The following is a 55,414-nucleotide window of genomic DNA, read 5'->3' as shown; positions in this document are numbered from 1 at the left end:
ACCGTGCCCTGGTAGGTGACGGTGCCCTCGGTGGGGACGTAGAGGCCGGTGAGGCAGTTGAAGAAGGTGGTCTTGCCGGCGCCGTTGGGGCCGATGAGACCGATGATCTCGCCGCGGCCGACGGTGAGCGAGACGTTGTTGACGGCGGTGAGGCCGCCGAACCGCATGGTCACGCCGGAGACGTCGAGCAGGGTCTCGGCGGGGGCCGGTGCCGGTGCCGGGGTGGGGGCGGGGGCGTCGGTGGTGGTCATCTGAGGGTCACGCCCCTGCCTTGGAGAGGGCGACGGTGTCGCCGGTGGCCTGCGCCGGGATGTCGGCGTCGGCCTCGTGGAATTCGAGCTGGCGGCGTCGGTTCGGGATGAGGCCCTCGGGGCGCACCCGCATGAGGACGATGAGGGCGATGCCGAAGGCGAGCAGCTGGTAGTCGGCGAGGAACTCGAGCTTCTTCGGGATGAGGAAGAGCAGGGTGGCGCCGGCCAGCGGGCCGCTGATGGTGCCCATGCCGCCGAGGATGACGGCGGCGAGCAGGAAGGCGGAGTTGGGCGGGAGGGCCTCGGCGAAGGTGTACTGGTCGGGGGTGACGGTGTAGCTGACGTGGGCCTGGACGGTGCCGGCCAGGCCGGCCAGGCAGGCGCCGAGGGCGAAGGCGAGGAGCTTGAGGCGGAAGCCGTTGATGCCCATGGCCTCGGCGGCGGTCTCGTCCTCGCGGATGGCGACCCAGGCGCGGCCGATGCGGGAGTTGCCGACCCGGGCGAAGACCAGGACGACGACGGCGGTGACGAGGAGCATCAGCAGGTAGTAGTTGGAGAACCGGCCGAGCTCGAAGCCGAAGATCGTGGTGGGCTTGCCGAGGTTCCAGCCGAGGATCTCCAGGTCGGGGATCCGGGGGATGCCGTTGGAGCCGTTGGTGATCTTCGGGCCGGTGGTGCCGTTGAGGTTGAGCATGGTGATGCGGAAGATCTCGCCGAAGCCGAGGGTGACGATGGCGAGGTAGTCGCCGCGCAGTCGCAGGGTCGGGGCGCCGATGACGACGCCGAAGACCATGGAGACCACGGCGCCGGTGAGTACGGCGCCCCAGAACGGGAACTGGACGTGGATCGGCGAGGCTGGGGAGCCGGAGACCAGGGCGGCGCTGTAGGCGCCGACGCCGAGGAAGGCGACGTAGCCGAGGTCGAGCAGGCCGGCCAGGCCGACGACGATGTTCAGGCCGAGGGCGACGGTGGCGAAGATCAGGATGTTGGTGGCGACCGAGGTGTACTGGTCGCTGGTCTGGGTGAAGGGGAAGCTGGCGGCGGCGGCGAACGCGGCGCCGGTGGTGACGGTCTGGTACTTGACGGTCAGGGCGCGCAGTCGGGGCAGCAGGCCGGAGCGGCCGAGCGAGGCGACCACGGAGGCGGCCAGCAGCAGGTAGCCGGTGAAGAGTTCGCCGTACTCGGTGTCGATGCCGAAGGTGATGGCGAACAGGCCGATGGCGAAGGCGACCACGATCAGCGCGACCTCGACCCAGGAGGGCAGGGCGCGCGGTGCGGGGAGCGGCCGGTTGACGGTGCCGAGGCGCAGCCAGCTGTTGGCGGCGTGGCCGAGCTGGACCAGCAGGACGCCGCCGGTGGCGATGGCGAGGCCGCCGGCGAGGGCGGTGAGCACCGGGGCGACCGGCTTGTCCTCGGGGACGGCGTGGGTGGCGAACCAGACCACGGGGGCGATCGGGACGAGCAGGAACAGGCGGCGGTCGAGGATGCGCAGCGGGACGGCGGTGCGCCGGTCGAGCGGGAGGCCGAGCGAGCCGGCCAGGGCGAGCAGGGAGCCGGCGGCGAGGACCCAGCCGCCGGGCTCCAGGTGGGCGAGGCCGCCGAGGTCGGTGGCGATGGAGATCACCGAGAACCAGCCGACGGCGACGGCGCCGGCGGCGGCGAGCAGGACGGCGTTGCTGCTGCGGCGGGGGGCGGCCCAGCGCAGGCCGGGGACGCCCTGGGTGGCGAGGAGGAGGACGAGGGTGACCAGTCCGGCGGTGAGGGCGAGCCACTGGAGGCCGGCCGGGGAGCCGTAGAAGGTCAGGTCGCCGGGGTACTCGGAGGTCCAGGTCCAGGGCATCAGGGCGGAGCCGGCGGTGGCGGCGGCGCCGAGGCCGGTGAGGAGGGCGGCGGTGCGGCCGGGGAGGGCGATGACCGGGGTGGTCTCGGTGGTGCTGGTGGTCATGGTGCTCACGCCCTGTCCGCGACGCGCTCGCCCAGCAGCCCCTGGGGCCGGACGAGCAGGACGACGATGAGGAGTACGAAGGCCCAGACGTCCTTCCAGGCGCCGCCTCCGAAGAGGTGCATGCCGGGCAGGTGCTGGATGTAGCCGGTGGCGAGGGCCTCGGCGAGGCCGAGGGTGATGCCGCCGAGCATGGCCCCGTAGATGTTGCCGATGCCGCCGAGGACGGCGGCGGTGAAGGCCTTGAGGCCGAGCAGGAAGCCCATCCGGAAGTCGACCTGGCCGCTGCGCAGGCCGTAGGCGACGGCGGCGACGGCGGCGAAGGCGGCACCGATGGCGAAGGCCATCACGATGATCCGGTCGGTGTCGATGCCCATCAGCTTGGCGGTGTCCGGGTCCTGGCTGGTCGCCTGCATGGCGCGGCCGGAGCGGGTGCGGGTGACGAACCAGCCGAGGGCGAGCATGCAGAGCGGGGCGGCGATGATCAGGAAGATGTCGCTGCGCTGGATGGCGACCGAGCCGATCTCGAAGGGGTCGCCGGGGATCTTCGGGAAGACCCTGGCCTTCTTGGCGTCCGGGTAGAAGGCGAAGACCAGCTGCTGCAGGGCGATGGACAGGCCGATCGCGGTGATCAGCGGGGCGAGCCGGGGGGCGGAGCGCAGCGGCCGGTAGGCGAAGCGCTCGGCGGCGACGGCGGTGAGGGTGGAGACCAGGATGCCGGCGATCAGCATCAGCGGTAGGGCCAGCCACAGGGTGGTGCCGCCGGGGAGGGCGAGGTAGGCGGTCAGGGCGCCGAAGCCGCCGACCATGACGATCTCGCCGTGGGCGAAGTTGATGAGCTGGACGATGCCGTAGACCATCGTGTAGCCGATCGCGACGAGGCCGTAGAGGGCGCCGAGGATCAGGCCGTTGGCCAGCTGCTGCGGTAGGTCGTGCACCGCTGGGCCTCCGTTGTGCGTGTGGGGTGTCCGCGTGGGTGGTGGATGTGGGTGCGCGCGGGGGCACTCGTGGCGCCCCCGCGCGGTGGTTCCGACGTTCTGTGGCGCTCCTGACTCCGGGTCAGGTGCGGGTCAGCCGCTGAAGGTGCCGGACTTCTCCACGGCCCACTTGCCGTCCTTGACGGTGTAGACGGTGAGCTGCTTGTTGGTGGTGTCGCCGAACTCGTCGAAGGAGACCTTGCCGGTCACGCCCTCGAAGGAGACCTTCTGGACGGCCTCGACGACCTTGGCGCGGGGGCTGTCGGGCAGCTTGCCGTTGTTGGCGGCGACGACGGCCTTGACGCCCTGGATGATGGCCCAGGCGCTGTCGTAGGAGTAGCCGCCGTAGGTCTCGTAGGCGTCCTTGTAGCCGGCCGCCTTGTAGTCGGCGATGAACTTGGCGGCGGTCGGCAGCTGCTCGACGGGCAGGCCGACGGCGGTGGCGAGGTCGCCCTGGCCCTTGGGGTTGAGCTTGATGAAGTCGCCGCTCTGGATGCCGTCGCCGCCCATGAGCGGGATGTTGACGCCGGCGTCCTTGAGCTGGAGCGAGAGCGGGCCGGCGGCGGGGTACTCGCCGCCGTAGTAGACCGCCTCAGCGCCGGAGGACTTGACCTTGGTGACGACGGCGGCGAAGTCGCGGTCGTCGGGGTTGACGTGCTCCTCGCCCATGATCTGGCCGCCGTTCTTGACGAACTGGCCCTTGAAGGTGGCGGCGAGGCCGGCCCCGTAGGTCTTCTGGTCGTCGATGAGGAAGACCTTGGTCTTCTTGGCGTCCTTGATCAGGTAGTCCGCGGCGAACGGGCCCTGGACGGCGTCGGTGGTGGCGGTGCGGAAGTAGCTCTTGAAGGGGCGGGCCTTGACGCCGCTGGCCCACTTCTCGCCCTGGCTGAGGGCGACGCCGGTGTTGGCGGGGGAGATCTGGACGAGGTTGGCGTCGTTGAAGATCTGCTGCATCGACTGGGCGACGCTGGAGTTCAGCGGGCCGACGACGCCGATGACGTCCTTGTCGCCGACCAGCTGGGTGGCGTTCTGCTGGCCGGGGGCGGGCTTGCCGGTGTCGTCGAGGCCCTTGATCTGGAACTTGACGCCGGGGACCTCGTTCTTCTCGTTGGCCTGCTTGACCGCGAGCTCGACGGAGTTGCGGATGCCGAGGCCGAGGGCGGAGAGGTCGCCGGTGAGGGGAGCGTCGACGCCGATGGTGACGGTGGTGGAACCGCCGGCCTGGCCGCTGTCCCCGGACTTCTTGTCGTCGCGGGAGCCGCACGCGGTGAGGCTCAGGGCGCCGATGACGGCAATGCTCACGACAACTGCTGAACGATGACGCACGGGGGGTCCCCTTCGGTTCAGGAGGGCGCCGCGCCTGAACGGCGGGAGCCTGGATGCGCGGTGGGCCTGGCCCATTCCGGTGGCGCGGTGACTGGCCGTGACTCTAGATGGCGCTCGGCGGCTCTGGCAGTGCTCCGGCGAGGCTGTGATTCTCTTGTTATGAGCACACGGAGAAGTCGTCTCAACATGTGGTCGTTCCGGCCCGACCGGTCCGCCCGGGCCCCAGTATTTCCATGCCAACTCGCGCCATGTAAGGCGTAGAACGGCAGGTGACTCCTGAACTCACCGATTACCGGACAAGAGTGTCCGCGTCGTTGGAGTCGGGCGTATGCGTCCGAATATCGGACGTCAGGCGCTGGCAGGCGCTGTTTTCGGGTGGATCCGACCCCCCGGGGTCCTCGGCTGCTCGGATTTCCTAGTTGTTACGCACGGTTACATCGCCGCGGACGGCCGGACATGCCACCGCCCCCTTGTCCAGACCAACGACTTCCCAACGTGGTCGAAGGTCAAACAAGGGGGCGGGCAAGGGATTTGACGGAGAATCGGCTCAGAGGTCGCGCAGCATGCAGGTGAGGCGGCAGCTGGTGACCCGCTTGCCGGTGTCGTCGGTGATCGCGATCTCGTAGGTGGCCGCGGTGCGGCCCTTGAACACCGCGGTCGCCACGCCGGTGACCAGGCCGGAGGTCGCCGAGCGGTGGTGGGTCGCGTTCAGGTCCACGCCCACCGCGTACCGGCCCGGACCGGCGTGCAGCATCGCCCCGACCGAGCCGAGCGTCTCCGCCAGTGCCGCCGAGGCGCCGCCGTGCAGCAGCCCGTACGGCTGCTGGTTGCCGTCCACCGGCATGGTGCCGACCACCCGGTCGCCCGAGGCCTCGACGATCCTGATGCCCAGCTTGTCGCCCAGCCGGCCGCCGGAGAAGGTGGCCGGGTCGACGCCGAGCTTGGCGAAGTGGTCCAGCATCTCCTGCGGGATGTCGATCAGGGGGGAGATCCCGGTGGTGCCGGGGGCCGCGTCGGTGCCGGTACCCGTACTGGTGCCGGTGCCGGTGCCGGTGGCGGTGCTGGTGCCGGGGGCGGGGTCGGTGGCGGTGTCGGGGGCCGGGTCGGTCATGGGGGAGCTCCTGCCGCTCGGGGGTCGCGTCGTCGTGCTGCCTGTGATCGTACGACCGTCCTACTCGGCGGTAGAGGCCGTGGCGGAAGAAAACCGGAGTGGCGCCCGGGGCGCGAGCGCACCCGAGGGGCGCCCGCCCCCGGCATGCCCCTTTTGTCAGTGGCGGGCCCTAGGATCGGTGGCCGGTAGTGGAATCGGCAGGAACGGACGTTGACGTGGCTACGCAGAGTACGGACAAGGGCGCGGCGGGTGGTGGCGGGGCCGGATCGCGGCCCCGCCTGATGCTGCTCGACGGGCACTCGATGGCCTACCGGGCGTTCTACGCGCTGCCCGTGGAGAACTTCAACACCTCCACCGGCCAGCCGACCAACGCGGTGTACGGCTTCGCCTCGATGCTCGCCAACACCGTCCGGGACGAGGCGCCCACCCACCTCGCGGTCGCCTTCGACCTCTCCCGCCAGACCTTCCGCTCGGTCGAGTTCCCCGACTACAAGGCCAACCGGGCCAAGACGCCGGACGAGTTCCGCAGCCAGATCGGGCTGATCGGCGAGCTGCTCGACGCGATGCACGTACCGCGGCTGACCGCCGAGGGCTTCGAGGCGGACGACATCATCGCCACCCTGGCCACCGCCGCCGAGGCGGCCGGCTACGACGTCGACATCGTCACCGGCGACCGCGACTCGCTCCAGCTGGTCACCGAGCACATCACCGTGCTCTACCCGACCAAGGGCGTCTCCGAGCTGACCCGCTACACCCCGGAGAAGGTCGCCGAGAAGTACGGCGTCACCCCCCGCCAGTACCCCGACCTCGCCGCCCTGCGCGGCGACCCGTCCGACAACCTGCCCGGTATCCCCGGCGTCGGCGAGAAGACTGCCGCCAAGTGGGTCAACCAGTTCGGCTCCTTCGACGAACTCGTCGCCCGCGCCGACGAGGTCAAGGGCAAGATCGGCGAGAAGCTGCGCGAGCACCTCGACTCGGTCAAGCGCAACCGCGTCCTGACCGAGCTGGTCCGGGACGTCGAACTCCCGCTCGGCGTGGCCGACCTGGCCCGCGCGCCGTTCGACGGCCCGGCCGTCACCGCACTCATGGAGACGCTGGAGTTCCGCAACGCCAACTTCCGCGACCGCGTCCACGGCATCGACCCGGCCGCCGCCGAGCCCGAGGCCGCCGAACTCGCCCCCGGCGTCGAGGTCGACGGCGAACTCCTCACCGACCCGGGCACCCTCGCCGCCTGGCTGCGCGAGCACGCCGCGGACAAGACCCCGGTCGCGCTGGCCGCCGTCTACCGCTGGGCGCTCGGCGCCGGCGAGGTCTCCGAGGTCGCGCTCGCCGCCGGAGAGACGGCCGCCTGGTTCGACCCGGCGCTGCTCGCCGAGGAGGACGAGCGCGCCTTCGCCGCCTGGCTGGCCGACCCGGCCGCCCCCAAGGCCCTGCACATCGCCAAGCAGGTCATGCGGGCCTTCGCCGAGCGCGGCTGGAGCATCGAGGGTGTCGTCGCCGACACCGCCCTCGCCGCCTACCTGGAGAAGCCCGGCCGCCGCACCTTCACCCTGGAGGTGCTCGCCGAGGAGTACCTGGCCCGCTCGCTCACCCCGGCCCCGGCCGCCGAGTCCGGCCAACTCGCCTTCGACGCCCCGGAGGAGGACCCGACCGCCGGCGCCCAGGCGCTGATGCTCCAGGCCCGCGCCGTGCTCGACCTCGCCGCGCTGTTCGACACCCGGCTCGCCGAGGTCGGCGCCACCGGGCTGCTGCGCGACATGGAGCTGCCGATCGCCGCGCTGCTCGCCCGGATGGAGCGCACCGGCATCGCCGCCGACCGCGACTGGCTCACCGGCCTGGAGGCGCAGTTCGCCGCCGAGATCCAGCGCGTGGTCGAGGAGGCGCACGCCGCCGCCGGCCACGAGTTCAACCTCGGCTCGCCCAAGCAGCTCCAGGAGATCCTCTTCGGCGAGCTGGCGCTGCCCAAGACCAAGAAGATCAAGACCGGGTACACCACCGACGCCGACGCGCTGACCTGGCTCGCCACCCAGACCGACAACGAGCTGCCGGTGATCCTGCTGCGCCACCGCGACCAGGCCAAGCTGCGCACCACCGTCGAGGGCCTGCTCAAGACGGTCTCCCCGGCCGGGCGGATCCACACCACCTTCAACCAGATGGTCGCCGCCACCGGCCGGCTCTCCTCGCAGGACCCGAACCTGCAGAACATCCCGGTCCGCACCGAGGAGGGCCGGATGATCCGCCGGGCCTTCGTGGTCGGCGAGGGCTACGAGTCGCTGCTCACCGCCGACTACTCGCAGATCGAGCTGCGGATCATGGCCCACCTCTCCGAGGACGAGGCGCTGATCGAGGCCTTCGCCACCGGTGAGGACCTCCACACCACCGTCGCCTCCCAGGTCTTCGAGGTCCCCGGCGGCTCCGTCGACGCCGAGATGCGCCGCAAGATCAAGGCGATGTCCTACGGCCTCGCCTACGGCCTGTCCGCCTACGGGCTCTCCCAGCAGCTCGGCATCAAGCCGGCCGAGGCGCAGGGCCTGATGGACACCTACTTCGAGCGCTTCGGCGGCGTGCGCGACTACCTGCACCGGGTGGTCGAGGAGGCCCGAGCCACCGGCTACACCGAGACCCTGCTCGGCCGCCGCCGCTACCTGCCGGACCTCAACAGCGACAACCGCCAGCGTCGCGAGATGGCCGAGCGGATGGCGCTCAACGCCCCGATCCAGGGCTCGGCCGCCGACATCGTCAAGATCGCCATGCTGCGGGTGGACGAGGCGCTGCGCACGGCGGGCCTGACCTCCCGGATGCTGCTCCAGGTGCACGACGAAATCGTGCTGGAGCTGGCCCCGGGCGAGCGCGAGCCGGTCGAGGCGGTCGTCCGCGAGCAGATGGCCGGCGCCTACCCGCTGCGGGCCCCGCTGGACGTCTCGGTCGGCGTCGGCGTCAACTGGGAGGTCGCTGCACACTGACGCTGCGTCAATAGGCCCCGGGCGAAGCTTTTTCGAGGCGGTGCCCGGGGCCTTTCCGGCACGGGGGAGCGGTTCTACCCTGGCGGGTATGCCTGCCGATGAGGTGCTCCGCCCCGGCCGTGACGGGGCCACCGTCGACCTCGTGTTCGAGCCGGGCGGGGGCTCCTGGCCCGCCGCCGCGCTCCTGGTGGTGCGCGCCCTCGCCATGCTGCTCGCCCTGGGCGTCGTCTTCCTCCCCGCCGGGATCCTGGTGGTGGCGGTCGCGGTGATCGTCGGCGCCACCTTGGTGGGCGCGGTGACCGTCTGCGGCGCGCTGTGGGCGGCCGCCGTGCTGCTCCTGTGGCCGTTCGCCGCGGTCGCCGAGTTGAGCTCGGTCCGCCGGGTGCAGTTCGCCCCGGCCGGGGCCCCGACCGAACTGCGGTTCGTCCGGGGTGCCCGCGCCGGGGCCTGGGCCCCGATCTCCGGCCTGCGACGGATCCAGTTGGACGAGTCCGTGGAGGAGCCCTACGAGGGCGACCCCGCGCCGGCCGTCCGCACCCTCGCCGTCACGGTGGTGACCTCGACCGGCGGCGAGGGCCCGCACAGTGCGCCGAAGGGGACCGACGTCGACGCGCTCCACCGTTCCCTGGAGGACCTGCTCGGCCCGGCCGGCGTCGCTGTCGTGCGTCGCACCGAGCGTCGCGTCCGCCCCGAGCCCCGCGTCCCCGCCGGTGGTTGGGTCTACGGCGGGTCGGGCTCGGCCAACTCCGGCGGGGGCTTCTCCGGCGGCGGGTGAGTCCGGGGCCGCCCGGCGAACGGCGCGGAAACTCCCTGCTGCGGGTGGCACGCCCACCCGCCGCTGCGCGAGCCGGCCGGGCCGCCCCCGCAGACGCCGCGCCCGTGGACGTCCGGCCCCTGTCGCCCTGCCGTCGCCCGCCGGAGCAGCGGTCCTGGGCCCGGCGGCGGGGTGCGGGCCGCCGGGCCGCCGTCCGCGTGCCCGGGAGTCCCAGGGGGATCCGCCGGGTTCCTCCGCTCTGTCGCGGTGGCCCTGGGGGGTTGATACCGGGTCAGCGAACCTCTTCACTTGTCATGGCGCCGCCGTCCTTGATCGTGTCCCTCGGTCGTGGGCGCGGCACCGTCCGCTCCACCGCTCCACCGCTCCGACGCCTCATCGCTCCGATGCTCCGACGCCTCACCCGACGAGTCTGGAGATCCCCTCATGTCCCAGTCCCGCCTGCGGCGCGCCGTTGTCGCGCTGACGGCCCTGCCCCTGCTCGCGCTCGGCGCGGGCCAGGCCGTGGCCGCCCCGGCCCCTGCTCCTGCCCCGGCCCCCGCCGCCGCCTCCAAGGTGACCGCGATCGAGGACGAGGTCGCCCGCACCCTGGCCGCCTCCCTCGCCGACCCCGCCCTGCGCGAGCGGCTGCGCACGGCGACCGCCGCCGCGCCCGCCGGCGCCGAACTCCCCCCGCTGGCCGCCGGACTGTCCGGCGCCACCGCCCGCGGGCTCGCCGCCACGACCGCCCGCGCGGACCGGGCGGTGGCCACCGCGAAGGGCCTCGGCGACCTCGGCCCGCTGCTGCGGGTCCAGCTGGCCGACCCGTCGATGCGGGCCGCCCTGGACGCCGGCGCCGCACCGCTGGTGGCGACCGCCGGCACCGACGAGCACGCCCGCACCGTCCGCGCCTACGACACCGCCGGCCGGGCCCGCGGCCTGGACGCCGCCACCCTGCCCACCCGCCCGGTCTACCTGGTCGACATCGACACGGCCAAGGCCCTGACCGCCGGGATGGACCTGCTCCAGCGGGAGCTGACCGCCCGCGGGATCGCCCCGGCCGCCCCGCAGGCCCCGTCCGCCGCCGGCTGGTGGGGCACCAAGATCACCTCGGTCGAGGTGAACGACGACGAGGAGCCCTGGTTCAAGGGCGCCGCCGAGATGTTCAGCCTGGTCTCCGGCTTCGGCCTGGACGGCAAGGTCCGGGTCGACTCCGTCGCCATGCCGTACCTCCAGTACGACGGCACGGTGTACTACCCGAACCAGATCCTGGTGAACTGGTCGAACTACAAGTACAACCTGGCCGACGTCGTCCTGATGGAGGACGACGGCGACACCAACTACCTGGCCCTCGCCCAGGCCGTCGCCGCAGTCCTGCTCACCATCGCCGACCAGGGCGCCTACATCCCGCTGGTCAACGCCGTGCTCGCGGCGCTGCCCTCCTCCTGGTGGACCGACGACCCGGACTACGTGGAGTCCTGGTACACCCTCGCCCGCACCAGCACCGGCCGCCTCAACGGCGCCCGCGGCAACGGCTGGATGACCGTCGAGCCGTACTGGGTCGGCCAGCTCTGACCGTCCCACGGGGCCGGGCCGGCGCAGCGCTTCGCCGCACTGCGCCGGTCCGGCCCGCAGTTGACCGACCCGTGTCACGGAGTCAGTTTCGTACTACCGTGGGCACGATGACCATGGAATCCACTTCGACCGACCGGCCCGTCTCCCTGCCCGAGGCGCCGACGCTCCAGGCCCGCAACTCCGCCGCCTTCTGGACCGCCACCGGCGTGAGCCGGGGACACGAGGTGATCCGGCGCCGCGGCTTCGTCGCCGTCGACGGCGACGAGCGCGCGGGCCAGCGGATCCTGATCCAGGAGCCCGACCTCGACCCGGGCGAGGTGGCCGAGGTGAGCGAACTGACCCGCCGGGCGGCGGGCGCGGTGACCGTCGAGGACCCGTTCAGCGCGACGGACCTGAGCCACCTGGGCATCCGCACCTGGCAGATGCCGATCATGCTGCGCCTGCCCGGACCCGTCGCCGCCCCGGCCCTGGACGTGACCCGGGTGGAGCGGTCCGAGGACCTCCGGGCGGCCGAGCAGGTCGTGATCGAGGCTTTCGACCTCGACGGCTTCCAGCCCTACCGCCCCGGCGAGCTCTTCCCGACGTCGCTGGTCGAACACCCGGGCGTGGACGTGTTCCTCGCCTCCGTCGACGGCGCGGTCGCGGGAGCCGGCCTGAGCGTCGCGGCCGACGGCGTCGCCAGCCACTACTGGATCGCCACCTCCTCCGCCTTCCGCTCCCGCGGCGTCGGCCGGGCCGTCATGCTCGGCGCCCTCGCCGACGTCGCGCACCTCCCGGCCACCCTCACCGCCTCGAAGCTGGGCCGGCCGCTGTACGAGTCCCTGGGGTACACGGTCGCGGCACCGTCGACCTGGTGGGCCACTCCCGCGGCGGACGCGTAGCGGTCGGGCCGTGGGGCCCGCCGGTGCCCGGGCGGCGCGGGAAGTCGGCCCGGCCGACTTCCCGCGCTCGGTGGGCGGCGCCCGGCCCCCGTACCGGCCCGGTCAGCCGATGGACTTGATGGCGCCCCAGCCGCCGTTGCCGACCTGGACGCTCGGGCCGTCGATCGGGCCGTGGATCGAGGTGCCGCCCTGATAGAACCTCAGGGTGCCGTCACCGGCGGTGGCCCACATGTCGGCGGTGCCGTTCCGGTCGGCGTCGGCGGCGCCGGCGATCAGGGGTCGGTAGGCGGTGGTGTACCCGTGGCCGTACTCGGTGCGGGAGCTGAAGGACTTCCCGTCGGGCTGGCCCATGTAGTGGTACAGGATGCCGTCCCGGGTGTCGCGGGCGAGGAGGTCGACCCGGCCGTCGTGATCGGCGTCGCCGGGGGCGCTCAGGTCCATGACGTCCCAGCCTGTGGTCCCGATGACGACGGGGGCGCCGACGGCCGGGGCGGTGCCGACGACGGCACCGGGGTAGCGGAAGAGCTTGTCGGTGTGCTGGACCACCAGGTCCGGCTTCCCGTCGTGGTCGGTGTCGCCGACCGCCACGACCTGGGCGGTGGTGGGCAATCCGCTCGCGATCTGGATCGGCGCGCCGAGGGTGCCGTCGCCGAGGTTCGGGTAGACACGGAGCTGGCTGCCGACCCGGGCGACGATGTCCTCCTTGCCGTCACCGGTCCAGTCGCCGCGGTGTGTCACGGAGGCCCCGGACCAGCCGCCCGCGCCGATGACGATGTGCGGGCCGAGGCCGCCGGTGCCGGTGCCGGGGTAGAGGCGCAGCTTGCCGGTGTCGTCGACCGCGACCAGGTCCGGCTTGCGGTCGCCGGTCATGTCGCCGGGTGCCGCGGGCACCGCGCTCCGGTCGAGCTGGATCCGCGGTGTGGTGCCACCGGTGTAGGCGATGGGTTTGCCGTCGTTCTTGAGCAGCGCTTCGAGCTGGTCGATGCTCAGGCCGGGGTAGGTCTGCCTCAGCACGGCGAGGGCCCCGGTGACGTGGGGGGCGGCCATGGAGGTGCCGTTCATCGATGCGTAGCCGCCGGGCACGGAGGAGACGATGCTCGTGCCGGGGGCGAGGAGGTCCAACAGCGCTCCGCGGTTGGAGAAGGCGGCGAGCTGGTCGTCGTCGGTGGTCGCACCCACCGTGATCGCGGAGGGGACGCAGCCGGGAGAGCTGACGGCATCGGGGTCGCCGCTGTTGCCGGCGGCGACGACCGTGGCGACGCCCGCGGCGCGCAGGGCGTCGATGACCGCCGCCAGGGGGTCGCGGGTGCAGGCCGCGGTCCAGTGACCGGCGCCCAGGCTCAGGTTGGCCGCGACCACGTCCGTCCCGGCTCGCTTCAGCGCGAGGACCTTCTCCAGACCCTTGAGCTGGGAGCTGGTGTAGCTGAGCACGCACGGGTTCGTCCCGGTCACCCAGCAGACCTCGTCGGAGCTGAACCTGGAGAACACCTGGACGGCGATGATGTCCGCCCCGGGCGCGACACCACGTACGGGTGCCCCGCTGGTGCCGGCGCCGTTGCCGGCGGCGATTCCGGCGACGTGGGTCCCGTGGGAGCACTCGGCGCCCAGGGAGGCGCACGGGCCGCTGCCGGCGTCGGCGCTGCCGTCGCCCTCCTGCTGGGCGGAGCCGTCGGGGCACAGGCTGGTGACGCCGGCGGCCTCGTCGTTGACGGAGAAGCACGCCTGGGTCTTCACACGGCCCGAGAGGAACGGGTGGTCGACGGCGACGCCGGTGTCCAGGATCGCGACGGCGGTGCCGGCGCCCGTCTTCCCGGCGGCGAAGGCCCGGTCACTGCCGATCTTGACGGTGGATTCGTTCAGCGTGGGCGGGACCGGGACGTCCTCGGTGACGCTGACGACCCCCGGCCGGGTGTTCAGCTTCCGGAGGCCTTCCTGGCCCACGCGGAGGGTGACCATCGGCAGGGTGTCGTACGAGACGAGGGTCGGGCCCGCGTCGGTGGCGGAGGCCAGGTCGGTCCGCCGGTCGGTGACGACGTTGACGCGGACGGTGCGGCCGTTGCGGGTGCTGTCGAACAGCGGGGGATCGACCGGTCCGGCCTCTTCGGCGGAGGCGGAGGCGGAGGCGGGGACGTGGGAGGGGGCTGCTTCGGACAGGGGGCTGATGCCCACCGGTATCGCGGTGAGCACTGCGGCCGCCGCTGCGGCGACGACCAGGCTGCGTGTACGTGGGTTCACTCACTGCTCCATAGACCAAGGACGGGGCGGGGACGGGGGCGGAGGGGTTCCGCCGCCCGGCCCCGTTGCGACCGGGCACATCCGATCCGGCCCGTGCGCGGGAGCGCCGCCGGAAGGGGACGGCGCGCTACCTCGTCGCGTTGGCGCCGTTCTTCGGATTGCCGTGGTTGCTCACGGCCTTGTAGTAGGTCCACGCGTAGGCGTAGCACTTCGGCCGCCGCAGGACGAAGTAGTGGTTGCAGCTCTGGTTCTTCATCGTGCTGTAGAAGGCGTTCTCGACGTTCGACTTCTTGTTCCGGTCGAGGTAGTACGGGTAGTTCTTGTACGTGTTGCCGATGAGGCCGTAGCCGTAGTCGTGCATGTCGCACGCCGGCCGGAAGTCGAAGCCGCCCGGCCTGCTGATGTTGGGTCCGGGGGTGGTGCAGCCGTCGTGGTTGATGCCCATGACCCGGAAGCCGGTCGGCGTGTACTTGTAGGTCGGGGCGTGCCAGCCGTAGTGCGCGACCCAGGACGCGCAGCCCCGCTTGAGGTACCACATCCAGTCCGTCGCGCCCGAGCAGTAGCGGGGGTTGGCCTGGGTGTCGGTGAACTCCCCGGTGGTGAAGTCCGCCGCCGGCGGGCCGCTCGCGGCGGGGTCGGTGATCCCGGCCGCGCCCTCCAGCGGCGCATCCGCGGCCGGACGCGCGGCACCGACCGGGGCGGCGCTCGGCGAGGCCGATCCGGCGGGGAACGCCAGGTCCCAGGCGCCGTTGGCCGGTGACGTGACGGAGGAGATTCGTCCTGCGGCGTCGTAGGTGTACGAGGAGACGGTCTCGATGCCCGAGGCCGGGTCGGCCACCGAACGGAGCTTCCCGGAGGCGTCGTAGGAATACCGGGCGAGCGCCTGCACCGTGGCGCCGTCGGTGAGGGTGATCTCCCGGGCCCGGCCCGCGAATTCGCCCGGCGTGGAGGCCGTGGCGGTGGTGGTGGTCGAGTACGCGACCGTCAGCAGCCGGGAGGTGGTTTCCCCGGCTTCGGTGTCCTTGACGGTGGCGATCCGGCCCGCGTTGTCGTAGGTGACGGTGGAGAGGGCGCTGTCGGCGACGGTGCCCAGGCCGGTGACGCGCCAGCCGTCGGGTCCCGCGGCCACCTGCTTCCAGGTGTAGGTCGGTGTCAGCCGGTCGAGTTCGACCGGGGCGCCGGCATCGGTGTCGGCGCCGGCGGGCAGGTCCGTGTCCGGCACCGACCCGGTCATGGCCGACACCTCGGTGGCGGTGGACACCAGGGTGCCCGTCGACTCGTTGAACCGGGTCGTCTCGGTGAGGGTGTCACCCTCGGGAGTCGCGTACTTCCTGACCGAGCCCCCGCCCGGGTAGCTGAGGCTGCTCTTCAGTGCGTAGGTGACCGCGGCGTGCGCGCCGAGGTCGGTGACGACGACCGAGTCGCCCCGTTGCTCCAGCTTGCGGTTGAGCCGGCCACCCACGAACTCGGCCTCCCAGCCAGGGCCGAAGACCCCCATGTCCGCCCGGGCCGCAGGTGCGGACGACGGCATGGAGAGACCGTCCGGCTGGACGGTGACGGTGTGGCTGCGGCTCATCAGGCCCACCGCCACATCGGTCTCGTGGATCTCGAACGACTTGTCCGCGGTCGAATAGACACCGGGGCCGACCTGCTGGAGCTCGCCGTCCGCCGCCGGCGGTTCGACGGCCTCGGCCGTCAGGGCGGGTAAGGCGCCCGCGGGTGCGGCTCCGGCCGGGCCCTGCGGAAGCAGCAGGGACAAGGACACCGCGGCCAGCACGGGAAGCGCGCTTCTGCTGCGCACGAGTTCCCCTCTCGTGAAAAGGCGATCAGTGGTCCGAACGGACCGACGGGTCTCGGCCGGTCCGTTCGGCTGGTGCGCACATAGGAGGAGGGGAGGCCCGGAAAGGATTCTCGAAGCTGGGCCGGTCGCTGTACGAGTCGCTGGGGTACACGGTCGCGGCCCCCTCGACCTGGTGGGCCGCCTCCTGAGCCACAGCATGGTGCGCAGGAAGCCGGACCCGCCGACTTCCTGCGCGCGACCTGGCCGTCCGAGTACTGGGGTCAGATCGGAAGGTTCCAGCCCGGCCCGTGCTCGGTGCCGAGCCAGACCCGTTGCCCCGCCGCCGAGACGGTGATACCGAAGGCGACCTGGTGCGGCTCGCCCGCTTCCTGCCAGGTCTCGACGGCGGCTTCCACCTGGTCCCACAGGCGAAGCGGTCCGCGCTGGAACACAGTCCAGCCGCCCGCGGGGTCGGGCACGGTCCGGGCCTGCGAGCCGGTGGCCACGTCCGAGAGGATCTGCTGCGCTCCGCTTCCCATCCGTTCGGCGGAGGGCGCGGCGAGCTGTGCGATCCAGCTGCCGGTCCAGGTGTCGAGCTTCGCGGGGTCGATCCGGCTCGGGCGTCCCTCCCCGGGGAGCAGCGCCGGGGTCGGACGGGGAGGCCGGTCGTGAGGGCGGGCGATCATGAAGCTGGTAAAGCCGGGCAGGAACCGGCCGGTGGCCTCGCCGGGGCCGGTCACGTCGAGCAGCGCCAAGGCGTTGGCGTAGCTCCACCCGGACAGGGTGACGAGGATGCGGCCGCCCGGCGTGACCTGGTGGAGCCAGGCCATCGGCAGGTACCGGACCGAGCACGTCGCGATCAGCCGGTCGAAGGCGCCGCCGTCCGGGTCCCCGCCGAGGCCGTCGCCGGTGAGCAGGCGCGGTGCGTAGCCGGCCGCTCGGAGTGCGGTGGCGGCGCGCGCCGCCACGCGGGGGTCGCACTCGATGCTGGTGATGTTCCCGTCGCCGAGGCGGTGCGCGCCGAGGGCGGTCGAGTAGCCGGTTCCGGTGCCGACTTCGAGGACCCGGTGACCGGCCTCCGCGCCGAGCCGCTGCCACATGCCCAGCACGAGCGAGGGCAGGGTGGAGGACGACGAGGGCGCTCCGGTCACCGGCCGCTCCCCGGCGTCCTCGGGGTGGGTGCGGCCGTCGAGTTGGGTGACGAGGGTCCGGTCGGCGTAGACCCCCTCCAGCCACCCGGGATCACCGTGCCGCAGGGTCCGGTAGGTGGTCGGGTAGCTGCCGTCGATCGCGTCGAAGTAGGAGCCGGTGAACAGTTCGCGCGGCACGGCCGCGGCGGCCGCGGTCCACGCGGGATCGGCGAGCGTGCCGTTCTCGGTGAGCTGCTCGACGAGGGCGGCGCGCAGGATGGCGGAGGTGGTCACCGCTCGTGGCCTCTTTCCAGTCGGTCGGCGATCGCGTGCGCGATCCGATGGGTGGTCCCGGTCGGCTGCCATGCCCACTGCCCGTTCGGGTTGCACTCCAGGAAGTGCCACATGCCATCTGCGGTGACGGCGAAGTCGAAGGCACCGAAGGTCAGTCGAAAGGCGGCGAGGTAGCGGGTGATGGCCACGGCGACCGGGGCGGGGACGTCGATCGGTCTGCAGCGCATCCGGTCCTGGCGGCGTCGCCAGTCGAGGTCCGGGCTGTCGATGCGGATGCCGAAGAGCAGGTCTCCGACTGCGGCCACCCGGGTGTCGAACACTTTGGGAAGCCTGGCTTGGAACATGTGCGGGCACATCGTCACGGCCCCGGTGATCTCCCCGCCGCGGACTTCGCGGACCCAGACGGCCTGGGCCTGCCCGCCGACCGAGTACGAGGTGTGCCACACGGGCTTGTAGACCGTGCCGGCCGCGTGCTCGGCGGTGAACTCCCGCGCCTCGTTCTCGTCGTCGGTGATCATTGTGTGGGGCACCTGGAATCCGCAGCGTTGGGCTGCGGCGAGCTGGGACGGCTTGTACTCCGCCGCCCGGTTGTCCCAGGGGTGGTTCACGTAATGAGCTCCGGGGAGCGAGGCCAGGATGCCACCCGTCCCCCAGAAGCCCTGCGCGGCGGCGAACCGGCGGTCCTGGGTGTCGAGGCCGGGCGGACCCTCGTAGGGCGAGGGCCTGCGTACCCAGACGGACCGAACGGCCGTGAGGTCCAGTTCACGGCTGGACGTACGGAGGGTGCCTCGCTGACCGCCACTGTTGTAGGTGGCGGTCAGCGAGGCGCCCGCGTGCAGGTCGGTGCCGGGGTCGAGACGGACCACCGGTACCCGGCGGTCGGCGAGCACCCGCAGTACCGCATCCGCCGTCACATCGGAGGAGTTGGTCAGTACCAGCACCGACCCGCTTCGGTTGTCCATCAGCCGGAGCTCTGGTCCTGGTCGTAGGACTCGGTGACATCGCTGTCCGTGGCGCCGCCCGGCGTGGACCCGTCGCCGGGGCTCGTTTGGGTGGGCGTGACACCGCTGGTGCTGGTGCCGTGGCTCCCCAGTTCGACCGTCCGGCCGTTCTCGTCCACGATGACGGCGATCTGGGTATCGGGGTCGATCACGGGCGTGAACGCCGGGAGCGTGGCAGTGGCCGGGTAGGGCCTCATCCTGCCGGTGCCCCAGGGGGCGGGGGTCTGCGTCATGCGTCCTCCTTGATCGGGAGTGGGCGATTCCGATGCGGCGGCTACGGGGCGGGCGGGATCGGCAACTACGGTACGGAGAGGCATCGGACGACTCCCACGGAGTTGCGGATGGTTGCGGAGATTCACCCGAGGGCGTCGATCGCCGAGGCGATGAGGGCGCCGGCCTCCCGGCCGTAGACCGCGAACTCCTGCAGTTCGCGGAAGGTTTCGAGGTATTCGCCGACTTCGGGTGGGGTGGTGATCCGGACGCGTGCGGTGACCAGTTCGACCTCGACCACGCGGTCATCGGCGACATGGAAGGTCTCCACCGGCCAGATGGTCCGCTGCGTTGTGAAAGGGATGATGCCGAGGCTGACCCGGGGAAGCGCCTTGATCGAGAGCAGTCTGGCCAACTGGTCAGCCATGACAGAGGGCTCGGCGATCCGGTAGCGGAGGACGGACTCCTCGACCAGGCAGACGATGCGGTGGTTGCCCTCGTACATGGTCTCGGTGCTCCGCATCCGCTGGGCGACCGCCTGTTCCAGGTCGTCGGGCGAACTCGCCCGATCGGCGAAGCGGGAGAGGATCGCCGCGGCGTAGCCGGAGGTCTGGAGCATGCCGGGAACGACGTCCGAGGAGTAGAAGCGTAGAAGGCGCGAGTCTCGGTAGGAACGGGTGTAGGTCTCCTGGAGCTGTTGGAGGCCGGCGCGTTGGAGGCGCTTCCACTCCACGTACATCGACGCGACCGAACGCGAGGCCGCGATCAGTGCGGGGATGCGGTCCTCCGCTCCGCAGGCCGCACACCAGGCCCGGATGTCGCTGTCGGAGGGAGTCGATTCACCTTTCTGGATGCGGGTGGTCTTCGCCGGGTGCCAGCCGCACCGCGCGGACAGCTCACGGCCGGTGAGCCCCGCGTCCCTGCGCAGGTCCTGGAGCCTGTCGGCCAGAGCCTGACGGGCGGTTTGGGCAGCTGAGGACGGAGAAGAGGCCATGAACTGTCCGCGATGGTCCGAGTGGTCAGACGATGTACCGGTCGTGCGGGACGCCGCGCTCCCAGACGGTCTCGAATGCGGCGGAGGCCATCTTCACCACGGCCGGATCCTCGGTGTACTCGTGCCCGGCCCAATTGCCGTCGCCGGTGAACCAGTGGAAGAGAAGCAGGCGGTCGTCGATCAGCCACAGGTCATTGCCGGGCAGCGGGATGTCCGAGGCGAGGCGTCGGGGGAGCCACCGCACGTGCTCGCCCGCAGCGAGGTTCACCGGGGTCAGTGCGTGCTCCCACCGGATGTAGTCGGTCACCGGCTCCGACACGATCCGCGCCCGGCGCATCACCACGCCACGGCCGACGGTCTCTCGAACGAGTGGCACCCAGCCGGACCAGCCTTCGGAATCCGGGTCCAGATCGACCGAGCCGACCCGCTTGAACTCCTCGAACTCGGCTGCCTCGTCGGCGACGCCGTAGACGTCACGCATCTCCAGATGGACGGCCGTCCGCCGTGCTCCCTTCAACAGGGCGGAAAAGTCCGGCACGTTCTGCGTCATCGCACGCCTTTCGCAGGATCGGGATCATCCGCAGGGGGACGCGGACGACGGTTTCGTGCTCAGGGATGCCCCTCCCGTGGCCGGGCACCCACTCGGTCCCGTGGATGCGGGCCTCAAGAGCGGCGCCCGCCTTCCAACCCTGGATCACGAGCTCGTTCGCCTCGTCCTCGATCCATACGGTCGGCGAGCCTCCGGACTTGCTCTCGGGGTCGATCCCTGCAAAATCCAGCGCCATGGTGGTCTCCTGGGTCCGGCCGTGTCGAGGGTAGTCGTCGCGGTACACACGGTGAAGTCGGGGATGGGGCACGTCAACGGCGCACGGTCGCGCGAGAGGCGCGAATCGAGCGATCAAGGACTGCCTTCGATCCTGGGGCGGTGAGGTGTCGTGAGCAGGAAGTCGGATGGGTCGACTTCCCGCGCGGGGCTCGGACGGGGCCCTCTGGAGCGGGAATTCGAGGTCCTGGCCGGGTGGGCCGGACAGTACGATCGCCTTCGGGTCGACGCCCTCGTGCGGCTGGACAGCGTGGCCGTGGTCCGGGAGGCACGGAGGGGCTGTGAACGGCATGCACAGTGACCAACCGGCCCGCGCCGCGTGGCGGAAGAGCTCCTGCAGCAACGGGCGGGGCGGGTGTGTCGAGGTCGACGAGTTGCGCCCCGGTGCGGTGCGCGACTCCAAGGACCCTCATGGCCCCGAACTCGTTCTCCCGGCGGAGGCGTGGCAGTCGTTCGTGCGGGCCGTTCGCTCCGGCGAGTTCGATGACATCTGACCGATCCGAGTGACGGAGGTGGTGCGTCATGCCCAGGCGTGACTACGAGGACGACCCGAACGCCCCCGAGGCCAACTCCCTCGTTCCGGCCGCTTCCGTCGTCGTGGTCGACGACGCGGGCCGGGTTCTGCTCCAGCGGCGTACCGACAACGGGAAGTGGGCGCTGCCCGGTGGCCGGATGGACATCTGTGAGTCGATCGCCGGGTGCGGTGTCCGCGAGACGCGCGAGGAGACCGGCATCGACATCGAGATCACCGGGATCGTCGACACCTACACCGATCCCCGCCACGTCTTCGCCTACGACGGCGAGGTCCGGCAGGAGTTCTCGATCTGTCTCCTCGGGCGCCCGCTGGGCGGGGAGTTGCGGGTGTCCGACGAGTCCCACGAGGTGGCGTGGTTCAGCCCGGCCGAGACGGATGGGCTGCCGATGGTGTCGAACATCCGCCGGCGGCTGGCCGACTGGCGCTCCGGGAAGATCCCCATGGTGCGGTAGCTGCCGTTCTCCGATCGGCTCCCTGTCACTTCCTGGCGTTGGTGCGCTTCGTCGGCTCGGCGGTGGTCGGGTCCTCGGGCCAGGGGTGGCGGGGGTAGCGACCCCTGAGATCCGCCCTGACGGCGTGGTAGCCGTTCTTCCAGAAGCCTTCCAGATCGCCGGTGATGGCGGCGGGGCGGCCGGCGGGGGAGAGCAACTGCACGGTGAGCGGGACCCTTCCGCCGGCCAGGGACGGGGCGGCCTTCCAGCCGAAGAGTTCCTGCAACTTGACGGCCAACACGGGCCGTTCGGTGCTGTAGTCGACCCGTATCTTCGATCCGCTGGGCACGGTGATGCGTTCGGGGGCCAGCTCGTCCAGGCGGCCGGCCTGGCCGCTTGCCCAGGGGAGGAGGCGTTGCAGGGCGTCCGTCGTGTTGATCCTTGCCAGGTCGGCGCGGCGGCGGGCGCGGGACAGTTCGGGTTCCAGCCACTCCTCGGCGCGTTCGAGCAGTGCGGAATCGGACACGTCCGGCCAGGGGTCGCCGATCGCCGCGTGGAGGAACGCCAGGCGTTCGCGCAGGTTGGACGGGAAGGTCAGCAGGGCGCTCACGCCCTCGCGGGTGAGGCCCTCGACGACGGCCGCCCGGACGAGCGCCCGGTCGGGCCGGGTCAGCGGCTTCTCGGCGAGTTCGATGGCGCCGAGGGACTCCACCCGGCGGGCGGTGACCTCGTCGCGCCGGGTGTCCCAGTGGACCTCCTCGCGCGCGCTCAGCAGGGACGCGCCCGCGAGCAGCGCGGTGTCCTCGTCGAGCGCCGCCGCGTGCAGCACCCGGGCCGAGTGCGACCCCGCCGGGCGGTCGGCCGCCGCGACGGCGAGCCAGGGAAGGGTGCCGAGCCGGGTGTCGCGGGAGAGTTCGGCGGCCGTCCCCGAGGCCATCAGGTACGGGCTGCGCTCGCCCGGTGCGGGCCGCTCGACCCTCGCCCGGGCGATGCGCTCCGGGAAGGCCAGGGCGACGACGAGGCCGACGGCGGTGGCGTCGGGCAGTCGGGTGGCGGGTTCGTCGGAGGTGGCGCGCTGCAGGCGGCGGACTTCGTCGCGCCAGCGTCCGGCGTAGGGGTCGCCGGAGGACTGAACGAGCCGCCACACCGCGGCGAGGTCGTCCCCCAGCGCCCGCGGCGGCTCCTCCGACAGCAGCGCGACCACCTCGGCCGCCCGGCGGGCGCCCACGGCGGGTGCGCCGTCGACCAGTGCCCGTCCCAGTCGCGGGTGCAGCCCGGTGCGGGCGAGCCGCACTCCGCGCTCGGTCGCCCGGCCGTCCGAGGAGACCGCCCCGAGGGCGACCAGGGTCTCCCGGGCGGCGGCCATCGCGCCGGCGGGCGGGGCGTCGGGCAGGGCGAGTCCGGTGGCGTCCGGGTCGCCCCAGCAGGCCACCTGGAGGGCGAACGGGGTGAGGTCGGCGACCGCGATCTCGGGGGTGGGGAAGCGGGCGGCGCGGGCGTCCTCGGCCTCGTGCCAGCAGCGGTAGACGGTGCCGGGCGCCTCGCGGCCCGCGCGGCCGGCGCGCTGGCGGGCGGCGGCGAGCGAGGCGCGCACGGTGACCAGGGCGGCGAGGCCCCGGGCGTGGTCGGTGCGCGGCTCCCGGGCGAGTCCGGCGTCGACCACGATCCGCACGCCGGGCACGGTGAGGGAGGATTCGGCGACGGCGGTGGCGAGGACGACGCGACGCCCCGGCGAAGGGGTGAGCGCCGCGTCCTGGACGGCCTGCGGCGCGCGCCCGTGCAGTTGCAGCACCTCGGCCGGGACCCCGCCCAACTGCCCGGCGACCCGGGCGATCTCGCCGACGCCGGGCAGGAAGCAGAGCACGTCCCCGTCCCGTTCGTCCAGGGCCCGCCGGACCACCGCCGCGACGTGGTCGAGCAGTGCGAAGTCCACCCGGGTGCCGTGCGCGGGCCGGACGGCGCGCGGCGGCGGCGCCCACACCACCTCGACCGGGTGCGAGACGCCGTGCGCCTCGACCACCGGCGCGCCGTCCAGGAGTTCGGCCCAGGCGGCGGTGTCGGAGGTGGCGGAGGCGCAGACGATCCGCAGTTCGGGCCGCAGGGCGGCGCGGACGTCGAGCAGGAAGGCGAGCGCGGTGTCCGCGTCCAGGTGCCGTTCGTGGCACTCGTCGAGCACGACGACGTCGACGCCGGGCAACTCCTGGTCGCGCTGGAGGCGTTGCAGCAGCACGCCGGTGGTGACCACCTCGACCGCGGTCTCCGGGCCGACGCGGCGCTCGCCGCGCACGGTGTACCCGACCTCGCGGCCCACGGAGGAGCCGAGCAGCCAGGCCATCCGCCGGGCGGCGGCCCGGACGGCGAGCCGGCGCGGTTCGGCGACCAGGACCCGGCGCACGGGCCGGCCGTCGGCGAGCAGCCCGGCCAGGGCGAGCGGCACCAGGGTGGTCTTGCCGGTGCCGGGCGGCGCGGCGAGGACGGCGGTGCCCGGTCCGTCCAGCGCCGCGTGCAGCGCGGGCAGGGCGGTGCGGACGGGCAGGTCGTGCCAGGAGGGGTTCGACAAGCGGGCTCAGCCCCGCTCGGCGACGAAGATCGCGGTGCCGGGGATGAGCCGCCCGCGCAGCGGCGACCAGCCGCCCCAGTCCTGCTCGTGTCCTTCCGGCCACTCCGGTTCGACGAGGTCGACCAGCCGGAAGCCGGCGGCGACGAGTTCGCGGACCCGGTCGCCGAGCGTGCGGTGGTGTTCGACGTAGGTGGCGCGGCCCTGCTCGTCCTCCTCGACGTAGGGGGTGCGGTCGAAGTAGGAGGAGACGGCGGTGAGGCCCTCGACGCCGGGTTCGTCGGGGAAGGCCCAGCGGATCGGGTGGGTGACCGAGAAGACCCAGCGCCCGCCCGGTCGCAGCACCCGGTGCACCTCGCGCATCAGGGCCTCGGTGTCGGCGCTGAACGGCACGGCGCCGTAGGCGGAGCAGGCGAGGTCGAAGGCGCTGTCGGCGAACGGGAGGACGGCGGCGTCGGCCTGGACCACGGGCACGGGTGCGGCGCCGCGGGCGAGGTCGATCCGGCGGGAGTGCTGGAGCTGGCGGTAGGAGATGTCGAGGGCGACCGGGCGGGCGCCGCGGGCGGCCAGCCAGCGCGAGCACTGGGCGGCGCCGGCGCCGATCTCCAGCACGCTGCGGCCGGCGACGTCGCCGAGCAGGCGGGCGTCGGCCTCGTCGAGGCCCTCGGGGCACCAGGTGAAGCGGTCGTCGCCGAGGAACTCGCCGTGCTCGTCCTGGTACTCGTCGGCGTTGCGGTCCCACCAGTGGCGGCTGGCGCGGCTGCTCTCGCCGGCGCCGGCGGACCTCCTTACCGCGTCGTCGCCGTCCTCGTCAAGATCGTCGGGCTCGGGGAGGGGGGTGCCGGTCACGGTGAGAAGGCCCATCGCGTAGGGTGTCGTCTGCGGAAGCGCCGCTGTCGCGATCCGGTCCGAGAGGGCCGGGGTCCCGGCGGTGGCATCCGGGGAAGGGGTCCCTTCGGCCGCCACCTAACGGTGCGCAATCGGAGGATATGGCCTGTTCCATGCCGGGCTCCACCGTCTTGCCGTTGTTGGCGTTGACCGTGCCTGGCCGTCCCCGTATGCTACAAGTTGCGCTGCGGGCCTGCGCGCCTCGGACGGAGCAGGTCGCGCTCGCATCTGTCGAAGACCCCACGGTCGCAAGACGGACGCCGATTCTCCCGTGCTGCGGGATTCCCGGTGCTCCGTGTTCTTGGCTGTCCGGCTTTCGGTGGGAGCGATACGGGCCCTCCGCGTGGCATTACCTACGACTTTCATGTCCGTACCGGAGCCCTTTTCCTAATGACGAGCCCCACCGACTCCTCCCTCAGCACCACCCCGCAGGTCGCGCTGAACGACATCGGCGACGCCGAGGCGTTCCTGGCCGCGATCGACGAGACCATCAAGTACTTCAACGATGGCGACATCGTCGAGGGCGTCATCGTGAAGGTCGACCGTGACGAGGTTCTCCTCGACATCGGTTACAAGACCGAGGGCGTCATCCCGTCCCGCGAGCTGTCGATCAAGCACGACGTCGACCCGCACGAGGTCGTCGCCGTCGGCGACAACATCGAGGCCCTGGTTCTCCAGAAGGAGGACAAGGAGGGTCGTCTCATCCTGTCCAAGAAGCGCGCTCAGTACGAGCGTGCCTGGGGCACGATCGAGAAGATCAAGGAAGAGGACGGGATCGTCACCGGTACCGTCATCGAGGTCGTCAAGGGTGGTCTCATCCTCGACATCGGCCTCCGTGGCTTCCTGCCGGCCTCGCTCGTCGAGATGCGTCGCGTCCGCGACCTCCAGCCCTACGTGGGCAAGGAGCTCGAGGCCAAGATCATCGAGCTGGACAAGAACCGCAACAACGTGGTCCTGTCCCGCCGTGCCTGGCTGGAGCAGACCCAGAGCGAGGTCCGCCAGACCTTCCTCACCACCCTGCAGAAGGGTCAGGTGCGCTCCGGCGTCGTCTCCTCCATCGTCAACTTCGGTGCCTTCGTGGACCTGGGTGGCGTCGACGGCCTGGTGCACGTCTCCGAGCTGTCCTGGAAGCACATCGACCACCCGTCCGAGGTTGTCGAGGTCGGCCAGGAGGTCACCGTCGAGGTTCTCGACGTTGACATGGACCGCGAGCGCGTCTCCCTGTCGCTGAAGGCGACCCAGGAGGACCCGTGGCAGCAGTTCGCCCGTACCCACCAGATCGGCCAGGTCGTTCCGGGTAAGGTCACCAAGCTGGTTCCGTTCGGTGCGTTCGTCCGCGTGGACGAGGGCATCGAGGGTCTGGTCCACATCTCCGAGCTGGCCGAGCGCCACGTCGAGATCCCGGAGCAGGTCGTCCAGGTCGGCGACGAGATCTTCGTCAAGGTCATCGACATCGACCTCGAGCGTCGCCGCATCAGCCTCTCGCTGAAGCAGGCCAACGAGGCGCTGGGTGCCAACCCGGCCGAGGTCGAGTTCGACCCGACCCTCTACGGCATGGCCGCGTCGTACGACGACCAGGGCAACTACATCTACCCGGAGGGCTTCGACCCCGAGGCGAACGACTGGCTGCCCGGCTTCGAGAAGCAGCGCGAGGAGTGGGAGCGGCAGTACGCCGAGGCCCAGACCCGCTTCGAGCAGCACCAGGCCCAGGTCATCAAGAGCCGCGAGGCCGACGCGGAGGCTGCTGCCGAGGGTGGCGACGCCGTTGCCGCCGCGGCCGGTGGCTCCTACTCGTCCAGCAGCGACGAGGGCTCGGGCGCCCTGGCCTCGGACGAGGCCCTGGCCGCCCTGCGCGAGAAGCTGGCCGGCGGCCAGAGCTGAAGCTCTGCCCCTGCCGCTGAGGCCGGTTAGCGCCGGCTGATCAGCGCTCGGTGTCATCGATGAACCCCGCTCGGTTTCCGAGCGGGGTTCATTGTTTTTCGGTCTTCATTATTTATTCCTTATGTGCTGGATTTTTGTGATTAGGGGCTCATCGGATGCCTATGGGTGATTCGGGACCTAGGGCCTACCTTGGGATGAGTTGCCCGATGGGTCGCTCACCCGGCCCCACACGCTAGGCACCCCACGCATATGCGCCGTCGCTCTGCCGTGACCTCCGCTTCCCCCCTCATGTCCGACGCCGGGACGTCCGCCGACTCTCGGGTCGCCGGACGTCTCGCCGCCCTCGGCCGGTTCTGCTACCGGCAGCGGCGCTGGGTGCTCGGTTTCTGGGCGGTCGTGCTGGTCATAGGCGTGCTGATCGGCGGACGGGTCTTCGAGGGCACGGTGGCCGGCGCCTCCTCCGCCTCCGCCGAGTCGGACCGGGGCAGCGCCGTCGTCGCCGCCGCCGACCCGGCCCGGGGCACCGTCACCGCCGTGGTGGACGGCCGGCCCGTGGACGACACGGCCGTCCGCGACGCCGTCACTCGGGCCACCGCCGAGATCGCGGCCCTGCCCGGCGTCTCCTCGGCCGTCGACGCCTACGGGCCCGGCCCGGGCGCCGAGGCGCTCCGCTCGGCCGACGGCACCGCGAGCCTGGTCTCGGTGCGGATGGCCGACACCAGTACCTCCGCGCAGGCCACCGCCGTGAACCAGCGGCTGGCCGCGATCCAGTCCGAGGTCCAGCCCGGTGGCGGCAAGGTCACCGTCGGCGGGGACCTCGTGCTCCAGGACGAGGTCAAGAAGCAGACCGAGAAGGACACCCGCTTCGGCGAGATCGTGACCCTGCCGCTCACCCTGATCGTGATGGTCCTGGTGTTCGGGGGCCTGGCCGCCGCGAGCCTGCCGGTGATCGGCGCCGTCGCCTCGGTGGGCGGGGCACTGCTGGCCATGTTCGGCTTCAGCAAGATCATGGACATCGACACCAGCGTGCTGCCGATCGCCACCGTGCTGGGGCTCGGACTGTCGATCGACTACGCGCTGCTCATGGTGAATCGTTTCCGCGAGGAACGCGGGCACGGAGCGCCGATCGCCGCCGCCGTGGAGCGGACCGCCGCCACCGCCGGGCGCACCGTCGCCTTCTCCGGACTGACCGTCGCCGTCGCCCTGTCCGGGCTGTTCGTCTTCACCAGCCCGGTGCTCGGGGCGGTCGCCGCGGCCGGGGTGAGCGTCGTGGTGATCGCGGTGGCCGCCGCGCTGACGCTGGTGCCCGCGCTGCTCGGCTTCGCCGGGCGCCGGATCAGGACGCCTTCCGCGCCCGTCCCCGACGAGGGCTTCTTCAGCCGGACCGTGCGCCGGGTCCGCAAGCGGGCCGTGCTGGTCGCGCTGGTGTGCACCGGGGTGCTGCTGGCCGCCGGGGCGCCGTTCCTGCACGCCGAGATGCGCAACTCCGGGGCCGCCGTACTGCCCGCCTCCTCGGCCGGCCGGCAGGTCGCCGAGACCGTCGACCAGCGTTTCCCGCAGGCCTCGGCCGCCCCGATCACGGTGGTGGTGCAGAGCGGTGCGACGGTCGCCCAGGCCTACGCGGACGACGTGGTGTCCCAGCTGCCCGGCGTCAGCGGGGTGCGGGCCGTCACCCCGGTGAGCGACACCGTCTCCACCATTGACGTCCTGGTGCACGGCGACCCGCAGGGCGGCGAGGCCAAGAAGGTCGTCGAGGAACTGCGCGCGGACCGGGGCGGGCTGACCACCCAGGTGACCGGCGGGGCGGCCTCGGTGGTCGACTTCCAGGACGAACTGCTCACCCGGGGGCCGATCGCGCTCGGCCTGGTCGCCCTCGGCACGCTGATCCTGCTCTTCCTGATGACCGGCTCGGTGGTGATGCCGGTCAAGGCCCTGCTGATGAACCTGCTCTCACTGGGCGCCTCGCTCGGCGCGCTGACCCTGGTCTTCCAGGACGGCTGGTTCAGCGGCCTGCTCGGCTTCAGTCCGACCGGCGGACTGGAGACCTTCATCCCGGTCCTGGTGTTCGCCTTCGCCTTCGGGCTGTCGATGGACTACGAGGTCTTCCTGCTGGCCCGGATCAAGGAGCTGCGGGACAAGGGCCACAGCTGCACCCGGGCGGTGGAGCTGGGTGTCCAGCGCAGCGGTCGGATCATCACCTCGGCGGCACTGCTGATGGTGATCGTCTTCGCCGGCTTCGCCCTCGGCGACATGCTGATGGTCAAGCAGATGGGCATCGCGCTGGCGGTCGCCGTGGCGGTCGACGCGACCCTGGTCCGCTGTCTGCTGGTGCCGGCCGCGATGAGCTTCTTCGGCGAGTTCAACTGGTGGGCGCCGCGACCGCTGCGGCGGCTGCACGACCGGTTCGGGCTGAGCGAGCACGTCGAGCTGCCGGAGCTGGCCCCGGCCGTGCTGCCGGCGCAGCGTCCGGCGGAGGAACTGGTCAGCACCGGCTCGTAGTCGCCCGGAGCCGGCTCGGCGGGGCCCCGTGGTCTCCCGGGGCGGGGGCGACGGTCGGGCCCGGTCGCGGTCGGGGCGGTCGCGGTCAGGGCAGGCGGCGGAGCAGGCCGACAGCGCTGCGCAGGGTCTCGCGCTCCTCGGAGGTGAGGCGGGCCTCGATCGCCTCGGCGATCCGCGCCTCGCGGCGGGCGCGCTGTTCGGACAGGGCGGCGCGGCCGGCCTCGGTGGCGGTGACCAGCAGCTTGCGGCGGTCGGTGGTGTGCGGCTGCTGGGTGACCAGGCCGGACTCGGTGAGCAGCGCGACCGTGCGGGCCATCGACTGGTGCCGGACGCGCTGCAGGACGGCCAGTTCGGCGACGGTGTACGCGCGGTCGTCGCGGACCAGCAGTCCGAGTACGCCGGCCTGGTTCTGCGGCAGCGTGTCGTCGGGGCGCAGTGCGCGGACCAGTTCGCCGATGGCGCCGCGCAGGTCGGCGGCGAGTTCGAGGGTCTCGGGGTGCGGGCTGTTCACGGGAGAAGCCTACCCCGAAGATCTACAGCAAAACTGTGCAGCTTTGCTGTATGTTCTGCCTATGCGGATCACCAAGTTCGGACATGCCTGTGTACGCCTCGAGCACGGGGGGACGACCGTGGTCGTCGACCCCGGATCGTTCACCGATCCCGCCGCCCTGGCCGGCGCGGACGCCGTCCTGATCACCCACGAGCACGTCGACCACTTCGAGGAGGCCCGGCTGCGGGCCGCCCTGGAGGCGGATCCGGAGCTGCGGGTGTGGACCAACACGGATGTCGCCGGGAAGCTGGACGGGGTCGGCCGGCGGGTGACGGCGGTCGGCGAGGGCGACGCCTTCGACGTCGGCGGGATCCCGGTCTCGGTGCACGGCGAGTGGCACGCGGTCATCCACCCGGACATCCCACTGGTGCGGAACATCGGCTTCCTGTTCGGCGGACGGCTGTTCCACCCCGGCGACGCGCTGCTCGTCCCGCCGGCTCCGGTGGACACCCTGCTGCTGCCGATCGCCGCGCCGTGGACCAAGGTCGGCGAGCTGGTCGACTACGTCCGGGAGGCCGGTGCGCGGCAGGCGGTGCCGGTGCACGACGCGGTGCTCAGCCCGGTCGGCCTCGCCGTGCACACCCGGCTGCTCGGCCCGGGCGGACCGGGTGGCGCGGAGCTGCGCACCCTGGGCGAGGGCGAGAGCCTCGACGTGGGGTGAGTCCCCGGATCCCGGGGCGGCGGAGTGGTCCGGGGTGACGTCGCGGGCTGACGTCCCCGGGCTGACGTCCCCGGGCTGCCGTCCCGGGGTGACGGGAGGGCGGTGCGCGCCGGTAGCCTGACGCCATGCTGAAGATCGGACTGACGGGTGGCATCGGCGCGGGCAAGAGCGAGGTCTCGCGGCTGCTCGCCGCCCATGGCGCGGTGATCGTGGACTCCGATGTGATCGCCCGCGAGGTGGTCGCCCCCGGGACGCCCGGCCTCGCGGCCGTGGCCGCCGAGTTCGGCCCGGGCGTGCTCGCGGCGGACGGCTCGCTGGACCGGCCCGCCCTCGGCGCGGTCGTCTTCGCCGATCCGGCCCGGCTGAAGGCGCTGAACGCGATCGTCCACCCGCTGGTCCGGGCGCGGTCCGCCGAACTGGAGTCGGCGGCCGCGCCGGACGCGGTGGTGGTGCACGACGTTCCGCTGCTGGCCGAGAACGGGCTCGGCCCGCTGTACGACCTGGTGGTCGTGGTCGACGCGGCGGACGAGGTGCGGATCGACCGGCTGGTCGAGCTGCGCGGCATGACCGAGGACGAGGCCCGGGCCCGGATGGCGGCCCAGGCGAGCCGGGCGGACCGGCTGGCGATCGCCGATCTGGTGATCGACAACAGCGGCCCGCTGTCGGAGCTGGCCCCCCGGGTCGACGAGGTCTGGGAGCGGCTGACCGCCCGGCGCTGACCACGCGCCGACCCTGCACCGGCGCCGCTCGGGTGGCTCGCCCCGCTCAGGCCGCGGTGGCGTGGCCCACGGCCGCGGCCGCGAAGGCCCGGATCATCGGGTGCGCCTTGGTGCCGTCCCCGGCGAGCTCCGGCTGGAACAGCGAGGCGAGGAAGAACGGGTGCTCCTGCTCCGGCAGCTCCAGGATCCGCAGCTCGCCCCCGTCGTCCGCGCCGGTGAACCGCAGACCTCCCGCGCGAAGACGTTCCAGATAGCCGTCGTTCAGCCCGTACGCGCAGTGGTACCGCTCCACGGTGCGCGGTGCGCCGAGCACCCGTTCGGCCAGCGAGCCGGGGGTCAGCCGGACGGCACCCTCGTGCCCCACCAGGGAGCAGCTGAGCGGCACGATCACCCGGTCCGCCTCCTCCGGGTTGCTCTCGCCGTGCGCGGCGCCGTCGATGCCGCAGACGTGCCGGGCGTACTCCAGCACCGCGTGCTGGAAGCCGGCGCAGGTGCCGAGGAAGGGGATGCGCCGCTCGCGGGCGGTGCGGACGGCGGCGACCGCGCCGTCCTCGCTGCGGTACGGGCTGCCGGGCAGCAGCCAGACCGCGTCGAAGCCGTCGAGCGCGCCGGGGGCCGCGGCGTCCTCGGTGGGGATCCAGTAGGCGTCCAGGACGAGCTGCTCGCGGGTGGCGAGCGCGTCGAGCAGCCCCGGGATGCGGGCGTGCGAGCGGACGGCGGCCGAGCGGTCGCCGACCAGGGCCAGGCGGGAGGTGGGATGCGTCATGCGGTTATCCTGACCGCCGACGCGGCATCAGCGCCAACGATGATTCCTTACCTCTCGATCAGTGGATGTGATGGCAGATGGAGCCGCAGCAGCTGCGCACCTTCGTCACGGTGGCCCGGCTGGGCTCGTTCTCCGACGCGGCCCGCGAACTCGGCTACACCCAGTCCGCGGTCTCCCAGCAGATCGCGGCGCTGGAGGCGGACCTCGGCACGGCCGTGCTCCACCGCCGCCCGGTCGGGCCGACCGGTGCCGGTGAACGCCTGCTGGAGCACGCCGGGGCGCTGCTGCTGAGGATCGATGCGGCGCGCGCCGACATCGCGCGCCTGGCGGGTGCCGCGAGCGCCCGTCTCGCGGTCGGGGCCACCCCGCTGGCGGTCGGGGTGGAACTGGGGCGCGCGCTCGCCGAGGTGCGCCGGGCGTATCCGGCGGTGGACCTGACGGTGCGGGTGGTCGCCCAGGACGTGCTGCCCGCCGAGGTCGCCACCGGCGCGGTCGACCTCGCGCTCGTCGACGGCCCGGCCGCGCCCAGCGACCCGCTCCCGCTGCCGGACGTGGGCCCGCTCGCCACCGTCGCCGTCGCCGAACAGCCGCTCGTCGTCGCGCTGCCGTCCGGCCACCCGCTCGCCGGGCGCTCCGGCCTGGCGCTCGCGGACCTGTCCGCCGCCCACTGGCTGGACGCCCCGGGCCTCGCCCCGACCGCCGCCCGGTTGAGCGCCGCCACCGGCGTCGAGGGCTACCGGCCCGCCGCCCGCTACCTGGGCACCGATGTGCGGGGGCTGCTCGCCCTGGTCGCGGCCGGGCACGGGCTGGCGCTGCTGCCCGCCACCGCCCTGGCCGGGGTCCCGGACGTGGCGGCGGTGCCGGTCCGGGCTCCCCGCCTGGTGCACCGGACGGAACTGGTGCACGGCGCGCTGCCGGAGGGGCCCGCCGCGCTGCTGGCCCGGCTCCTGGCGGGGGACCGGGGCGGGGCATCCCGCCCGGAGGTGTGACGGCTCAGCCGACGATGCGGGCGCCGGGACAGCAGGGCCCCTCGACCTGGTAGCACACGTAGCGCAGGCAGCCGAGGCAGACCGAGATGTTCTCCAGTCGCCAACTCTGGCCGTGGCAGGCGCAGTCGGCCCGTTCGCGCAGCAGCGCGTCCCACCCGTCGGCGCCGCCGTTGGCGGCGAAGGCCGCGGCGACGTACTCCGCGGTCGCCGGGTCGTCCTCGGTGGTGCCGCGCCGGGCGGCGTCCAGGTGCCAGCAGTAGAGGGCGAGCAACGGCCGCCCGTCGACCAGGCGGTAGCGGGCCCGCCCGTCGTCCTCCCAGTCCCGGACCAGCCGGGCGACCCGTTCGGGGAACGGTCGCGCGGGGTCGAGGAGGCGGCGGTTTCCCTGCGGCGGTAGCGGCTCGGCGGTCATGTGGTCCCCTTTCCGGGGCCCACGGTAGGGTGTCACGTGGTGAAGTCACCGGCCGGGGTGGGGTGTTGGGCGGATCGCCGGGCTAGGAGCAGGTGGTGCCCTCGGCCGGCACCTTGTCGGCCAGCAGGTACTGGTCGACGACCTGCTTGAGGCAGGCGTTGCCGGAGTCGTAGCCGCCGTGGCCCTGGCCCTGGAGGGTGACCTGGACCCCGACGCCCGCGCCGAGCTGCCGCGCCATCGCCCCGGCGCCCTCGTACGGGGTGGCCGGATCGCCGGTGTTGCCGATGACGACGATCGGTGCCGAGCCCGCGGCGGACACCTCGGGGAGGTCGGCGCTCCCCTGGACCGGCCAGCCGGTGCAGGAGGTCAGGCCCCAGGCGGTGAAGTCTCCGAACACCGGCGAGGCCTGGCGGAACGTGGGCAGCAGCCCCTGGACGTCGGCGGCGGTGTAGCGCGACCTGTCGTCGGCGCAGCTGATCGCCCGGTTGGCGGCGGACTGGTTGCTGTAGTGGCCCTGCTGGTCGCGGCCGGAGTAGGCGTCGGCGAGCGCGAGCAGGGTGGTGCCGGTGCCGCCCCGCATCGCCTCCTGGAGGCCGATGGAGAGGGCGTTCCAGGTGTTCGGGTTGTAGAGCGCGGCGGCGATGCCGGTGACCGCGAGGTCCTGGGTCAGCCTGCGGTTGCTGTCGGTGGGCAGCGGGGCGGTGTCGAGGCCGTTCAGCAGGTCGGTGATGCGCCGGGTGCCCTCGTCGCCGCCCTGGCCGGTCGGGCAGGACGGCCCGGCCTGGGCGGCGCACGCCTTCATGAAGTTCTCCAGGGCGAGTTGGAAGCCCTTCGCCTGGCCGAGCGCGCTCTGCACCGGGTCCTTGGTCGGGTCGACGACGGCGTCCATCACCAGGTGGCCGACGTTGCCCGGGTACTGGTGGGCGTAGACGCCGCCGAGTTCGGTGCCGTAGGAGATGCCGAAGTAGTGCAGTTTCGCGTCGCCGAGCACCTGGCGCATCAGGTCGAGGTCGCGGGCGGCCGAGACGGTGTCGACGTGGGGCAGGACGGCGCCGGAGTTCTGCTCGCAGGCGGCGGTGTAGGCGGAGCCGGCCGCGTCGAGCGCGGTGGTCTCGGCCTGGTCGTCGGGCGAACCGTCGACGGCGGCGGAGGCGTCCGTGGCGGCGTCGTCCAGGCACCGCACGCCCGCGCTGTTGCCGACCCCGCGCGGGTCGAAGCTCACCAGGTCGTAGCGGGCGTTGAGGTCGGCGTAGTCCTTGGCGAGGGCGGGCAGGGTGGCGACGCCGGAGCCGCCGGGACCGCCGAAGTTGTAGATCAGCGAGCCGATCCGGGGCTGCCCGCCGGTGCCGGTGGCCACGGCCCGGATCAGGGCCAGGTCGATGGTCTGACCGTCGGGCTTCGCGTAGTCCAGCGGGGCCTTGAGCGTGGCGCACTCCCAGGGCGCGCCCGGGGCCGAGCCGTCGCCGCCCTGGGCGGTGGAGGGTGCCGGGCAGGGCTGCCAGCCGAGCTGCTGGCCGGTGAGCGAGGCCGGCAGCGGCGGGACGCCCGCGCTGGTGGAGGCTGCGGGAGCAGTGGCTGCGGCGGAGGCGGAGGCGGTGGACGGCCCGGACGTCGCGGAGCCGGTGCCGGAGCCGGTGCCGGAGCCGGTGCCGCTCTCGCAGGCGGCCGTGGCGGTGGCCAGGACCGCGGCGAGGCCGAGGGCCCCGGCGCCGCGTACGACAGGGTGCATGGAGGGTCCGTTCCTGGGATCGCGGCGGGGTTGCGGGCGGGCGGCGGTGGCGGCCGCGGGGCTGCTGCGGCGTCAGCCTAGGGACGGGGCGCGCCCGGCGCGGGGCGACGCGCCGTCGGCCGGGGGCCGTGCGGGTGGTCCGGCGCGGCGGGGGAGGGGCGGGCGCAGGGGTTGCCGAAGTCCGGGTGGCTCGTTGTTCCTGCCGTGAGCCCTGACTTTTCCGCCCGTGGCGGTTGTGAAGAAACGATTCTGCATGCCCGCGTCGCTGTTCCGGCGGTGCGCACCATCCGGAGGCGGTCATGACGTACGACAGCCCGCGCGTCCCCGCGCAGTACGCCCCCGGTGACGGCTGCGCCGTCGCGCTCGACCTCCGGGTCGCCGTCTGCCCCGGCCTGACCGTCTCCGTCGCGGCCCGGCTGCGGTACCACACCGCCGACCCCTACGCCGTCTTCCTCGACAACCACACCGACCTCGCCACGCCCATCACCTGGGTGTTCGCCCGCGACCTGCTCGCCACCGGACTGCACGGCTGGTCCGGGATCGGCAGCGTCTCGGTCCACCCCGGTGTGGACGAGCGGCTCGACTCCGTCTTCATCACCCTCACCGGCGAGGGGAGCAGCGTGGTCCTGCGGGCCCCCGCCGAGCGGGTCCGGGCGTTCCTCGCCCGCACCGAGAGCCTGGTCCCGATCGGGTGGGAGCGCACCCACCTCGACCTGGACGGCCTGCTGCGGCGGTTGTACGAGGGCGGCGCCGCCTCACCGGGTCCGTGAGGCACCGGGCGCGCTACTGCCTGCGGGGTGCGCTACCGCCGCCCCGCGCCCCCGCCGGGTGTGCGAGTGCCCGGGCGGCGGCCCGGTGCCGGGGCGCCCGGGGCGGCGAGCACCTCCCGGTAGGGCGCGAGCAGGGCCGCCACCGGGTCGCTCCCACCGGCCCCGGCCCGGGTCCGGTCACGCCTGCCCGGTGGTCTCCGGGCGCAGCGCGCGGACGGCGAACAGCGTGGTGAGGTGCGGCGAGCCGAAGTACAGCGGCAGTCGCCCGGTGCGGAAGTAGCCGCCGGCCGGCCAGGAGCCGTCCGGGAGCTGGGTGTCGGCCAACCGGCGGCGCAGTTCGGGCAGTTCGGCGGTCCCGCCCGCGTACTCGCCGGCGATCACGAGCAGCGCCACCGCAAGCGGTGTGTCGGCGGTCTGGGTGGTCACGTGCCCCACAGCCCGCCGCACCGGCTCGGCGAGTTCGGGCACGACGGTGGAGGCCCGGGCGGCGGCGTGCAGGAAGGCCTCCGGGGCGGCGTAGTTGAGGGTGCCGGTGCGGGGGCCGTTGAGGTGTTCGACCACGTAGCGGAGCGTCGCCTCGGCCGCCGGGTGCGGCAGCCGGCCGACGGCGCCCGGGAGGTGCAGGGTGAACAGGACATTGGCGGCGGCGACGGCGTCGTAGCGGCGTCCGCGGGCGGGGCTGCTGTCGCTGTCCTCCCAGTAGGCCGGTATCGGACCGTCGTCCGGGCCTATCTGGGTGTCGAGCAGCTCGCGTGCCAGGTCGTCCAGTTCGGACGCTCCGAGCAGTCCGTGCCGGGCCAGTCCGGCGGCCGCGACGGCGGTGCTGTCGGTGTCGGCGGGGATCGGCCGACCGGGCGGGAAGATGCGGTAGCGCCGCGCCTCCGGCTCTCGGTACCGGGCGACCTGCGGCGCGAGCGCGGCGACCAGTTCGCGCTCCTCGGCCCGCCCGGAGTCCGGCCGCAGCAGCGCGAGCCCCCACATCGCGGAGAGGCCCTCGTCGTCCGGGTCGAACCCGAGATCCTCCCCGTGGGTGACGAGCAGGTGGCGGCGCCCGTCGGCGCCGCTGAGCGGTCTGCGCAGCTCCGGGTCGGCGCCGGGCCGGGCGGACGGCAGCCCAGCGGGCCCCAACGCCCGGTGGAGGAAGCCCAGTCCGCGCCCGACGGCGTCGTCCCACGGCGTTTCGTCGGCGGACATCGCGTCCCGTCCCCTCATCGCTGCCGGCCGGCGGATCGGCCGACCGGCCCCCGCCCTGTCCACCCTCCTTCCTGCCCGGTCGTGGCGCCCGCATGCCTCAGTCGGCGAGCGGCCTGCGGAACAGGCCGGTGAGCAGCACGGGCAGGCCGAAGAGCGGGGACGCGGGCTCCTGCGGGACCATCGGCCGGATCTCCAGCTCCGTGAACCCGGCGAAGATCCAACGGAGTTCGTCCGGTGTGAAGGCCAGCCCGCCGTCCAGCCGCCCGTTGCGGTACAGCTCGGCGTCCGGCAGCTCCGAACCCATCTCGCCGGCCGCGAAGCAGGTCAGCCCGAAGTACCCGCCCGGTGCGAGGACGCGCTCCAGCAGGGCCAGGTAGCTGATCCGGCGGTGCGGCGGGAGGTGGTGCAGGCAGCCCGAGTCGTACACCAGGTCGTACTGGGGGAGGGGCAGTTCGGCGCTGAAGATGTTGCCGTGGTGGAAGCGCGGGGCGACGCCCGCCGCGTCCGCGCGCTCGCGCGCCCAGGCGAGGGCGGTCGCCGAGAGGTCGACTGCGTCCACCTCGAAGCCGCGCGAGGCGAGGTGCACGGCGTTGCGGCCGGCCCCGCAGCCGAGGTCCAGCACCCGAGCGCCGGGCGGCAGCAGGCCGCCGTCGAGCCGAGCGACGAGGTTCTCGTCCGGCTTGTCGACGAAGAACGGCCGCCCCGAGGCCCGGTCGGCGTAGAAGCCGTCCCACCAGTCGGCGGCCCGGTCGGTCCAGCGGTCCGCCTCGGGGCGGAAGAGCCCGTCGAGCAGGTCGAGGACGTCGTCGACGGAGCGGATGGCGCGGTTCAAGGGCGGGCCTTTCGGTGGGGTGGGATGCTCCCAGCCTAGGAGTCCGCGGCCGTACTCTCACCCCCGATTCCCTGCGCCGAAAGGGCCGTTGAGCCCCGCTGCGGCCCCGGTCGGACGTCCCCCGTCCTGGCCCCCGGACCCCGGGACGGGCGACCGGCCGCACCGTGCCGCAGGCCCGGGAAAGGGCGTTCGGGCGGGCCGCCGGAGCCCGCCGGACGGGGGTGCCGGATCACATGTCGATCACGTTCCGGAGGCCGCTCCGCCCGCGTCCCGAGTCACGCTCAGGTGCCGTCGGCCGCACCGGCGGAGAGGAGTTCGCAGTCGGCGAAGTTCATGCAGCCGCAGGCGAGGCAGGCCGCGACGGCGTCCCGGAGCTGCTGGGTCTGCCGGACGACGCGGTCGAGCTCGGGGAGCTTGCGTTCGGCCAGGGCGCGCCACTGGCGGGTGGTGCCGCGGGTGGTGGAGGTGTCCAGCAGCCCCCGGATCTCGGCCAGCGTGAAGCCCGCCCGCTGCGACATCCGGATCAGCGCGACCCGGCGCAGCGTGGCCGCCGGCCAGACCCGGCGGCCGCCCTCGCGCCGGGCGGCGGGCAGCAGGCCGAGGCTCTCGTAGTACCGCAGCGCCGAGGGCCGCAGCCCGGTCTGCCGGGCCAGCTCCCCGATACCGACATCCTGCACGTCCGCCCCGTTCCCCGGTTCCGCTTGACTTCAAGCGCGCGTGAACCGCTTGCCTGGCCCGCATGATCTCATCCGCACCACTGGTCCGGCGGCTTCCCCCGGCCTACCGTCCGCTGTTCGCCCCCGGCCCGTTCCGCCGTCTGCTCCCCGCGCTCGCGGTGTCCGACCTCGGGGACGGCATGAGCGCCGTGGCCGTGCCGTGGCTCGCGCTGCAACTGGCCCCGCCCGGGCAGACCGGGCTGTACGTCGGGGCCGCCGTCGCCGCCTACGTCCTGCCCGGCGCGCTCGGTGCGCTGCTGCTCGGCCGTTGGCTGCGCGGACTGCCCGCGCGGCGCCTGATCCGGGCGGACGCGTGGACGCGCGCGGCGCTGCTGGGCGCGATCCCCGTCGGGTGGGCGTTCGGTGTGCTGGGGCCCTGGCTGCTGCTGGTCCTGCTGGCCGGTTCCTCGCTGCTGCACGGGTGGGGCGCGAGCGCCAGGTACGCCCTGGTGGCCGAGGTGCTCCCGGCGGATCGGCGGCTGGCGGCCAACGCGCTGCTCAGCACGAGCGGCTGGGTGGCGATGATCGCCGGACCGGCGCTGGCGGGGACGCTGACGGCGGTGGTCGCACCGGCCTGGGTGCTCGGGCTGGACGCCCTGTCGTTCGCGGTGCTGGCGGTCGGTGCCGGGAGGCTGTCCGCCGTCCCCGCTGCCGTCCCCGCCTCCGTTCTGGACCGGCCGGAGCGGGAGGCCGTGCCGCGCGGCGAGGGGCTGCGGGTACTGCGGACCAGGCCGGAGCTGCTGGCCCTGCTCGTTCTGACCTGGCTGTTCAACCTGGCCTGGGGCCCCGTGGAGGTCGCGCTGCCGCTGTTCGTCGGGCAGGAGCTGGCGGCCGGGCCCGGTCTGCTCGGCACCTACTGGGCGGCCTTCGGGGTCGGGGCGGTGCTGGGCGCGCTGGCCGTCGGCATGCTGCGCCGCGGCGCGGTCCGGCGGGTGCTGCTGGGGATCGTCGCCGCGCACGGCGTCGCCCTGCTGTCGTTCGCGCCGCCCGGCCCGGCCGCGGTCTCGGTGGCCGGGTTCGCCGTGGTCGGGCTGGTGTACGGCCCGTACGGCGCGCTGTCGCTCGGCCTGTTCCAGGACCTCACGCCGCCGCCCGCCCTCACCTCCGTCCTCGCCCTGAGGTCGTCTGTGCTGATGACGGCCTCCCCGGCGGGCGCGACCCTGGGCGGTCCGCTGACTGCCGTGCTGGGGCCGCGCGCCGTGCTGGTCGGGGCGGGACTGGCGATGATCGCCGTGGCCGGGTGCGCGGCCGGGGCGCCGGCCCTCTCCGGACGCCTCGCGCGCCGGAAGTCGGCAGGTCCGACTTCCGGTCCCGGGGCGCGGGCCGGGGCCGGTGGATAGGGTCGGCCGTATGACGGACGACGGTGTGCGGGTGGTGCTGATCGGCGGGACGTCGAACACCGGGAAGTCGACGCTCGGCCGGCTGCTGGCGGACCGGCTCGGCTTCGCGTACCGGACGACGGACACACTGGCGCGCCACCCCGGCCGACCGTGGCCGGTGCCGGGGTGGGAGGTGCCGCCGCACGTGGCCGAGCACTACCGGACCCTCGCCGTCGAGGAGTTGATCGCCTCGGTGCGGGAGCAATACGCGCGGCTGTGGCCCCGGATCGAGCAGCTGATCGTGGACGGTGCAGGAGCGGGCCTCGTCCTGGAGGGTTCGGCGCTGTGGCCGCCCGAGGTGGCGCGGCTCACCGGCGGCAGGGTGTCCGCCCACTGGCTGCGTGCGGACGAGGCCGTCCTGCGTACCCGGATCCGGACGGCCGGGCGGTACCCGGAGGCGACCCCGGACGGCCGGTACCTGATGGACAAGTTCCTGGCCAGGTCGGTGCGTTACCAGGAACTGCTGCTCGCCGAGCTGTCGGTGCTCGGGTCGGAGCCGCTGGAGGCGGGGGACGGCCGGTCCGTCGCGGAGCTGGCGGACGCGGTGCTCGCGGCCGTCACCGATCGGCCGCCCGTCACAGGTGCAGGGTGAACGAACCCTCGCCGTGGCGGCGGCCGTTGACCTGGAGTTCCAGCAGGTGCACGCCGGGGTGGTAGCGCCGGGTGCTGATCGGCTTCACGGCGTGCCGCCGGGTCGCCCGCAGGGTCTCGCCGGGCGCCAGTGAACGGGTGGTCAGCTTGAAGACCTTGGGAGTCCGGCCCCCGTTGGCCTTCACGTGGTGCACGACGTAGTCGATCACCACGCTGGTGCTCTCGTCGTGGGTGTTGGTCACCGCGTACTCGAACACCAGGTCCTCGCCGAGCCGGAGGTCCGGGGTCAGTACCTGCGGGCCCTCGACGGTCACTTGGACGTCCGGGCGGTGACCGAACAGGGTGAGCGCCTCCGGGTGGCCCGCCTTGATCAGGGTGCGCAGACCGTGCCGGACCAGTTGCGGCGTGGTCGGCGCCGGATCGGCGAGCCAGCGGCCGGCGGCCTCGACGGCGAGGTCGGGGTGGTCGCGGCTGATGTCGTTGAGGTGGTTGGCGACCGAGCGGCGCACGTAGTCGGACTCGTCCCGGTACAGCGCGTCGAGCAGTGGCAGCGCGGGCCTCGGATCGGCGATCAGCGCGGGCAGCTGGGGAGCCCAGGGCAGGCGCGGCCGGGTGCCCTCGCTCACCAGCCGCCGGACGTGCGGATCCGGATGGTCGGTCCACCGGGCGACAACGGCGAGCGCGCGGGCCTGGTCGGCCCGGAGGAACGGGCGGACGGCGCTCTCGGAGGTGTGCCGGGGCGTGAGCGCGGCGAGCAGCGCGAGCGCGGGCTCGAACGCGTCCAGGCCGCGCACGGCGACGGCCTCACCGACCGGGAAGGTCATCCACCCGGTGAACTCCTCGTCCCGCAGCGCGTCCTGCAGCACCCGCTCGAACTCCGGGTAGGCGGCCGGGAGATCGGCGAGCACGGCATCGCGGATCGCCACGACGCGTTCGCGGAAGCCGAGCGGGTCCAGGGCCGCACCGCAGCGGTCGAGGGCCTCCGTGGTGGTGCCATGCCCGGTGCGGGCGAGGCAGCGGGCGAGCGCGGCGACGGTGTCCTGGTCGATCATCTCGGCGGCCGTGGGCACGGTTGCCTCCTGGTGACGTGCGGGTTTGCCGTGGTCGTCGAACGGTACGCGGCGGGTCGGACAACGCCCGGTTCTGCCGGATCCGGCCAAGTTCGTGGTCGAAGACTTCGGGTGCCGAATGATCGGATATGAGTCATTTCTCCGCTTTGCGTTGTCCTTGCCATGACATCCCCGCATCGGCGCGGTCTGTCCAGCACTGATCGGGAGAATGTCCGGCCATATCCGCCGATGTACCGGCGGGCATTGTTCCGTTCTGGCCCGAGAAATCCGGATCACCCAATTCCAGGTGGCTGAAGCTGGACATGTCCGGAGATCCGGAGGTCCAACCAAGGGATTCTGCGGATAAGTTCGACGTCGACCGGTCAGACGGACCGGTCGACATCGGGAGGAAATGCGATGAAGCTCGTCAAGCGCACCGCTGCCCTTGCTGCCTCGACGGCCGTCCTGGCCGGCGGCCTGACGTTCCTGTCCACCGGATCGGCGAGCGCCGCCTCCGGCTACGTCACCCTGACCAACCTCGCCACCAGCCGCGTCCTGGACAGCAACGGCAACGGCAACGTCTACACCCTCGGCGCCAACGGCGGCTCCTACCAGGTCTGGTGGGCCAACGACGAGGGCAACGAGACCTACACCTTCAAGAACCTGGCCACCGGCCGCTGCCTCGACAGCAATGGTGACGGCAAGGTCTACACGCTGGGCTGCAACGGCGGCAACTACCAGAAGTGGGTCAAGAGCTGGGGCGGCAACGGCGCCTTCTACCGGAACGTCGCCACCGGCCGCTACCTGGACAGCAACGTGAACGGCGACGTCTACGCCATCGGCGGCAACGGTGGCAACTACCAGAAGTGGAACTGATTCCCGATCGGGGTGATTTCCGCCTCCTGATCGGAGAGTTCTTCCGGTAAGGAAATGAAAAAATGCCCTCCCCGGCGCCTCAATCTCCGGGGAGGGCGTTTTGCGCGCATTGCAGAAGGTCCCGCTGCGAGAACGCGCCGTAGGACGTGCGCAGGGCTGCGGGAATGGGCGGCCGGGCCGGGCCGGCCGGTGCCGGCCCCGTTCGGGTTGTCGGTGGGACGTGATGGGATCGGAGCCACGGATGCAGAGTCGATCTGTCGCTCGGTCGAATCGGTACGTGATCGGGCGTACCGGTTCCCGGAGATCGAGTTCTGCTCCCGCCGAACCACGCCCCCGTGGCGACTCCACCGCCCCGCACATCGCACCCCGGAGACGATGATGGCCCGCACGACCCCGCAACGCCGCGTAGATGTGGAGCAGCTCTTCCCCGAGTTGGCGCCGCTGCGCCGCGACGCGGTACGCCTCCACCCCCGAGCCGGAAGCCCGTCCCCGGCCGAGAGCTCGGTCGGTGGGCCGCTGCTGTGGCCCGCCGACGAGCCGTGGCCGCTCTGTCCGAGCACGAGTCATCCCGGGCACTGGGGCCAACCGGGGACGGAGGGGCCGGTGCCCCTGGTGCCCGTTGTCCAGATCCACCGCCGGGACGTCCCCCAACTCGACTTCCCTGCCGGGACCGACCTGCTCCAGGTGCTCTGGTGCCCGTTCATCGTCGACTCCTGCCCGGAGCCGACACCCCGGGTGCTCTGGCGGAGTTCCGACGCGGTGGGCCCGGTCCTCGACACCGCGCCGTCGACCGTCGCCACGGCGCCCGGGGACAGCATCCCGGCCCCGTGCGTCCTGCATCCCGAGCCGGTGACCGACTACCCGAGCTCGGACATGCCGGAGGAGGTGAGCCGGGCACTGAGCGTCCGGATGGAGGAACTGAAGGCCCGCACCGGCCTGTGGTACAGCTACCACCTGGCCGAGGCCCCGGGGATCAAGCTCGGCGGATACCCGAGCTGGACCCAGGACCCCTGCTGGCCGGACTGCCCGACCTGCGGGCGGGCGATGGACCATCTCCTGACGGTGAGCAGCTGGGAGTACGACGGCATGTCCGGCCGCACCTGGCTCCCGCTGGAGGACCGCGACAGCGAGACCGGCGAGGAGCGCCGAGACAGCACCGGGGGCCGCGGCGCGCACAGTCCCGCCCAGGTGATGTTCGGCGACGCGGGCGGCGTCTACATCTTCGAGTGCGGGTCGTGTCCGGACCGTCCGGTCGACCACCACTGGGACTGTTCGTGAGGCAGCGCGACCGCGCCGGGCACGGAACCGGTGACGTCAACGGGGGCAGGCGGGACACCGCCAGGTTGCATCGGCACGTACGTCGGGGTCCCTCCCGTGGATCGTGGTTTCGGCGGCTCCTGCGATGGTCGCAGGAGCCGCCGAGCGGTCACGATTTGGCGGGGAGTTCACCGGCGCGGATGGCGGCGAGGAAGGACGTCCAAGCAGTGGTACTGAAGGCCAGAGTGGGTCCGTGAGGGTCCTTGCTGTCACGGACGGGAACTATGTCCGCCAGCCCGTCGGCGACTTCGATGCAGTCACCGTCGGCAATGCTGTAGGTGCTCTTGCGCCATCGGGCGCCACGGAAATCACGATTCACTTGCTGTACTCCTCTGCGACCTGCCTCAACCAGGAGATCGACTTCTCGGGTTGAGCCGACGATGCCATGAGCCGATGGAAGACGTCCTCGTGGCGGGCAATCTCGGACTGCTGCTCGATGTAGGTCTTGCTGCTGATCGTCTCGCAGTAGACCACGCTGCTCGGGATGTCAGTGAAGGCGAAGATCGAGAAGGAAGACCCCATGGCGGTGTGGGCGCCTGCCGAGAACGGAAGCACCTGCACGGTGATGTTGGGGTGCTCTTCGGCCAAGGCTGCGATGTGATTCAGCTGCTCTGCCATGACGAGTTCACCGCCGACGGGTCGTCGAATGGCGGCCTCGCCGAGGATCGCCCAGAGCTGCGGTGGGTTGGGGCGATCGAGGATGTGTTGCCGCTCCATGCGAAGCGCGAGCTTGAGCTCCACGCCCTCGGTCGACTCTGTCGGATTCATCGCGCGGATGATGTGCCGTGCGTAGCCCTCCGTCTGGAGCAGGCCGGGCACGGCCTCGCACTGGAACGTCACGATCTTCGTGGCGTCGGTCTCGAAGCCGACGTACGCGCGGAATCGATCGGGCAGGGCGTCGCCGTAGGCGTGCCACCAGCCTTGCTGTCGGCTCTGCCTCGTGAGCTTCAGGAACTGCTTCACCTCTTCGGGTGAAGTAATGCCGTAGTGCGCCAACAGCTTCGCTGCGTCGCGCTCTTGTAGTGACACGAGGCCACTCTCGATGCGACTCAGCTTGGAGGCGGACCAACCGAGGGCCGCGGCCACGTCCTTGGCGCTCATGTCGCGTGACGAACGCAACTTGCCAAGCTCGCCGCCGAGCCTACGCCGCAGCACGGTCGGACTGCTCACTCGTCACACTCCCTGCCTGTTCGGGTCCTTGCATAGTCTGCCACCCCTCTTCGAGCCTCAACCATGATGGCAGAAGCTGCAATTGCAGATGAGATGCGCTTGCGCGCAATCAGCTGCACGGTGCACACTACATGACGTGACCGCCCGAATCTTCTGAGTGATCAAGTGGTCGGTTGCCGGGCATTCCCATGCCTCAACTCCCTGTACGCGGAAGGTGAATCCGCCATGTCCTCCTGCAACTCCTCCCCCTCTCCCTCCACCTCCCTCTCGGCCTGGCTGCCGCGCAGCCGGCGCTCGCCCGGCGAGGCCCGCCGGCTGCTCGACAAGCTGCTCGCCGATGCGCCCGGGGGTGAACGGTTCGCCGACGCAGGCCAGTTGCTCGTCAGCGAGCTCGTGACCAACGCGGTCCTGCACGGCACGCCGATGGGGCGCCGCGTCCATCTCGTCCTCGATGTCGACCGGCGACGCCTCCGGATCGAGGTGCACGACGCGCGCGGTGAGCGCGGCCCGGTGCTCAGGGCGGCGTCCGGGGAGGACGAGTCCGGGCGCGGCCTGGTGCTGGTCAAGCTGCTGGCGCAGCGCTGGGGTTGCTGCCCGCGTGACGGCCTGGGGAAGATCGTCTGGGTGGAGGTCGCGCCGTAGGCCGACAGTCGGGGAACGGCGGATTCCGGCCGATGGGCCGGTGGTTGGTGCACGGCTTCCGCGAAACGGGCGACTCGTCAGACGCGGGACGCGCCGGGCGTCCCAGGTCGGGTGGACGAACCAGCAGCGTACGGCGAGCCTGGCGACAATTCCTATGTCATATGCGGAACTTCACACTCCCTCCCTATATTCGCCGCGGCAAGAATTGCCACCACCGACAACGAGGACGGAACCATCGTGCGCAGGAACACCAAGAGGATCAGCCTGGCCGGCTGTCTGCTGGCCGGCGTCGCCGCGGCCGCGGTCGTCACGGCGCCGGCCGCCAGTGCGCAGAGCAGCTCGCCGACCCGGCTCGCCAGCATCAACTGCAGCACCGGGTCGTTCGGCCAGGACGGCACCCAGTGGTACTACAACGTCTCCTGCTCGGCCACCGGCACCACCAAGTGGTGGGTGAACATCAGCTGCTCCGACAACTCCACCCGGACCGCCGGCCCGTACACCACCTTCCAGAACGTCCGCGTGTACTGCCCGCCGAACACCACCCCCAAGCAGGGCTGGGTCAGCTACACCCCGTGATGCCGTGAACAGCGCGCCGCCGCCCAGGCTCAGGGGGCGGCGGCGCGGCCGTTACGTCCCGCGCAGCCCCAACTCTCCCGCGCGCAGGCCGGCCTGGAAGCGGGAGCCCGCTTCGAGCCGTTCCATCAGCTCGGCCACCCGCCGCCGGTAGGTGCGCAGCGAGACGCCGAGCCGCCGGGCGGCCACCTCGTCGGTGAGCCCGGAGGCGAGGGAGCGGAGGATCGTGCGGCCGTCCGCGTCGAGGTGCGGGACGTCGCCCGACAGGTAGACGTCGAGGTCGACGGCGCTGTCCCAGGCGGCCTGGAAGAGCGCGTGCACGCCGTCGATCAGGGCCTGCGAGGTGGTCACGGTGTACTCGCGGCCGGCGGGGCTCTCCCGGCCCGCCAGGATCATCACCCGCCGGTCGATGAGGATGGTCTCGTGCGGCAGCGGTGAGCCGCTGATCCGGACCAGGGTGCCCGCTCCCTGCACCAGCCGCAGGTGGACGCGGGCCTCCTCGTCGGCGAGGGCGACCGGGCTGAGGAGCTTGCGGGCGGTGAAGCCGGGCGCGGCGGCGTCCCGCATCCGGGCCTGGACCGCGGCCCTCGCCTCCGGCCGGGACCAGGTGCGGAGGTCCCTGGCCGCGCACAGGAACTCGGTCCGCGCGGACTCGAAGAGATGGCCGGCGCGGGCGGCCAGTTCCGCGTCGCCGTGGACCGAGAACACCTGCTCGTTGCTCATCCGTCCAGTCTGGCAGCAACTGGCCACGGTCTCGCCGGGGTTCGCGGCGGCGGACAGCATGGGACGCATGACGACCACGACGAACACGACATTCCTCCTCGGCGGCGACCTCCCTGTCAACCGGCTCGGCTTCGGCGCGATGCGCCTCGCCGCCGGCACCTTCGACGGCCCGCCCCGGGATCCGGAGACCGGCGTCGCGGTGCTCCGGCGCGCCGTCGAGCTCGGGGTGAACCACATCGACACGGCCGGCTTCTACAACCGCGGAGCGGTGCGCGCGAACGAGCTGATCCGCAGGGCGCTGACCCCGTACCGCGACGACCTGGTGATCGCCACCAAGGTCGGTCCGCTGCCCGGTCCGGACGGCGTGCCGACCGGGAAGGCGGGGCCGGACCACCTGCGCGGCCTGGTGGAGGCGGACCTGCGGGCCCTCGGGCTGGACCGGCTGGACCTGGTCTACCTGCGGGTGGGCGGGCTGACCGGGCCGGACACCGAGTCGGTCGCGGACCGGTTCGCGGCGCTCGCCGAACTCCGCGAGGAGGGGCTGGTCCGGCACCTGGGGGTGAGCAACGTCGACGCCGTCCAGCTCGCCGAGGCGCGGGCGGTCGCGCCCGTCGCGGCGGTGCAGAACAACTCGTTCGAGAACGGTGCGGGGCTGCTGGCCACCTGCGAGGCAGCGGGTATCGCGTACGTGCCGTACTTCCCGCTCGGCGGGGGCCTGGTCCCGCTCGACCTCGAACGGCTCGGCCGGGTCGCCGCCCGGGTGGGCGCGACCGCGTCGCAGGTGGCGCTCGGCGCGCTGCTGGCGGAATCGCCGTCGGTGCTGGCGATTCCGGGCACCGGGTCGCTCGACCACCTGGAGGAGAACCTCGCGGCGGGCGCTCTCGTGCTCGGCGCCGAAGACCTGGCCGAGCTGCGCGCCTGACCGGGTGTGCGGCGCGACCGTTCCGCGGCGGCACGGCTCAGAGCAGGTGCCGGAGATAGGCCTCCGGCCGTTCCAGGTAGCGGCGCCAGTGGTCGACGATCGCGAGGTCCTGCCACCGGGTCGGCTGGATCCCGTGCTCGCCGACCTCCAGGACCGCCGCGCCCGGCACCGAGGCCAGGATCGGGGAGTGGGTCGCGCAGATCACCTGGGCGCCGCCGCGGCCGAGTTCGGCGAGCAGGGCGACCAGGCGCAGGCTGGAGGTGAAGGACAGCGCTGCCTCCGGCTCGTCCAGCACATACAGCCCGGGCCCCTGGAACATCGACTCGAACACGGTGAGGAACCCCTCGCCGTGGCTCATCAGGTCGGTCCGTTCCTCCCAGTAGCCGGGCCAGCCCTGCTTCTCCTCCATCATCCCCATCGCAGTCTCGGCCCGGAGGAAGAAGCCGCGCCGCTTGGCGCGCGGGCCCGACGCCATGGCGAGCCCGCGCGGCGTGTAGTCGAGGTGGAGGCGCTCGCCGAGCACGCTCTTCGCGCGCGGCGAGGCGTAGCGGGAGCCGCCGCGCCCGCCGTAGGAGTCCAGCCCGAACGCCTCCGCCACCGCCTCGACCAGGGTCGACTTGCCGCTGCCGTTCTCACCGACCAGGAAGGTCACCGGCGCGGGCAGCGCCACCCCCGCCCCGAGCAGCGCGCCCACGCACGGCACCGTCCACGGCCACTCGTCGCGGTCGTCCGCGTGGACGAGCTGGGGGTGGACGCGTATCCGGTCGACGATCATGGGCAAGCCTTTCCTGCGGGTGGTTCCGTCCCGAGGCTAGGCGGTGGGTCCGACACGAACGGTCACTGGACGACGAGGGTGCCCGTCATGGTCGGGTGGACGTCGCAGTGGAACGGGTACGAGCCGGGGGTGGTGGGGGCGGTGATCGTCGCCGACTTGCCCTGCTCCAGCAGGCCGGTGTCGAACGCCCCGGCGTTGGGTGCGAGGGCTGTGAGGGTGTGGCCGGCGGAGTCCTGGTTGGTGACGGTGATCGCGGTGCCCGGGGCCACGGTGATGGTGGCGGGGTCGAACTTGAAGTCCTTGATCGTCACGGTCACCGCCCCGGCCGGCGCGGAGGAGGCTGAGGGCGAGGCTGAAGAGGAGGCAGCGGAGGAGGAGGAGGAGGAGGAGGAGGAGGAGGCCGGCGAAGTGGCGGCCGGAGAGGTGGCAGCCGGAGAGGTGACGGCCGGGGAGGAGGAGCCGCCCCCGCTACTGCTACTGCTCGAACAGCCGGCGGCCCCGAGCAGCAGCCAGGCCGACATCACGGCGGCGAGGGCGCTCCGGGTCGGACGGGAGGGACGGAACGGACGGCGGGTCATCAGCGGCTCCAGCCTCGCTACCTGCGGCGACCCGCCCACGCTAGAGCCCGCCGGGTGGCCGTCACAGCGGGCGCGCCGGGAGCGCCCTGAACGAGGTGGCGTCCTCGGGCACCCCCGAGTGCTCCTCCCCGGCGTCGTCCCGGTAGTGCCACCGGAACGGCACCCCGCGCGCCAGCTCCGGGTCCGGACCGTCCATCAGCTGGAAGTGCAGGTGCGGTTCGGAGGAGTTGCCGGAGTTGCCGCACGCGCCGAGCCGCTGTCCGGCCCGCACCCGGTCCCCGACCGTGACGCACGGTGAGCCCCGGCGCAGGTGGGCGAAGCCGGCGACCACCCCGTCGCCGAGGTCGAGCAGGACGAAGTTCCCCCAGAGGTGCCGCGGCCGGCCGAGGCCGCGGACGAAGCCCTCCAGGTAGAGGTAGCCGAAGGCGGGCAGGGACGCCCGCGACCAGTGGTCCCGCATCCGCGTCTCGACGGCGATTACCGTGCCGTCGGCGGGCGCCAGTACCGGCTGCCCGAAGGACGGGTAGCGCTCGGGGCGGTGGCCGAACGGCGCGAGCAGCCGGAACGGCGGGCCCTGCGGCTCGTCCGCGTCCGGCGCGAGGACGAGGTCGATGGCGTAGGTCTGGGCGTGGCTGTGGGTGTGACTGGGGACCTTGGTGGCCGGGCCGTTCAGCGCCGACCAGCGGCCCTCGACCGGGACGGCGACGGGGCGCGGCTCCTGCTCGCCGCGCGGTCGCTGCGACCGGACCACGGACCACCGCAGCAGTCCGCCGACGGCCAGCAGCGCGACCCCGCCCAGCCAGAGCGGGCCGATGCCGCCCGTGCCGATCAGGGCGTTCACCAGGATGCAGAGGGTGCCGGCGCCGAAGACCGGGCCGTGGTACTTCCGGAGGGTCGACAACGGCGGTGTCCTTCCGAGGGCGGTCGTGGTCCGGGGGGTCGTGGTGCGGGGCGGCGTGGTGCGGGGTGGTTGCGGTCCGGGACAGAAACCGTGCCGCGCCCGTCAGACGCTGTCCGGCCCGTCCGTCGGGGCGGGCTCGGGGCCGGTGGCCGGGTCGCGGGTGAGCAGGTAGCGGGCGCCGGGGCCGGCCGCGGCCGCGCGGTCGGCGGCGTTGTAGAGCCCGCAGCGGGTGAGCGAGAGGCAGCCGCAGCCGATGCAGCCGGTGAGCTTGGCCTTGAGCCGCTCCAGCTCGGCGATCTGCTCGTCGATCCGGCTCTGCCAGGACTGCGCGACCCCGTCCCACTCGGTGCCGCTGGGGGCGCGGTGCTCGGGGAGGCGGTCGAGGGCGACCTTGGCCTCGTCCAGGGACAGGCCGACCCGCTGGGCGGCGCGGACGAAGGCGATCCGGCGCAGGGTGCCGCGGGTGTAGCGGCGCTGGTTGCCGGTGGTGCGGGTGGCGTGGATCAGTCCCAGTCGCTCGTAGTAGCGCAGCGCGGAGGTGGCGAGGCCGCTCCGCTCGGAGAGCTGGCCGATGGTGAGCAGGTCGTGGCGGCTCGGCCGGTTGGCGATCATGGGTGACACTGTAGCGCTTGACTTGAAGCCGACTTCAGGTTGCAGCATCGGAGGCATGACGAACCGCACCCGAACCACGGCCTCCGGTTTCGGCGATCTGCCGGGCCTGATGGCGCTGATGACCGGCGACGAGAAGCACGGCCCGGCCGCGACCTCCACCCTGGACGCCCTGTGGGTGCTCTACGACCGGGTCCTGCGGGTCACCCCGGAGACCGCGCAGGACCAGGACCGGGACCGCTTCCTGCTCTCCAAGGGCCATGGCCCGATGGCGTACTACGCGGTGCTGGCGGCCAAGGGCTTCCTCGACCCGGAGGTGCTGCCCAGCTTCGGCGCGTACGACTCGCCGCTCGGCCACCACCCGGACCGGCTGCTGGTCCCCGGGGTGGAGATCAGCTCGGGCTCGCTGGGGCACGGGCTGCCGATCGGGGTCGGCACGGCGCTCGGCCTGCGCGCCCAGGGCCTGCACGACCCGGCGGTCTGGGTGCTGCTCGGCGACGCGGAGTTCGACGAGGGCTCCAACCACGAGGCGGTGGCCTTCGCCGGGGCCTACGGCCTGGACCGGCTGCACGCCCTGGTGATCGACAACTCCTCCGCCACGCACGGCTGGCGCGGTGGCATCGCGGCCCGCTTCGCCGCCGAGGGCTGGTCGGCGGAGACCGTGGACGGCCGCGACCACGAGGCCCTGCACGCGGCGTACACCGCCGCGCACCCGGGCCGGCCGCGGGTCGTGGTCGCCCGCGTCGAACCGAAGAACTCCTGAGCCGGAAAGGGCCCGATCATCCATGGACACCATGCGCGACCGCTTCATCGAGGTCACTTCCGGCCTGCTGGACGAGGACCCCCGGCTCGCCCTCGTGCTCGCGGACATCAGCGCCGCGGGCTTCCAGCAGGCCGCCGGGCGGCACCCGGACCGGCTGGTCAACGTCGGCATCCGCGAGCAGCTGCTGATCGGCGCCGCCGCCGGACTGGCGCTCACCGGGATGCGTCCGATCGCCCACACCTTCGCCAGCTTCCTGATCGAGCGGCCGTTCGAGCAGGTCAAGCTGGACCTCAACCACCAGGGTGTCGGCGCGGTGCTGGTGAGCGCGGCCGGCTCCTACGACTGGCCGGCCGGCGGTCGCACCCACATGTCGCCGGGCGACGTCGCCCTGCTGGACACCCTGCCCGACTGGACGGTGCACGTGCCCGGCCACCCGGACGAGGCGGAGCGGCTGCTGCGGCACGCGGTGGCCGACGGCGACCGCAAGGTGTACGTCCGGCTGTCCGCGCACCAGAACGAGCAGGCGGTGAAGGTCGAGCCGGGCCGGTTCACGGTGGTCCGCGAGGGCGCCCGGGGCGCCGTGGTCGCGGTCGGCCCGATGCTGGACGCCGTGCTCGCCGCCACTGCCAACCTGGACGTCACCGTGCTGTACGCGACCACCGTCCGGCCCTTCGACGGCGCCGCGCTGCGGGCCGCCACCCAGCGGCGGGCGGACGTGGTGCTGGTCGAGCCGTACCTGGCCGGCACCTCCGCCAACGCGGCGCACGAGGCGCTCGCCGACCGGCCGCACCGGCTGCTGGCCCTCGGCGTGCCGCAGGCGGAGCACCGGCAGTACGGTTCGATCCCCGAGCACCTGGCGGCGTACGGACTGGACGCGCACGGGCTGCGGGAGCGGATCGACGGCTTCCTGAAGTGACCGGTGCCTTCCTGAAGCAGCGACTTCCTGAAGCAGCGACTTCCTGAAGTAGCCGCTTCCTGAAGCAGCGGCGGCGACCGCCGACCCGGAGCGGGGCCCGTCAGCGGCGGACCACCGCGACCGAGTCCGGGTCGAGGGTCAGCCGGTCCCCGGAGCGGCGGTGCCCCCCGAACGCGGCCATCACCTCGCCGGCCGCCGGCACCGCGGCCGCCGCCGTCCCCAGGTTCACCGCCACCCGGTACGGCCCCCGGTGCACCACCAGCCAGCCGGCGTCCTCGTCGAACTCGACCCGGACGGCCGCCAGATCGGGATCGGTCAGCTCCGGGTGCTCCCGCCGCAGCCGGATCAGGGTCCGGCTCCAGTCAAGCAGCGCCCGGTGCGGCCCGCGCCGGGGCTCGGTCCAGTCGAGCACCGAGCGCAGCACGGTGGCCGGCTCCTGCGGGTCCGGCACCGAGTCCGCCGCCCAGCCGTGCTCGGCGAACTCCCGCCGCCGGCCCGCGCGGACGGCTTCGGCGAGGTTCGGGTCGGTGTGGTCGGTGAAGTACTGCCAGGGCGTGGACGCGCCCCACTCCTCGCCCATGAACAGCATCGGGGTGAACGGCGAGGTGAGCACCAGCGCGGCCCCGCAGGCGAGTCGGCCGGGGGAGAGGCTGGTGGAGATCCGGTCGCCGAGCGCCCGGTTGCCCACCTGGTCGTGGGTCTGGAGGTAGCCGAGCAGCCGGTGGCCGTGGGCGGGCGGGAACGGGCGGCCGTGGTGGCGGCCGCGGAACGAGGACCAGCCGCCGTCGTGGAAGAACCCCCGGGTGAGGGTCCGGGCCACGGCGGCGAGCGGCGCGGCGGCGAAGTCCCCGTAGTAGCCCTGGGACTCGCGGGTCAGGGCGCAGTGCAGGGAGTGGTGGAAGTCGTCGCTCCACTGGGCGGCGAGCCCCTGCCCGCCGGCCTCGCGGGGCGTGGTGGTGCGCGGGTCGTTGAGGTCGGACTCGGCGACCAGGAACAGCGGGCGGTTGGTCGCCACCGCCAACCGGTCGACCTCGGTGGCGAGTTCCTCCAGGAAGTGCACCGCCCGGTCGTCGGCCAGGGCGTGCACGGCGTCCAGTCGCAGGCCGTCGATCCGGTAGTCGCGCAGCCAGCCGAGCGCGCTGCCGATCAGATAGGCGCGCACCTCGTCGGAGCCGGGCGCGTCCAGGTTGACCGCCGAGCCCCACGGGGTGTGGTGCCGGTCGGTGAAGTAGGGGCCGAAGGCGGGGAGGTAGTTGCCGGCCGGGCCGAGGTGGTTGTGCACCACGTCGAGGATCACGCCCAGGCCCTTGCGGTGGGCGGCGTCGACGAAGCGCTTGAGGCCCTCGGGGCCGCCGTAGGGCTCGTGCACGGCCCACAGCGACACACCGTCGTACCCCCAGCCGTGCTTGCCGGGGAACGGGCAGACGGGCATCAGCTCGACGAAGTCGACGCCCAGCTCGACCAGGTGGTCCAGCCGTTCGGCGGCCGCCTCGAAGGTGCCGGCGGCCGTGAAGGTGCCGATGTGCAGCTCGTACAGCACCGCTCCGGGCAGCGGGCGGCCGCGCCAGCCGGTGTGCGACCAGTTGAACGCGGCGTGGTCGACGGCGCGGCTGGGTCCGTCCGGGCCGTGCGGCTGCCGGGGCGAGCGCGGGTCCGGCATCGGACGCCCGCCGTCCAGGACGAACGCGTAGTCCCCGGCGGGCGCCTCGCCCTGCCACCACCCGGCGCGGACGGCGTCCCGGGCCAGCGGGTGGTGCGCGCCGTCGACCGCCACCTCGACCCGTTCGGCGGCGTTCGGGGCCCAGACCTGGTACCTCATTTCGTGCCCCTCCCGGCCCGGTCCCTCATGACGTGTCCTTCTCGGCGCGGCGCCTCATGACGTGCCCCTCCTGGTCAGCAGGACCACCGGCCGGTCGCCGGCCAGCAGTTCGCCCACCGGGACGGGGCCCGACGGGAAGTGACGGTCCGTCAGTTCGTCCGTCCAGCCCCGGCCGTCGGGCAGGTGCAGCACGGTTTCGTGCCAGCCGCCGGTCCGGGCGAGCCGGTACGGCAGCCGGGTGACGGCGGTCAGGACGTTCGGGCCGCGCCCGAAGGCGAGCAGGTGGGCGGCGGCCGGGCCGACGGCGGCGAGCGGTCGGTAGGGGCCCAACTCCCGGGTCCGGCGCAGGTGCAGGGCGGTGGTGGTGAGGTGCAGCTTCTCCCGGGCCGGGTCGCCGGTGCGGGCGGTCGGCGAGTCGGTGAGCCGCACGGCGAGCGCGCCGAAGTCGACCGGGCGCCGGTTGTCCGGGTCGACCAGGGTGTGGAGCGGCTCCTCGCTGCCCTGGTAGAGGTCCGGCACCCCGGGCACGGTGAGGTGCAGCAGGGCCGCGGCGAGCGTGTTGGAACGGGCGTACGGGGCGAGCCCGGCCACGTACCCCTCGATCCGGGGCAGCAGCCCGGGGTTGCCGAAGACGCCGTGGACGCGGTCGGTGAGGGCGCGTTCGAAGCGGACGTCCTGGGTGGTCCAGGAGGTGTGGAGCTTCGCCTCGCGGGCCGCCTTGAGCACGGCGGCGACCAGCCGTTCCGGGGGGAGCGGCCAGCCGGCGACCAGGGTCTGCCAGAGCAGCCAGTCGCTGTCCGGGTCGTGGCCCGGGCCGGCAGCGGGGGCCGAGCCCCAGCCGCCGCCCGCGCCGCGTCCGGCCGCCGTCGACCAGGCCGCCGCCTCGGCGGCCCACTCCCGGGGCTGCTCGGCCAGCACGGCCAGCCGGGCCCGGGCGTCGGCGCTGCGCTTGGTGTCGTGGGTGGAGAGCACCGTCATGGTGTGCGGCCAGTGCCGTTCGACGTAGTGGCACCAGGCGTGGAAGTCCTCCGGCCGCACCCCCGGCCGGGCGGGCTCGCCGCCGACCTCGTTGAGGCTCAGCAGCGCGTTCCAGCGGTAGAAGGCGGTGTCCTCGACGCCCTTGGCGGCCACCGCGGCTGCGGTCTGCCCGAACCGGACGGCGAACTCGTCCTGCTCCGGCCCGCGCCCGAGCGCGCCCGCCGCCAGCTCGGCGACGAACCGGTCGGTGGCGTCGGTGGGCCCCTCGTCGGCCGCGCGGGCGGCGCGCAGCTGCTCGGCGGAGACCTCCGGCAGCGGCTCCCCGGGGCGGACGTACGGGCGGTACGCGGGGTAGCCGGTCAGCAGCCGGCCCAGGGCGGCGCGCAGCCGCTCCGGCGGGTGGTCGGCGTGCGCCGGGTGGGCGGCGCCGAGCCGGACGGCCAGCCGGACCAGCCGCTCC

At 72.9% G+C, this 55,414-nt stretch carries 53 protein-coding genes and 1 pseudogene (1 of these 54 running past the window's edge); 21 read left to right on the top strand and 33 right to left on the bottom strand.

What is annotated here, in order from left to right; all coding sequences use genetic code 11:
- From BI06_RS27685 to BI06_RS27665, 5 genes are all read right to left on the bottom strand, one after another.
- Positions 1-251, bottom strand: the beginning of a protein-coding gene (locus tag BI06_RS27685; RefSeq protein ID WP_030391368.1) for an ABC transporter ATP-binding protein. The gene continues 595 nt to the left of window position 1, outside the view; the window shows 251 of its 846 coding nt (coding positions 1-251); it begins with the start codon at positions 249-251; the stop codon falls past the left edge of the window.
- Between the two features lie 7 nt (positions 252-258).
- Positions 259-2,196, bottom strand: a complete 1,938-nt coding sequence (locus BI06_RS27680; protein ID WP_063764116.1) for a branched-chain amino acid ABC transporter permease — start codon at positions 2,194-2,196, stop codon at positions 259-261.
- Positions 2,197-2,201: 5 nt separating this feature from the next.
- Positions 2,202-3,131: a branched-chain amino acid ABC transporter permease gene (locus BI06_RS27675; RefSeq protein ID WP_030391366.1), complete on the bottom strand. Its 930-nt coding sequence runs from the start codon at positions 3,129-3,131 to the stop codon at positions 2,202-2,204.
- Between the two features lie 132 nt (positions 3,132-3,263).
- A complete protein-coding gene (locus BI06_RS27670; RefSeq protein WP_030391365.1) occupies positions 3,264-4,496 on the bottom strand; it encodes a branched-chain amino acid ABC transporter substrate-binding protein in 1,233 nt (410 codons plus the stop codon).
- Positions 4,497-5,043: 547 nt separating this feature from the next.
- Entirely contained in the window at positions 5,044-5,457 is a 414-nt protein-coding gene (locus BI06_RS27665; RefSeq protein ID WP_045940274.1) for a PaaI family thioesterase, read from the bottom strand.
- A 431-nt stretch (positions 5,458-5,888) separates the two neighbouring features.
- Here BI06_RS27665 and polA point away from each other — a divergent pair, with 431 nt between their 5' ends.
- From polA to BI06_RS27645, 4 genes are all read left to right on the top strand, one after another.
- Complete coding sequence (gene polA, locus BI06_RS27660) at positions 5,889-8,570, top strand: DNA polymerase I (RefSeq protein WP_078879570.1); 2,682 nt, start codon at positions 5,889-5,891, stop codon at positions 8,568-8,570.
- 88 nt (positions 8,571-8,658) lie between these two features.
- Positions 8,659-9,345, top strand: a complete 687-nt coding sequence (locus tag BI06_RS27655) for a hypothetical protein (RefSeq protein WP_043472314.1) — start codon at positions 8,659-8,661, stop codon at positions 9,343-9,345.
- 423 nt (positions 9,346-9,768) lie between these two features.
- Complete coding sequence (locus tag BI06_RS27650; RefSeq protein ID WP_043472313.1) at positions 9,769-10,896, top strand: DUF3103 family protein; 1,128 nt, start codon at positions 9,769-9,771, stop codon at positions 10,894-10,896.
- Positions 10,897-11,003: 107 nt separating this feature from the next.
- Positions 11,004-11,777, top strand: coding sequence for a GNAT family N-acetyltransferase (locus BI06_RS27645; RefSeq protein ID WP_043472311.1), 774 nt, complete (start codon positions 11,004-11,006; stop codon positions 11,775-11,777).
- Positions 11,778-11,879: 102 nt separating this feature from the next.
- Here BI06_RS27645 and BI06_RS53865 read toward each other — a convergent pair whose 3' ends face one another.
- The 8 genes from BI06_RS53865 to BI06_RS27605 all read right to left on the bottom strand — a co-directional run bounded on the left by BI06_RS53865 (position 11,880) and on the right by BI06_RS27605 (position 20,206).
- On the bottom strand, positions 11,880-14,012 hold the full coding sequence (locus BI06_RS53865; protein WP_055731150.1) for a S8 family serine peptidase: 2,133 nt from the start codon (positions 14,010-14,012) through the stop codon (positions 11,880-11,882).
- 127 nt (positions 14,013-14,139) lie between these two features.
- Entirely contained in the window at positions 14,140-15,813 is a 1,674-nt protein-coding gene (locus BI06_RS27635) for a phospholipase A2 (protein WP_051741981.1), read from the bottom strand.
- Positions 15,814-16,073: 260 nt separating this feature from the next.
- A complete protein-coding gene (tgmC, locus tag BI06_RS27630) occupies positions 16,074-17,216 on the bottom strand; it encodes an ATP-grasp peptide maturase system methyltransferase (protein ID WP_043472309.1) in 1,143 nt (380 codons plus the stop codon).
- Entirely contained in the window at positions 17,213-18,178 is a 966-nt protein-coding gene (gene tgmB / locus BI06_RS27625; RefSeq protein WP_043472307.1) for an ATP-grasp ribosomal peptide maturase, read from the bottom strand. Before tgmB ends, tgmC begins: the two co-directional genes overlap by 4 nt.
- Entirely contained in the window at positions 18,178-18,450 is a 273-nt protein-coding gene (tgmA, locus tag BI06_RS27620; protein WP_043472305.1) for a putative ATP-grasp-modified RiPP, read from the bottom strand. Before tgmA ends, tgmB begins: the two co-directional genes overlap by 1 nt.
- A gap of 122 nt (positions 18,451-18,572) precedes the next feature.
- Positions 18,573-19,421: a helix-turn-helix transcriptional regulator gene (locus BI06_RS27615; RefSeq protein WP_043472304.1), complete on the bottom strand. Its 849-nt coding sequence runs from the start codon at positions 19,419-19,421 to the stop codon at positions 18,573-18,575.
- A 25-nt stretch (positions 19,422-19,446) separates the two neighbouring features.
- Positions 19,447-19,971, bottom strand: coding sequence for a DUF6879 family protein (locus BI06_RS27610; protein ID WP_043472302.1), 525 nt, complete (start codon positions 19,969-19,971; stop codon positions 19,447-19,449).
- Positions 19,895-20,206: a hypothetical protein gene (locus BI06_RS27605; RefSeq protein WP_043472300.1), complete on the bottom strand. Its 312-nt coding sequence runs from the start codon at positions 20,204-20,206 to the stop codon at positions 19,895-19,897. The genes BI06_RS27610 and BI06_RS27605 overlap by 77 nt, the downstream gene beginning before the upstream one ends.
- 328 nt (positions 20,207-20,534) lie before the next feature.
- On the opposite strand from BI06_RS27605, the gene BI06_RS27600 reads away from it, so the two are divergent.
- Positions 20,535-20,738 (top strand): DUF397 domain-containing protein, encoded by a 204-nt coding sequence (locus BI06_RS27600; RefSeq protein WP_043473241.1) that lies wholly within the window; start codon positions 20,535-20,537, stop codon positions 20,736-20,738.
- A gap of 28 nt (positions 20,739-20,766) precedes the next feature.
- Entirely contained in the window at positions 20,767-21,231 is a 465-nt protein-coding gene (locus BI06_RS27595; protein ID WP_043472298.1) for an NUDIX domain-containing protein, read from the top strand.
- Positions 21,232-21,256: 25 nt separating this feature from the next.
- On the opposite strand, the gene hrpB is transcribed toward BI06_RS27595, so the two are convergent.
- Together hrpB and BI06_RS27585 are read right to left on the bottom strand one after the other, a co-directional pair.
- Complete coding sequence (hrpB, locus tag BI06_RS27590; protein ID WP_043472296.1) at positions 21,257-23,770, bottom strand: ATP-dependent helicase HrpB; 2,514 nt, start codon at positions 23,768-23,770, stop codon at positions 21,257-21,259.
- A gap of 6 nt (positions 23,771-23,776) precedes the next feature.
- Positions 23,777-24,631: a class I SAM-dependent methyltransferase gene (locus tag BI06_RS27585; protein ID WP_051741979.1), complete on the bottom strand. Its 855-nt coding sequence runs from the start codon at positions 24,629-24,631 to the stop codon at positions 23,777-23,779.
- A gap of 414 nt (positions 24,632-25,045) precedes the next feature.
- Between BI06_RS27585 and rpsA the strand changes: the two genes are divergently transcribed.
- Together rpsA and BI06_RS27575 are read left to right on the top strand one after the other, a co-directional pair.
- Positions 25,046-26,536, top strand: coding sequence for a 30S ribosomal protein S1 (gene rpsA / locus BI06_RS27580; protein ID WP_030307517.1), 1,491 nt, complete (start codon positions 25,046-25,048; stop codon positions 26,534-26,536).
- A 288-nt stretch (positions 26,537-26,824) separates the two neighbouring features.
- The gene (locus BI06_RS27575; RefSeq protein ID WP_051741978.1) at positions 26,825-29,035 is read left to right on the top strand and encodes an MMPL family transporter; all 2,211 of its coding nucleotides are present in this window, start codon (positions 26,825-26,827) and stop codon (positions 29,033-29,035) included.
- Between the two features lie 85 nt (positions 29,036-29,120).
- On the opposite strand, the gene BI06_RS27570 is transcribed toward BI06_RS27575, so the two are convergent.
- A complete protein-coding gene (locus BI06_RS27570) occupies positions 29,121-29,546 on the bottom strand; it encodes a MarR family winged helix-turn-helix transcriptional regulator (protein WP_043472294.1) in 426 nt (141 codons plus the stop codon).
- Positions 29,547-29,607: 61 nt separating this feature from the next.
- Here BI06_RS27570 and BI06_RS27565 point away from each other — a divergent pair, with 61 nt between their 5' ends.
- Positions 29,608-30,246: an MBL fold metallo-hydrolase gene (locus BI06_RS27565; protein ID WP_030391352.1), complete on the top strand. Its 639-nt coding sequence runs from the start codon at positions 29,608-29,610 to the stop codon at positions 30,244-30,246.
- A 125-nt stretch (positions 30,247-30,371) separates the two neighbouring features.
- Entirely contained in the window at positions 30,372-30,965 is a 594-nt protein-coding gene (gene coaE, locus BI06_RS27560; protein ID WP_030391351.1) for a dephospho-CoA kinase, read from the top strand.
- Between the two features lie 46 nt (positions 30,966-31,011).
- Here coaE and BI06_RS27555 read toward each other — a convergent pair whose 3' ends face one another.
- A complete protein-coding gene (locus tag BI06_RS27555; protein WP_030391350.1) occupies positions 31,012-31,731 on the bottom strand; it encodes a CTP synthase in 720 nt (239 codons plus the stop codon).
- A gap of 77 nt (positions 31,732-31,808) precedes the next feature.
- Here BI06_RS27555 and BI06_RS27550 point away from each other — a divergent pair, with 77 nt between their 5' ends.
- On the top strand, positions 31,809-32,720 hold the full coding sequence (locus BI06_RS27550; protein ID WP_030391349.1) for a LysR family transcriptional regulator: 912 nt from the start codon (positions 31,809-31,811) through the stop codon (positions 32,718-32,720).
- Between the two features lie 4 nt (positions 32,721-32,724).
- Here BI06_RS27550 and BI06_RS27545 read toward each other — a convergent pair whose 3' ends face one another.
- Entirely contained in the window at positions 32,725-33,132 is a 408-nt protein-coding gene (locus BI06_RS27545) for a hypothetical protein (protein ID WP_030391348.1), read from the bottom strand.
- An 82-nt stretch (positions 33,133-33,214) separates the two neighbouring features.
- On the bottom strand, positions 33,215-34,861 hold the full coding sequence (locus tag BI06_RS27540; protein ID WP_043472292.1) for an alpha/beta hydrolase: 1,647 nt from the start codon (positions 34,859-34,861) through the stop codon (positions 33,215-33,217).
- A gap of 299 nt (positions 34,862-35,160) precedes the next feature.
- Here BI06_RS27540 and BI06_RS27535 point away from each other — a divergent pair, with 299 nt between their 5' ends.
- Positions 35,161-35,631, top strand: a complete 471-nt coding sequence (locus tag BI06_RS27535) for an SsgA family sporulation/cell division regulator (protein WP_051741976.1) — start codon at positions 35,161-35,163, stop codon at positions 35,629-35,631.
- Between the two features lie 177 nt (positions 35,632-35,808).
- On the opposite strand, the gene BI06_RS27530 is transcribed toward BI06_RS27535, so the two are convergent.
- The 3 genes from BI06_RS27530 to BI06_RS27520 form a co-directional block, all read right to left on the bottom strand.
- A complete protein-coding gene (locus BI06_RS27530; RefSeq protein WP_043472290.1) occupies positions 35,809-36,825 on the bottom strand; it encodes a hypothetical protein in 1,017 nt (338 codons plus the stop codon).
- 97 nt (positions 36,826-36,922) lie between these two features.
- Entirely contained in the window at positions 36,923-37,657 is a 735-nt protein-coding gene (locus tag BI06_RS27525) for a class I SAM-dependent methyltransferase (protein ID WP_043472287.1), read from the bottom strand.
- 281 nt (positions 37,658-37,938) lie between these two features.
- Positions 37,939-38,334: a MerR family transcriptional regulator gene (locus BI06_RS27520; protein ID WP_037778610.1), complete on the bottom strand. Its 396-nt coding sequence runs from the start codon at positions 38,332-38,334 to the stop codon at positions 37,939-37,941.
- A gap of 62 nt (positions 38,335-38,396) precedes the next feature.
- On the opposite strand from BI06_RS27520, the gene BI06_RS27515 reads away from it, so the two are divergent.
- Both BI06_RS27515 and BI06_RS27510 read left to right on the top strand, forming a co-directional pair.
- A complete protein-coding gene (locus BI06_RS27515; RefSeq protein ID WP_051741974.1) occupies positions 38,397-39,713 on the top strand; it encodes an MFS transporter in 1,317 nt (438 codons plus the stop codon).
- Positions 39,714-39,723: 10 nt separating this feature from the next.
- Positions 39,724-40,344 (top strand): AAA family ATPase, encoded by a 621-nt coding sequence (locus tag BI06_RS27510; protein WP_051741972.1) that lies wholly within the window; start codon positions 39,724-39,726, stop codon positions 40,342-40,344.
- Here the strand turns inward: BI06_RS27510 and BI06_RS27505 are convergent.
- Together BI06_RS27505 and BI06_RS51215 are read right to left on the bottom strand one after the other, a co-directional pair.
- The gene (locus BI06_RS27505; RefSeq protein ID WP_030391340.1) at positions 40,328-41,413 is read right to left on the bottom strand and encodes a DNA alkylation repair protein; all 1,086 of its coding nucleotides are present in this window, start codon (positions 41,411-41,413) and stop codon (positions 40,328-40,330) included. The genes BI06_RS27510 and BI06_RS27505 overlap by 17 nt on opposite strands.
- Before the next feature lie 133 nt (positions 41,414-41,546).
- Positions 41,547-41,717 carry a hypothetical protein gene (locus tag BI06_RS51215; RefSeq protein WP_158516465.1) on the bottom strand — a complete coding sequence of 57 codons (171 nt, stop codon included), beginning with the start codon at positions 41,715-41,717 and terminating at the stop codon, positions 41,547-41,549.
- A 92-nt stretch (positions 41,718-41,809) separates the two neighbouring features.
- Here BI06_RS51215 and BI06_RS27500 point away from each other — a divergent pair, with 92 nt between their 5' ends.
- Positions 41,810-42,268 carry an RICIN domain-containing protein gene (locus BI06_RS27500; RefSeq protein WP_078879565.1) on the top strand — a complete coding sequence of 153 codons (459 nt, stop codon included), beginning with the start codon at positions 41,810-41,812 and terminating at the stop codon, positions 42,266-42,268.
- 603 nt (positions 42,269-42,871) lie between these two features.
- A complete protein-coding gene (locus BI06_RS27495) occupies positions 42,872-43,546 on the top strand; it encodes a DUF1963 domain-containing protein (RefSeq protein WP_233290306.1) in 675 nt (224 codons plus the stop codon).
- A 148-nt stretch (positions 43,547-43,694) separates the two neighbouring features.
- On the opposite strand, the gene BI06_RS46815 is transcribed toward BI06_RS27495, so the two are convergent.
- Both BI06_RS46815 and BI06_RS27490 read right to left on the bottom strand, forming a co-directional pair.
- Positions 43,695-43,904: a DUF397 domain-containing protein gene (locus tag BI06_RS46815; RefSeq protein ID WP_082558712.1), complete on the bottom strand. Its 210-nt coding sequence runs from the start codon at positions 43,902-43,904 to the stop codon at positions 43,695-43,697.
- Positions 43,901-44,755: a helix-turn-helix transcriptional regulator gene (locus BI06_RS27490; RefSeq protein ID WP_051741968.1), complete on the bottom strand. Its 855-nt coding sequence runs from the start codon at positions 44,753-44,755 to the stop codon at positions 43,901-43,903. Before BI06_RS27490 ends, BI06_RS46815 begins: the two co-directional genes overlap by 4 nt.
- 225 nt (positions 44,756-44,980) lie before the next feature.
- Between BI06_RS27490 and BI06_RS27485 the strand changes: the two genes are divergently transcribed.
- Together BI06_RS27485 and BI06_RS27480 are read left to right on the top strand one after the other, a co-directional pair.
- A complete protein-coding gene (locus BI06_RS27485) occupies positions 44,981-45,397 on the top strand; it encodes an ATP-binding protein (protein WP_043472286.1) in 417 nt (138 codons plus the stop codon).
- 237 nt (positions 45,398-45,634) lie between these two features.
- Positions 45,635-45,973, top strand: coding sequence for a hypothetical protein (locus BI06_RS27480; RefSeq protein WP_233290305.1), 339 nt, complete (start codon positions 45,635-45,637; stop codon positions 45,971-45,973).
- A gap of 51 nt (positions 45,974-46,024) precedes the next feature.
- Here BI06_RS27480 and BI06_RS27475 read toward each other — a convergent pair whose 3' ends face one another.
- Positions 46,025-46,693: a LuxR C-terminal-related transcriptional regulator gene (locus BI06_RS27475; protein ID WP_043473216.1), complete on the bottom strand. Its 669-nt coding sequence runs from the start codon at positions 46,691-46,693 to the stop codon at positions 46,025-46,027.
- Between the two features lie 67 nt (positions 46,694-46,760).
- Here BI06_RS27475 and BI06_RS27470 point away from each other — a divergent pair, with 67 nt between their 5' ends.
- A complete protein-coding gene (locus tag BI06_RS27470; RefSeq protein WP_043472285.1) occupies positions 46,761-47,615 on the top strand; it encodes an oxidoreductase in 855 nt (284 codons plus the stop codon).
- A 37-nt stretch (positions 47,616-47,652) separates the two neighbouring features.
- Here the strand turns inward: BI06_RS27470 and BI06_RS27465 are convergent, their stop codons facing one another.
- The 4 genes from BI06_RS27465 to soxR form a co-directional block, all read right to left on the bottom strand.
- Positions 47,653-48,390: an AAA family ATPase gene (locus BI06_RS27465; protein ID WP_030391331.1), complete on the bottom strand. Its 738-nt coding sequence runs from the start codon at positions 48,388-48,390 to the stop codon at positions 47,653-47,655.
- A gap of 62 nt (positions 48,391-48,452) precedes the next feature.
- Entirely contained in the window at positions 48,453-48,968 is a 516-nt protein-coding gene (locus tag BI06_RS46810; RefSeq protein WP_082558711.1) for a cupredoxin domain-containing protein, read from the bottom strand.
- Positions 48,969-49,029: 61 nt separating this feature from the next.
- Entirely contained in the window at positions 49,030-49,869 is an 840-nt protein-coding gene (locus BI06_RS27455) for a M23 family metallopeptidase (protein ID WP_030391329.1), read from the bottom strand.
- A 102-nt stretch (positions 49,870-49,971) separates the two neighbouring features.
- Positions 49,972-50,481: a redox-sensitive transcriptional activator SoxR gene (gene soxR / locus BI06_RS27450; RefSeq protein ID WP_037778608.1), complete on the bottom strand. Its 510-nt coding sequence runs from the start codon at positions 50,479-50,481 to the stop codon at positions 49,972-49,974.
- A 55-nt stretch (positions 50,482-50,536) separates the two neighbouring features.
- Between soxR and BI06_RS27445 the strand changes: the two genes are divergently transcribed.
- Both BI06_RS27445 and BI06_RS27440 read left to right on the top strand, forming a co-directional pair.
- Positions 50,537-51,241: a hypothetical protein gene (locus BI06_RS27445; protein WP_043472284.1), complete on the top strand. Its 705-nt coding sequence runs from the start codon at positions 50,537-50,539 to the stop codon at positions 51,239-51,241.
- 22 nt (positions 51,242-51,263) lie between these two features.
- Complete coding sequence (locus tag BI06_RS27440; RefSeq protein ID WP_043472283.1) at positions 51,264-52,157, top strand: transketolase family protein; 894 nt, start codon at positions 51,264-51,266, stop codon at positions 52,155-52,157.
- 100 nt (positions 52,158-52,257) lie between these two features.
- Here the strand turns inward: BI06_RS27440 and treZ are convergent, their stop codons facing one another.
- On the bottom strand, positions 52,258-53,976 hold the full coding sequence (treZ, locus tag BI06_RS27435) for a malto-oligosyltrehalose trehalohydrolase (protein WP_043472281.1): 1,719 nt from the start codon (positions 53,974-53,976) through the stop codon (positions 52,258-52,260).
- 54 nt (positions 53,977-54,030) lie between these two features.
- Positions 54,031-55,414: pseudogene (locus tag BI06_RS53860) on the bottom strand (malto-oligosyltrehalose synthase); the annotation flags it as partial.

Origin of the sequence: Kitasatospora sp. MBT66 (genome assembly GCF_000710405.2) — a bacterium.
Classification (GTDB): Bacteria; Actinomycetota; Actinomycetes; order Streptomycetales; family Streptomycetaceae; genus Kitasatospora; species Kitasatospora purpeofusca.
Note: the sequence above shows the minus strand (reverse complement) of the source record. Positions and strands in the feature narration are given on the sequence as shown.

Bases quoted from the DNA above. Each gene is read 5' to 3' on its own strand.
- polA (WP_078879570.1), top strand. From the start codon at position 5,889: ATGCTGCTCGACGGGCACTCGATGGCCTACCGGGCGTTCTACGCGCTG.
- BI06_RS27585 (WP_051741979.1), bottom strand. From the start codon at position 24,631: ATGGGCCTTCTCACCGTGACCGGCACCCCCCTCCCCGAGCCCGACGAT.
- BI06_RS27510 (WP_051741972.1), top strand. From the start codon at position 39,724: ATGACGGACGACGGTGTGCGGGTGGTGCTGATCGGCGGGACGTCGAAC.
- BI06_RS27665 (WP_045940274.1), bottom strand. From the start codon at position 5,457: ATGCTGGACCACTTCGCCAAGCTCGGCGTCGACCCGGCCACCTTCTCC.
- rpsA (WP_030307517.1), top strand. From the start codon at position 25,046: ATGACGAGCCCCACCGACTCCTCCCTCAGCACCACCCCGCAGGTCGCG.
- BI06_RS27485 (WP_043472286.1), top strand. From the start codon at position 44,981: ATGTCCTCCTGCAACTCCTCCCCCTCTCCCTCCACCTCCCTCTCGGCC.
- BI06_RS51215 (WP_158516465.1), bottom strand. From the start codon at position 41,717: ATGTCCAGCTTCAGCCACCTGGAATTGGGTGATCCGGATTTCTCGGGC.
- BI06_RS27610 (WP_043472302.1), bottom strand. From the start codon at position 19,971: ATGACGCAGAACGTGCCGGACTTTTCCGCCCTGTTGAAGGGAGCACGG.
- BI06_RS27600 (WP_043473241.1), top strand. From the start codon at position 20,535: ATGCACAGTGACCAACCGGCCCGCGCCGCGTGGCGGAAGAGCTCCTGC.
- BI06_RS27530 (WP_043472290.1), bottom strand. From the start codon at position 36,825: ATGTCCGCCGACGAAACGCCGTGGGACGACGCCGTCGGGCGCGGACTG.
- BI06_RS27555 (WP_030391350.1), bottom strand. From the start codon at position 31,731: ATGACGCATCCCACCTCCCGCCTGGCCCTGGTCGGCGACCGCTCGGCC.
- BI06_RS27655 (WP_043472314.1), top strand. From the start codon at position 8,659: ATGCCTGCCGATGAGGTGCTCCGCCCCGGCCGTGACGGGGCCACCGTC.
- soxR (WP_037778608.1), bottom strand. From the start codon at position 50,481: ATGATCGCCAACCGGCCGAGCCGCCACGACCTGCTCACCATCGGCCAG.
- BI06_RS27645 (WP_043472311.1), top strand. From the start codon at position 11,004: ATGACCATGGAATCCACTTCGACCGACCGGCCCGTCTCCCTGCCCGAG.
- BI06_RS27515 (WP_051741974.1), top strand. From the start codon at position 38,397: ATGATCTCATCCGCACCACTGGTCCGGCGGCTTCCCCCGGCCTACCGT.
- BI06_RS27475 (WP_043473216.1), bottom strand. From the start codon at position 46,693: ATGAGCAACGAGCAGGTGTTCTCGGTCCACGGCGACGCGGAACTGGCC.
- BI06_RS27605 (WP_043472300.1), bottom strand. From the start codon at position 20,206: ATGGCGCTGGATTTTGCAGGGATCGACCCCGAGAGCAAGTCCGGAGGC.
- BI06_RS27540 (WP_043472292.1), bottom strand. From the start codon at position 34,861: ATGCACCCTGTCGTACGCGGCGCCGGGGCCCTCGGCCTCGCCGCGGTC.
- BI06_RS27545 (WP_030391348.1), bottom strand. From the start codon at position 33,132: ATGACCGCCGAGCCGCTACCGCCGCAGGGAAACCGCCGCCTCCTCGAC.
- BI06_RS27465 (WP_030391331.1), bottom strand. From the start codon at position 48,390: ATGATCGTCGACCGGATACGCGTCCACCCCCAGCTCGTCCACGCGGAC.
- BI06_RS27595 (WP_043472298.1), top strand. From the start codon at position 20,767: ATGCCCAGGCGTGACTACGAGGACGACCCGAACGCCCCCGAGGCCAAC.
- BI06_RS27575 (WP_051741978.1), top strand. From the start codon at position 26,825: ATGTCCGACGCCGGGACGTCCGCCGACTCTCGGGTCGCCGGACGTCTC.
- BI06_RS27470 (WP_043472285.1), top strand. From the start codon at position 46,761: ATGACGACCACGACGAACACGACATTCCTCCTCGGCGGCGACCTCCCT.
- coaE (WP_030391351.1), top strand. From the start codon at position 30,372: ATGCTGAAGATCGGACTGACGGGTGGCATCGGCGCGGGCAAGAGCGAG.
- BI06_RS27440 (WP_043472283.1), top strand. From the start codon at position 51,264: ATGGACACCATGCGCGACCGCTTCATCGAGGTCACTTCCGGCCTGCTG.
- BI06_RS27535 (WP_051741976.1), top strand. From the start codon at position 35,161: ATGACGTACGACAGCCCGCGCGTCCCCGCGCAGTACGCCCCCGGTGAC.
- tgmA (WP_043472305.1), bottom strand. From the start codon at position 18,450: ATGACGCAGACCCCCGCCCCCTGGGGCACCGGCAGGATGAGGCCCTAC.
- treZ (WP_043472281.1), bottom strand. From the start codon at position 53,976: ATGAGGTACCAGGTCTGGGCCCCGAACGCCGCCGAACGGGTCGAGGTG.
- BI06_RS27680 (WP_063764116.1), bottom strand. From the start codon at position 2,196: ATGACCACCAGCACCACCGAGACCACCCCGGTCATCGCCCTCCCCGGC.
- BI06_RS27445 (WP_043472284.1), top strand. From the start codon at position 50,537: ATGACGAACCGCACCCGAACCACGGCCTCCGGTTTCGGCGATCTGCCG.
- BI06_RS27650 (WP_043472313.1), top strand. From the start codon at position 9,769: ATGTCCCAGTCCCGCCTGCGGCGCGCCGTTGTCGCGCTGACGGCCCTG.
- BI06_RS27500 (WP_078879565.1), top strand. From the start codon at position 41,810: ATGAAGCTCGTCAAGCGCACCGCTGCCCTTGCTGCCTCGACGGCCGTC.
- BI06_RS27550 (WP_030391349.1), top strand. From the start codon at position 31,809: ATGGAGCCGCAGCAGCTGCGCACCTTCGTCACGGTGGCCCGGCTGGGC.
- BI06_RS27565 (WP_030391352.1), top strand. From the start codon at position 29,608: ATGCGGATCACCAAGTTCGGACATGCCTGTGTACGCCTCGAGCACGGG.
- BI06_RS27615 (WP_043472304.1), bottom strand. From the start codon at position 19,421: ATGGCCTCTTCTCCGTCCTCAGCTGCCCAAACCGCCCGTCAGGCTCTG.
- tgmB (WP_043472307.1), bottom strand. From the start codon at position 18,178: ATGGACAACCGAAGCGGGTCGGTGCTGGTACTGACCAACTCCTCCGAT.
- BI06_RS46810 (WP_082558711.1), bottom strand. From the start codon at position 48,968: ATGACCCGCCGTCCGTTCCGTCCCTCCCGTCCGACCCGGAGCGCCCTC.